This is a genomic window from Stutzerimonas kunmingensis, from assembly GCF_032106285.1.
Classification (GTDB): domain Bacteria; phylum Pseudomonadota; class Gammaproteobacteria; order Pseudomonadales; family Pseudomonadaceae; genus Stutzerimonas; species Stutzerimonas kunmingensis_B.
Genome location: NZ_DAMCPO010000002.1, coordinates 112,724 through 170,394, shown reverse-complemented (window position 1 = coordinate 170,394; position 57,671 = coordinate 112,724). Strand labels below are relative to the sequence as shown.

44 protein-coding genes and 1 pseudogene (2 of these 45 running past the window's edge) are annotated in these 57,671 nt (G+C 65.6%); 11 read left to right on the top strand and 34 right to left on the bottom strand.

Features of this window, described 5'->3' with window-relative positions:
• Nucleotides 1-1,110, bottom strand: partial view of a GGDEF domain-containing protein gene (locus RT582_RS02490; protein ID WP_313476441.1) — the 5' portion only. It extends 105 nt beyond the left edge of the window; only the first 1,110 of its 1,215 coding nucleotides appear in the window; its start codon is at nt 1,108-1,110; the stop codon falls past the left edge of the window.
• Nucleotides 1,111-1,275: 165 nt separating this feature from the next.
• Between RT582_RS02490 and RT582_RS02485 the strand changes: the two genes are divergently transcribed.
• Entirely contained in the window at nt 1,276-2,184 is a 909-nt protein-coding gene (locus tag RT582_RS02485; protein ID WP_313476440.1) for an AEC family transporter, read from the top strand.
• Here the strand turns inward: RT582_RS02485 and RT582_RS02480 are convergent, their stop codons facing one another.
• The 4 genes from RT582_RS02480 to recC all read right to left on the bottom strand — a co-directional run bounded on the left by RT582_RS02480 (nt 2,185) and on the right by recC (nt 11,560).
• Nucleotides 2,185-2,628 carry a hypothetical protein gene (locus tag RT582_RS02480; protein ID WP_023443983.1) on the bottom strand — a complete coding sequence of 148 codons (444 nt, stop codon included), beginning with the start codon at nt 2,626-2,628 and terminating at the stop codon, nt 2,185-2,187.
• Nucleotides 2,629-2,758: 130 nt separating this feature from the next.
• Nucleotides 2,759-4,609 carry an exodeoxyribonuclease V subunit alpha gene (gene recD, locus RT582_RS02475; protein WP_313476439.1) on the bottom strand — a complete coding sequence of 617 codons (1,851 nt, stop codon included), beginning with the start codon at nt 4,607-4,609 and terminating at the stop codon, nt 2,759-2,761.
• A 136-nt stretch (nt 4,610-4,745) separates the two neighbouring features.
• A complete protein-coding gene (gene recB, locus RT582_RS02470) occupies nt 4,746-8,294 on the bottom strand; it encodes an exodeoxyribonuclease V subunit beta (RefSeq protein WP_313476437.1) in 3,549 nt (1,182 codons plus the stop codon).
• Nucleotides 8,291-11,560: an exodeoxyribonuclease V subunit gamma gene (gene recC / locus RT582_RS02465; protein ID WP_313476434.1), complete on the bottom strand. Its 3,270-nt coding sequence runs from the start codon at nt 11,558-11,560 to the stop codon at nt 8,291-8,293. The genes recB and recC overlap by 4 nt, the downstream gene beginning before the upstream one ends.
• A 226-nt stretch (nt 11,561-11,786) precedes the next feature.
• Here recC and RT582_RS02460 point away from each other — a divergent pair, with 226 nt between their 5' ends.
• Together RT582_RS02460 and RT582_RS02455 are read left to right on the top strand one after the other, a co-directional pair.
• Nucleotides 11,787-12,683 (top strand): cache domain-containing protein, encoded by an 897-nt coding sequence (locus tag RT582_RS02460; RefSeq protein WP_313476431.1) that lies wholly within the window; start codon nt 11,787-11,789, stop codon nt 12,681-12,683.
• 141 nt (nt 12,684-12,824) lie between these two features.
• Nucleotides 12,825-14,510, top strand: coding sequence for a Na/Pi cotransporter family protein (locus RT582_RS02455; protein WP_313476430.1), 1,686 nt, complete (start codon nt 12,825-12,827; stop codon nt 14,508-14,510).
• A 16-nt stretch (nt 14,511-14,526) separates the two neighbouring features.
• On the opposite strand, the gene RT582_RS02450 is transcribed toward RT582_RS02455, so the two are convergent.
• The 5 genes from RT582_RS02450 to RT582_RS02430 form a co-directional block, all read right to left on the bottom strand.
• On the bottom strand, nt 14,527-15,549 hold the full coding sequence (locus RT582_RS02450) for an AbrB family transcriptional regulator (RefSeq protein WP_313476427.1): 1,023 nt from the start codon (nt 15,547-15,549) through the stop codon (nt 14,527-14,529).
• A gap of 1 nt (nt 15,550) precedes the next feature.
• Nucleotides 15,551-17,065: a tripartite tricarboxylate transporter permease gene (locus tag RT582_RS02445; RefSeq protein WP_313476425.1), complete on the bottom strand. Its 1,515-nt coding sequence runs from the start codon at nt 17,063-17,065 to the stop codon at nt 15,551-15,553.
• 1 nt (nt 17,066) lies between these two features.
• Nucleotides 17,067-17,510 carry a tripartite tricarboxylate transporter TctB family protein gene (locus tag RT582_RS02440; protein WP_023443992.1) on the bottom strand — a complete coding sequence of 148 codons (444 nt, stop codon included), beginning with the start codon at nt 17,508-17,510 and terminating at the stop codon, nt 17,067-17,069.
• Nucleotides 17,511-17,588: 78 nt separating this feature from the next.
• Nucleotides 17,589-18,563, bottom strand: a complete 975-nt coding sequence (locus tag RT582_RS02435; RefSeq protein WP_313476422.1) for a tripartite tricarboxylate transporter substrate binding protein — start codon at nt 18,561-18,563, stop codon at nt 17,589-17,591.
• 27 nt (nt 18,564-18,590) lie between these two features.
• Nucleotides 18,591-19,853: an OprD family porin gene (locus tag RT582_RS02430; protein ID WP_313476420.1), complete on the bottom strand. Its 1,263-nt coding sequence runs from the start codon at nt 19,851-19,853 to the stop codon at nt 18,591-18,593.
• 181 nt (nt 19,854-20,034) lie between these two features.
• Here RT582_RS02430 and RT582_RS02425 point away from each other — a divergent pair, with 181 nt between their 5' ends.
• Nucleotides 20,035-20,706 carry a response regulator gene (locus RT582_RS02425; RefSeq protein ID WP_313476419.1) on the top strand — a complete coding sequence of 224 codons (672 nt, stop codon included), beginning with the start codon at nt 20,035-20,037 and terminating at the stop codon, nt 20,704-20,706.
• Nucleotides 20,699-22,099 (top strand): sensor histidine kinase, encoded by a 1,401-nt coding sequence (locus tag RT582_RS02420; RefSeq protein WP_101275377.1) that lies wholly within the window; start codon nt 20,699-20,701, stop codon nt 22,097-22,099. Before RT582_RS02425 ends, RT582_RS02420 begins: the two co-directional genes overlap by 8 nt.
• A 14-nt stretch (nt 22,100-22,113) precedes the next feature.
• On the opposite strand, the gene RT582_RS02415 is transcribed toward RT582_RS02420, so the two are convergent.
• From RT582_RS02415 to RT582_RS02390, 6 genes and pseudogenes are all read right to left on the bottom strand, one after another.
• Entirely contained in the window at nt 22,114-23,541 is a 1,428-nt protein-coding gene (locus tag RT582_RS02415) for a sensor domain-containing diguanylate cyclase (RefSeq protein ID WP_313476417.1), read from the bottom strand.
• 79 nt (nt 23,542-23,620) lie between these two features.
• Nucleotides 23,621-23,950 (bottom strand): annotated as a pseudogene (locus RT582_RS02410) (7TMR-DISMED2 domain-containing protein); the annotation flags it as partial.
• A gap of 291 nt (nt 23,951-24,241) precedes the next feature.
• On the bottom strand, nt 24,242-26,164 hold the full coding sequence (locus RT582_RS02405; protein WP_046617466.1) for a sensor domain-containing diguanylate cyclase: 1,923 nt from the start codon (nt 26,162-26,164) through the stop codon (nt 24,242-24,244).
• Between the two features lie 131 nt (nt 26,165-26,295).
• On the bottom strand, nt 26,296-27,882 hold the full coding sequence (locus RT582_RS02400) for a methyl-accepting chemotaxis protein (protein ID WP_313476414.1): 1,587 nt from the start codon (nt 27,880-27,882) through the stop codon (nt 26,296-26,298).
• A gap of 124 nt (nt 27,883-28,006) precedes the next feature.
• Entirely contained in the window at nt 28,007-28,171 is a 165-nt protein-coding gene (locus RT582_RS02395; protein ID WP_221103563.1) for a hypothetical protein, read from the bottom strand.
• Between the two features lie 298 nt (nt 28,172-28,469).
• Nucleotides 28,470-30,053: a methyl-accepting chemotaxis protein gene (locus RT582_RS02390; protein ID WP_023443999.1), complete on the bottom strand. Its 1,584-nt coding sequence runs from the start codon at nt 30,051-30,053 to the stop codon at nt 28,470-28,472.
• 609 nt (nt 30,054-30,662) lie between these two features.
• On the opposite strand from RT582_RS02390, the gene RT582_RS02385 reads away from it, so the two are divergent.
• Nucleotides 30,663-31,628: a TAXI family TRAP transporter solute-binding subunit gene (locus RT582_RS02385; RefSeq protein ID WP_014818672.1), complete on the top strand. Its 966-nt coding sequence runs from the start codon at nt 30,663-30,665 to the stop codon at nt 31,626-31,628.
• Nucleotides 31,629-31,747: 119 nt separating this feature from the next.
• Nucleotides 31,748-34,300 carry a TRAP transporter permease gene (locus RT582_RS02380; RefSeq protein WP_313476411.1) on the top strand — a complete coding sequence of 851 codons (2,553 nt, stop codon included), beginning with the start codon at nt 31,748-31,750 and terminating at the stop codon, nt 34,298-34,300.
• 110 nt (nt 34,301-34,410) lie between these two features.
• Here the strand turns inward: RT582_RS02380 and RT582_RS02375 are convergent, their stop codons facing one another.
• The 4 genes from RT582_RS02375 to RT582_RS02360 form a co-directional block, all read right to left on the bottom strand.
• Nucleotides 34,411-35,640, bottom strand: coding sequence for a nucleoside recognition domain-containing protein (locus tag RT582_RS02375; protein WP_044316327.1), 1,230 nt, complete (start codon nt 35,638-35,640; stop codon nt 34,411-34,413).
• A gap of 424 nt (nt 35,641-36,064) precedes the next feature.
• On the bottom strand, nt 36,065-36,235 hold the full coding sequence (locus RT582_RS02370; protein WP_003282841.1) for a DUF1328 domain-containing protein: 171 nt from the start codon (nt 36,233-36,235) through the stop codon (nt 36,065-36,067).
• A 109-nt stretch (nt 36,236-36,344) separates the two neighbouring features.
• Nucleotides 36,345-36,581, bottom strand: coding sequence for a hypothetical protein (locus RT582_RS02365; protein ID WP_003303271.1), 237 nt, complete (start codon nt 36,579-36,581; stop codon nt 36,345-36,347).
• 179 nt (nt 36,582-36,760) lie between these two features.
• A complete protein-coding gene (locus tag RT582_RS02360) occupies nt 36,761-37,192 on the bottom strand; it encodes a PA2169 family four-helix-bundle protein (protein ID WP_046617461.1) in 432 nt (143 codons plus the stop codon).
• Between the two features lie 313 nt (nt 37,193-37,505).
• On the opposite strand from RT582_RS02360, the gene algB reads away from it, so the two are divergent.
• The 3 genes from algB to RT582_RS02345 are packed head-to-tail and all read left to right on the top strand — an operon-like array spanning nt 37,506 to nt 41,062.
• The gene (algB, locus tag RT582_RS02355; protein WP_014818667.1) at nt 37,506-38,852 is read left to right on the top strand and encodes a sigma-54-dependent response regulator transcription factor AlgB; all 1,347 of its coding nucleotides are present in this window, start codon (nt 37,506-37,508) and stop codon (nt 38,850-38,852) included.
• A complete protein-coding gene (locus tag RT582_RS02350; RefSeq protein ID WP_041015063.1) occupies nt 38,849-40,636 on the top strand; it encodes a KinB sensor domain-containing domain in 1,788 nt (595 codons plus the stop codon). Before algB ends, RT582_RS02350 begins: the two co-directional genes overlap by 4 nt.
• 21 nt (nt 40,637-40,657) lie before the next feature.
• Entirely contained in the window at nt 40,658-41,062 is a 405-nt protein-coding gene (locus tag RT582_RS02345; RefSeq protein WP_014818665.1) for a DUF1330 domain-containing protein, read from the top strand.
• A gap of 1 nt (nt 41,063) precedes the next feature.
• Here the strand turns inward: RT582_RS02345 and RT582_RS02340 are convergent, their stop codons facing one another.
• The 5 genes from RT582_RS02340 to RT582_RS02320 form a co-directional block, all read right to left on the bottom strand.
• The gene (locus RT582_RS02340) at nt 41,064-41,852 is read right to left on the bottom strand and encodes an N-acetylmuramoyl-L-alanine amidase (RefSeq protein WP_014818664.1); all 789 of its coding nucleotides are present in this window, start codon (nt 41,850-41,852) and stop codon (nt 41,064-41,066) included.
• A gap of 130 nt (nt 41,853-41,982) precedes the next feature.
• On the bottom strand, nt 41,983-43,794 hold the full coding sequence (locus RT582_RS02335; RefSeq protein ID WP_312145252.1) for a GGDEF domain-containing protein: 1,812 nt from the start codon (nt 43,792-43,794) through the stop codon (nt 41,983-41,985).
• Nucleotides 43,791-44,660 (bottom strand): endonuclease/exonuclease/phosphatase family protein, encoded by an 870-nt coding sequence (locus RT582_RS02330; protein ID WP_041015059.1) that lies wholly within the window; start codon nt 44,658-44,660, stop codon nt 43,791-43,793. The genes RT582_RS02335 and RT582_RS02330 overlap by 4 nt, the downstream gene beginning before the upstream one ends.
• A 6-nt stretch (nt 44,661-44,666) precedes the next feature.
• Nucleotides 44,667-45,296 (bottom strand): thiol:disulfide interchange protein DsbA/DsbL, encoded by a 630-nt coding sequence (locus tag RT582_RS02325; RefSeq protein WP_014818661.1) that lies wholly within the window; start codon nt 45,294-45,296, stop codon nt 44,667-44,669.
• A gap of 182 nt (nt 45,297-45,478) precedes the next feature.
• Complete coding sequence (locus tag RT582_RS02320; protein WP_014818660.1) at nt 45,479-46,111, bottom strand: c-type cytochrome; 633 nt, start codon at nt 46,109-46,111, stop codon at nt 45,479-45,481.
• A 267-nt stretch (nt 46,112-46,378) separates the two neighbouring features.
• Here RT582_RS02320 and yihA point away from each other — a divergent pair, with 267 nt between their 5' ends.
• Nucleotides 46,379-47,032, top strand: a complete 654-nt coding sequence (gene yihA, locus RT582_RS02315) for a ribosome biogenesis GTP-binding protein YihA/YsxC (RefSeq protein WP_014818659.1) — start codon at nt 46,379-46,381, stop codon at nt 47,030-47,032.
• A gap of 183 nt (nt 47,033-47,215) precedes the next feature.
• Here the strand turns inward: yihA and gcvP are convergent, their stop codons facing one another.
• The 9 genes from gcvP to pepP form a co-directional block, all read right to left on the bottom strand.
• Nucleotides 47,216-50,092: an aminomethyl-transferring glycine dehydrogenase gene (gene gcvP / locus RT582_RS02310; RefSeq protein ID WP_313476406.1), complete on the bottom strand. Its 2,877-nt coding sequence runs from the start codon at nt 50,090-50,092 to the stop codon at nt 47,216-47,218.
• A 58-nt stretch (nt 50,093-50,150) separates the two neighbouring features.
• Nucleotides 50,151-50,540, bottom strand: coding sequence for a glycine cleavage system protein GcvH (gene gcvH, locus RT582_RS02305; protein ID WP_003303288.1), 390 nt, complete (start codon nt 50,538-50,540; stop codon nt 50,151-50,153).
• Nucleotides 50,541-50,592: 52 nt separating this feature from the next.
• A complete protein-coding gene (gcvT, locus tag RT582_RS02300) occupies nt 50,593-51,675 on the bottom strand; it encodes a glycine cleavage system aminomethyltransferase GcvT (protein WP_313476404.1) in 1,083 nt (360 codons plus the stop codon).
• A 212-nt stretch (nt 51,676-51,887) separates the two neighbouring features.
• Complete coding sequence (locus tag RT582_RS02295; RefSeq protein ID WP_014818655.1) at nt 51,888-53,504, bottom strand: ABC transporter permease; 1,617 nt, start codon at nt 53,502-53,504, stop codon at nt 51,888-51,890.
• A 118-nt stretch (nt 53,505-53,622) separates the two neighbouring features.
• Nucleotides 53,623-54,624: an extracellular solute-binding protein gene (locus tag RT582_RS02290; protein ID WP_313476402.1), complete on the bottom strand. Its 1,002-nt coding sequence runs from the start codon at nt 54,622-54,624 to the stop codon at nt 53,623-53,625.
• Nucleotides 54,625-54,733: 109 nt separating this feature from the next.
• Complete coding sequence (locus RT582_RS02285; protein ID WP_313476399.1) at nt 54,734-55,954, bottom strand: 2-octaprenyl-3-methyl-6-methoxy-1,4-benzoquinol hydroxylase; 1,221 nt, start codon at nt 55,952-55,954, stop codon at nt 54,734-54,736.
• The gene (locus RT582_RS02280; RefSeq protein WP_014818652.1) at nt 55,954-56,442 is read right to left on the bottom strand and encodes a DUF4442 domain-containing protein; all 489 of its coding nucleotides are present in this window, start codon (nt 56,440-56,442) and stop codon (nt 55,954-55,956) included. Before RT582_RS02280 ends, RT582_RS02285 begins: the two co-directional genes overlap by 1 nt.
• 25 nt (nt 56,443-56,467) lie before the next feature.
• Nucleotides 56,468-57,646, bottom strand: a complete 1,179-nt coding sequence (ubiH, locus tag RT582_RS02275) for a 2-octaprenyl-6-methoxyphenyl hydroxylase (RefSeq protein ID WP_313476533.1) — start codon at nt 57,644-57,646, stop codon at nt 56,468-56,470.
• Between the two features lies 1 nt (nt 57,647).
• Nucleotides 57,648-57,671, bottom strand: the end of a protein-coding gene (pepP, locus tag RT582_RS02270; RefSeq protein ID WP_313476397.1) for a Xaa-Pro aminopeptidase. 1,311 nt of this gene lie beyond the right edge of the window; only the last 24 of its 1,335 coding nucleotides appear in the window; its start codon lies off the right edge, out of view — the gene reads right to left on this strand; the stop codon is at nt 57,648-57,650.

The following is a 57,671-nucleotide window of genomic DNA, read 5'->3' as shown; positions in this document are numbered from 1 at the left end:
CTGCTCGGCCTGCTGGCCGTCCTGCAACGTGGCGATCCCGATACTGACACCCACACGCGCCGCCGAATCATGCGGATGCCCGATATCCAGCGCAGCCAGTGCGGTGATCACCTGACGGGCGATGCGCTGCGCGGCGGCGTTGTCGCAGTTGTACAGCAGCAGTGCGAACTCCTCACCGCCAACCCGTGCCGCTTCGTCCAGCGGGCGCCGCGCGAACCCGGCGAGCAACTCGCCGAAGGTGCGGATCAGCGCATCGCCGGCCGGATGGCCGAAGGTGTCGTTATAGGCCTTGAAATCATCCAGATCGAGCAGCAGAAGGCTCAGCGGGCGCCGGTCTCGACGGGCCTGGGCGATCCGCTGGGGCAGCGCGCGATCATGACTGCGCCGGTTGGCCAGACCGCTGAGCGCGTCGTGCTCGGCGACCCAGCCCAGCAGTTGGCGGGTCAGAAACTGGTCGCGCTGCGAGTACTCATGAACATAGCGACTGATCGCGCCGATGATCAGCAACAGCAGGTAGTAGCTGACGGCGATCCAGTGTTCCGGCATCTGCTCGGCCGACAGGATCAGGCTGGCCATGCACACATCGGCCAGCACGATCAGCACCGCGCACAGCAGCGCCCACCAGAAGGTCACGCCGAGAAAGAAGAACGACGCGACGATCAGCAGCCCGGCGCCGTAACGGAAATTCAGCTCCGCATCGAGCGTTTCGAAGCGGATGTCGATCAGCGCGGCCAGCATGCCGACCATCACCAGCAGCACCGGAAATATGCGGTTGGCCTGCGCGCGAAACCTGCGGCTGTAGAAGGTCAGCACCAGCACGACGACGCCCGGCAGAATCTGCAGGAGGCGCAACAGCGTCAGCGTTGTCAGCCAGCCGGTATCGGCAAGATCGAACAACCGGTGTTCGCAATACAGATATCCACCGACCGCGAAGATCAACAGCAGGGCGGCGAGGCGTTGCGATAGCCGCGCATGACGATCCAGATAGCGCCGAAACTCCCTCTCCAGCTCCGGCGCGAAGCGCAGCAGACGGAACCCGCCATGCAACTGCCGGCCATAAGGCGTATCGCGGAAATCCTCGGTAGAGGCCTGGGGGGGTATGTGGCGCATCGGAAGCTCGCAGGTTCGACGCGCAATGATATCACCAAGCCACTACGCAACAGACAACCGTCCGACCGACGTAGCACCGCTGCCGCCACGCCAGCTTGAAGATGAAGGTTGCACTGAACGTTGGCAGCATCGAAGATCGCGCTACATGCACTGTTGGATGTATCCGTGACCGCCCTGCTACTCGCCCTCTGGCCCCTTTTCGCCCTTATCGTCGCCGGCTATTTCCTGCGCCTGCGCGCCTTTCCCAGTGCCGAGTTCTGGCCCGGCGCCGAACGCATCAACTACTTCATCCTCTTCCCTGCCCTGCTGTTCAGCAGCCTGGCCACCGCACCGCTGGATAACCCAGCACTGCCGCGCCTGGCCGGCGCCGTGATGCTCGCCCTGGGCCTGGCCTGGATCGGGCTGCTGATCGCCAAGCGGTTGCGCGGCTGGTCTGCCGGCCGCTTCGGCGCCATCACCCAGGGCGTGCTGCGTTTCAACACCTACCTCGGCCTGGCCGCGGTGGGCAGCCTGTTCGGCAAGGAAGGTCTGGCGTTGGCTGCGCTGATGCTGGCGCTGATGGTGCCGACGGTGAACGTGATGTCGGTGTGGGCGCTGACCGCAGAGCGCGGCGTCAGCGTGCGCGGTCTGCTGCTGCCCATCGCAAAGAACCCGCTGATTCTCGCCTGTGTCGCCGGCGCGCTGGTCAATCTGTCGGGCCTGGGTCTGCCCGGCGGCACCGACCGCCTACTGAGTCTGCTCGCCGCCGCCAGCCTGCCGTTGGGCCTGCTCTGCGTCGGCGCGGCGCTCAAACCCCAGGAGCTGGGCGGGGAAATCCCGGCGCTGGGCTGGAACAGCGCGGTGCGCCTGCTGGCCGTTCCGCTGCTCGCCTACGGTGTGGCGATGGTGCTCGGCCTGCCCGATATGGAAACCACCATCCTGGTGCTGTTCTTCGCCCTGCCCACCGCCCCCACTGCCTACGTGCTCACCCGCCAGCTCGGCGGCGACAGCCATCTGATGGCGGGCATCATCACCTTGCAGACCCTGCTCGCGACGGCCAGCCTGCCGCTGGTGCTTACGCTGCTCAACGGCTGATCAGCGCGCGACCTGCCCGCGTAGCAGACGCAGCAGCATCAGCGCCATGCCGACACCCAGCGCGCCGAGCACCAGCAGCGGGCCGAGATAACCGAGGGCGTCCTGCAGCCAACCGAGCAGCAGGTGCAGCCATTCGGTGTGCAACGAGGCTTCGACTGCAACGTAACCGCCCTGCTCCCAGATCTGGTAGGCGGCGTACAGCGGGATCAGCGTCAGCGGCAGCAGGATCAGGCACAGCCAGTAGCCGCTGCGCCGGTACGCACCCAGTAGCCCCCATGGCAGGTAGGCGGCGCGAATCAGCTGGAAGAAGCAGACGATGTAATAGACCACCAGCAGCAGGGCGAAACCGCTGGCCACGGACGGCGCGAGCCAGAGTTCACGCAGCGCCGCGGTGCTGATGAACAGGCTGAGTGCGCCCCATAGCAGAAGAAAGAAGGTTCTCATCGCAAGTCCCGGTGTCGGCTTTTGGCGAAAGCGCATCGGAACAGAATTCCGAGCGCCATACGCACAACCGCTTCACGAAAAAGGCGGCGATGAGCAGCGATCATGCCGGCTTCGAGCAGGCGCGCACGGTTTAGAACAGGCTGAGCTGATCGCTTTTTGGCTCATCTGGCTTGGCCGCCGGCACTGCCTCGGTGGCTCTGGTCTGAGCGCAGGGGAGCGCCAACCGCTCGGCCAGTCCTGCGGCGCGCTCGGCGCGTGTATTGACCGCTTCGGCCAGCCGCGCCGGCAGCGCCCAGATCTCCACCTTGTGCTTGGCACGGGTGATGCCCGTGTAGAACAGCGAGCGCGTCAGCAGCGGGCTGGGCTGTTCCGGCAACGCCAGCAGCACCTCGGTGAACTCCGAGCCCTGGCTTTTGTGCACGGTCATGGCGAAGGCACTGTCATGACTCGGCAACCGTGCCGGGGCGAAGCCGCGATAGCCCTCGTCACCCTCGAAGAACACCCGCAGGCCCTGCTCGGTTTTCAGACACAGGCCGATATCGCCGTTGAACAGGCCCAGGGCGTAGTCGTTCTGCCGTACCATCACTGCGCGGCCGGGGTACCAGCGTTCGCGGGCGGGCACACCGAGGCGGCGCTTGAAGCGCGCTTCCAGTGCCTCGTTGATGCCGGTGACGCCAAAGGCGCCTTCGCGCTGGGCAGTCAGCGCGCGGAAACCGTTGAAGGCCTCGAACGCGGCGGATGGATCGGCCTGGCGTGCGGCCTGCAGATAGGTCGAATAGCCCTGCTCCAGTCGCTCGATCAATGCGGCGGACGTTGGCGTGGCATTCCAGGCAAGATCGGCGCGCCCATCCTGCAGCAGCGCCACCGTGCCCTTGGCATCGCCGCCATTGATTCGCCGCGCCAGCTCGCCGATACCGCTGTCGCCGGCGAAGCGGTGGCTGTGGGTGAGCAGCACCACCGCATCGCCGAGGCGCGAGCGCGGCGTCTCGACCGGTACGGCCTGCCCGGTAATGCGTTGCAGATCGGTCGCGGCCTGACTATCGAAACCGCGCCCTTCACAGAGTTCGGCGAACACCGCGCCGGCCTCCACGGCGGCCAGCTGGTCCTTGTCGCCGAGCAGGATCAGTCTCGCCTTCGGCGGCAGCGCAGCGACCAGCTTGGCCATCAGCGCCAGATCGACCATCGACGCCTCGTCCACCACCAGCACGTCCAGCGCCAACGGGTTGGCCGCGTCATGCCGTACTTTCGGGCTGTCGCCGCGGCTGCCGAGCAGGCGGTGCAGGGTGCGCGCCTCGTCCGGCAGGGTGTCCTTGACGGCATCGCTGACCGGCAGATCGGCCTTGGCGTTGCGGATCGCTTCGGCCATGCGCGCCGCGGCCTTGCCGGTGGGCGCAGCGAGGCCGATGGCCAGGCGTTCGCCGCCGGGCTGCTCGAGCAGCGCCGCCAGCAGGCGTACCACGGTGGTGGTCTTGCCGGTGCCGGGGCCGCCGGAGATTACTGCCAAGCGGCGGCGTACTGCCTGGGCCGCGGCGAGGCGCTGCCAGTCGGGGCTTTGCTGATTGAAGGCGAACAAGCGCGCCAGGCTGTCGCTCAGCTGAGCTTCATCGACATCGGGTGCGTCCGCTGCGCGAGTCAGAAGCTGTTCCGCCAGTTGCTCCTCGTAGGCTTGGTAACGGGCCAGGTAGAGCCGGTCGCCAACGAGGATCAGCGGCGCGTAATCATCAGATGTGCCGATCAGAGGCGAGGCCTCCAGTTGCGCCCGCCAGGTTGCGAGCGCCGGCAAGCTGAGGTCGACCTCAGGCCAGGGGCGCTTGCCGGCGAAGCGTTGGAGCGGCAGGCAGACGTCTCCGGACGCCAGGGCTTCGCAGCAGAGCGCGGCGGCGAGCAGCACCGTTTCAGGGGTATCCGGCTCGAGGCGCTGCAGACTGGCGATGAAGGCGCGCTCAAGTGGGCCTAACGGAAGCTCGAATAGATTCGTCATCGTGGCGACCTCGAACCAGCAGAAACCCGCTGGCTGGCAGTACTCGTTCCGGCACCGCGGATCGCCAGCAAGCTGGCTCCTACAAGAGCGGGCGATCGCCCTTCGCGAGATAGGGCTCCTGCGAATATGAGGCGCATCATTTGCCCTCCTCGAACAATCGATCCAACGCATCGAGCAGCGCATCGTCCGGCCGCGCGAAGTAGACGCCAGCATCGGGCATGCCGCGCAGGAATAGGTAGAAGGCGCCGCCCAGCTGCTCGTCTTGAAAGTCCGCCAGCCGCTGGCGCAGGAAGCGACGCAGCGCCACCAGGTAGATCAGGTATTGCAGGTAGTAATGCTCGCCTGCCAACGCCTGCAGCAGCCGTTCGCCGCCGTAGTAGCTCGCATCCGGACCGAGCCAGTTGGATTTGTAGTCGGCGATGTACCAGCGGCCGTCGTGCTCGAAGGTCAGGTCGATAAAGCCCTTCAGGAAACCCTTGAGGCTGTCGAACTCCAACCGTGCCGCCGCTTCGCGCAGCGGTTCAGCGAGGCCGTTGGCCGGATCGACCAGGAGGCTGCGCAGCCGCGCCACGTCTAGGTCCCGCACAGGAAAGGTGAAGCCCAGTTCCGGCAGGCGTCTGGCCGATTGCAACGCGGCGAGGGTCAGGCCGGCGCCATCCATATCGGTGTCGAGCACCTTTTGCAGATGGCTGATGGCGATTTCCTTCCACTCCAGCGGCAGACCGTAGGCCTGCAAAGCGGGTTCGACCAGCGCCTCCAGCTCGCCTTTACCGCGCGCCCAGTCTTCGAGGATCGCGTGCAGGCAGGTACCGGCTCGCGCACCGCGGGGGAAAGCAAAGAAGCCGCTGCCCGGCTCGCCGGAATCAGGAATGGCAAGGGCGTCGCGGTCGGGCGCTTCCATATGCATGCCGGCGGCCAAGCCGGAAAAGCTGCCGATGCGCCAGGCGCTGTGCAGGCTGCGATTGAGCTGCGACAGCTGCTGAGGCGGCGCCGCTCGGCCGGGGCCTTGAGCACTGGCTTCGCGTGACTCCAGCGGCAGGCAGGCCATATGGCCGTCGCTCCCCTGCACCAGTCGCTCGATGGCAAGGCGCAGGCTACCGCCGTTGAGGTCAGCTAGGTAGTTGCCCAGCTCGCTTAGCGGCTGCGCGCCAGGCAGTTCGCGACCGTGCAGCAGCCAGGCCAGGGCGCTGCTGTGCAGTCCCTCATCGGCCAGGCTACCGTCCTTCTTCGGTTTGCACAGGTTGACTGGTCCCCAGTGCAGCCAGAGCCGGTCACGGGCGCGGGTCAGCGCGACATAGGCCAGGCGCAGCTGCTCGGCGAAGACTTCCTGGCGCGCGCGCTCTAGGTTGTCCTCCAGCTCGCCGCTGCCAAGATCCAGCAGCGGCTGACCGTCGGCGTCGTGGCAGCGCGCGCTGTCGCGGTTCTTGCCGAGCAGCTTGCCGTCCCAGAGAAAGGGACAGAACACCAGCGGATACTCCAGGCCCTTGCTGGTGTGGATGGTGACGATCTGCACCCGCTCGGCATCGCTTTCCAGGCGCAGCAAGGCTTCCTCACCGGCTCCCTCGCTGCCGCGCTGGGCATTGAACCAGGCAAGCAGCGGTTCCAGCCCGGGACGCAGCAGGCTCTCGGCCTGCAGCAGTTCACCGAGGTGAAGCAGGTTGGTCAGCCGGCGTTCGCCATCGACCCGTGCCAGCAGCCGTTCGGCCACCGCCTGCTCATCGAGCCAGGCACGGAACACGCGCATAAAACCCTGCTGCTGCCAGAGCTGGTGATAGCGCTCGGCGGCCTCGCGCTCGGCGTCCCACTGCTGCTGATCGTCCTGGCAGCGGGCGAGATCGGCGGCGCTGCGGCCCAGCAGCCGCGTGGCCAGCGCATAGCGCAGCAGGCCTTCACGACCGGGCTCGGCATAAGCGGCAAGCACCGCGGCCAGCTCACCGGCCTCCTCGCTGCGCCAGACGCTGTCGCGCCCGCGGCGCACGCTGGGCACACCACGTGCGGCCAGTTCATCGGCGATCATCCCGGCCTGCCGGTGGTTGGCGACCAGCACGGCAATGTCGCCACCTTTCAGAGGGGTGAACACGCCGTCCTTTTCGAAACCAGCATGGCCCTCTGCAGCGCCTGCCAGTTGCAGGGCGATACGCCGTGCGGTGTCGCTCGCCGCCAGCTGTGCAGCTTCGCCCTTGCCAAGCGGATCGTCGCCAAGCCAGACCAGCGACAGCGGCGCCGCCTCGCCCTCCTCCACCAGCCGCAAGCTCGCACGCGGCTTGTCGGCCGCGCCTACTGTTGGATAGCGCAGATCAGGTTGGGCGAACGGCTGTGGATGATCGAACAGCTGGTTCAGGGCGACGATCAGTTCGGGCGTCGAGCGGTAATTGGTCGGCAGGTTGAAGGGCTCGCGATCGGCCTGCTGCTTGGCGGTCATGTAAGTCGCCAAATCTGCGCCGCGGAAGGCATAGATCGCCTGCTTGGGATCGCCGACAAAACACAGCGATGCCTCGCCCGCCTTGGCATAGATGCGGTTGAAGATGGCGTACTGGATCGGGTCGGTGTCCTGAAATTCGTCGATCAGCGCCAGCGGATAGGTGGCACGCAGCGAGGCCGCCAGGTCTTCGCCGACCGGGCCTTGCAGCGCCTGGTCCAGACGATTGAGCAGATCGTCGAAGGCCAGCAGCCGCTGCGCCGCCTTGCGTTCGGGCAGCTCACGGTTGAGCCGCTCCAGCAGCGCCACCTCCAGGGCGATCAGGCGTTGCTTGCCGGCCGGCAGCGCCTCGGCGACCTGATCGGCCAGTTCATCCAGTGCATGGGCCAGTTCGCAGACGGGCGCGTCATGGCCCTTCTTGCAGGCTTTCGTCAGCGCGCGGACACCGAATTTGGTCGCGCCCTCGGGCAGGTCGAACATCACCGCCGGATCGGCGAAATAGGCATCCAAATCCATCTGCCAGGGCGCAAATTTGATGCTTTTGTGGGTGCTCTGGCTGAGTCCACCATGGGCCAGCAGCTCGGCGACCCAGGCGCTGCCCGCTCTCTTCCACAAATCAGCGGCGCGCTGCCAGGCGGCTTCGACCGGGCGCAGATCAGCGGCGACCGGCGCACCCTGCGGCTCGACGCGCAGATAGGGCTTGCCCAGGTGACTGCGCAGCCGCTGGCGCAGCCAGACGGGTGTGATTCGGCTCTTCGCCAGGAAGCGCGCCCAGGCTGGATCGGCGTCGGCCAGCTCGCTGCGCCAGGCGTCGGCGAGCAGCGCGTCAATAATCTCGCGGTCATCGGCGGTCAGCTCGCTGTCGAAATCGCCACCGGCCTCGAAGGCCGCATCCTGCAGCGCGCGCTGGCAGAAGCCGTGAATGGTGAAGATCGCCGCTTCGTCGAAACCATGCACGGCCAGCAACAGGCGGCGGCGCGAGGCTTCATCCGGGTAGCGCGCGTGCAAGCGGTTGAGGAAATCGTCGCTGCTCGGCGTGCCTTCATAGACCGCCAGCAGATCGGCCAACCGCGCACGGATGCGCTCGCGCAGTTCGGCCGTGGCTGCAGTGGTGTAGGTGACCACGAGGATCTGCCCCACCGACAGCTGCCGCTCCAGCAGCAAACGGGCGTAAAGCGCCGTCAGCGTCCAGGTCTTGCCGGTGCCGGCGCTGGCCTCGATCAGCGAGCGGCCGTCGAAAGGCGAATCGAGCAGGTCGAGTTTCATTGGTCTTCCTCCTCATCGGCCAAGGCATCCAGTGCGGGCCCTATCAGCTGTTGGGCCAGGGTTTCGAAGCGCTCATCCAGCGGATCACAGTCGCGGAAGGCCAAGGCGTTCCAAGGGTCTTCAGCCTCGGCAGCGATAGGACTGAATTCCGCCCCCAGCCAGGCTTCACGGGCGCGCTTGCGGCCACAGTCCAACGGTTCGCTGCCGCGGGCTGGCTTGCGATAACCCTTGGCGAAGGCATGGCTGCTACGCGGCAGTAGCGGCAGAGGCTCGCAGATGGCACTGCGATAGGCGGCGAGCCAGGGTTCGAGCAGCTCGGTGGCGTTCGCCAGCGGGCCCAGCTGCCAATCGCCTGCAGGCGAAAGCATCAAACTGCTGCGTTCGATACCCGGCGTGGCGGACAGGTTGAGCAGCAGATGGCGCAGCCAGAACGGCGGCAGGTCCCACTCACCGAGACGGCCAAGCTTCCAGCCGAACAGCCCGGCCGGGGTCACGCCGTCCAGCCAGCCATGCACGCGCACACCGGCCAGGGTGATGTCCACCGGCAGCGGCTCGGGCACCGCGTCCGGGCGCAGTTCGAATAGCCGCGGCGCAAAGGCACGCACCGGGCCGCGCAACTTGCCCCAAAGCGCCTGGCCCAGTTCACCGGTGGGCAGCCAGCCGGCGGCACAGGCCATGCGCCGTTCGTCTTCATCACTCCAGCCGTGCTCCATGGCCTGCAGCGATAGACGGCGCAGGCCGTTCCAGGCCGGCATTTCCAGGTCGAACGGCTCGTCACTGGCGAGGGATTCCTGATCGTCAGCCAGGCGCAGGCCGAGGCGCTTTTCGAGCAGGAAGCGCGCCGGATGGCGGAAGCACTGCAACAGCTGCGACGGCTCGATGGTCAGCCAGGCCTCATCCGGTTCGGCGAGCAGGCTGGCAAAGGGTTGCGGCTGGGTCTGCGGCGGCTCGGCCAGGCGCTGGGCGGCGCGAAACCAGGACGAGGAGAACCCGGCGCAGAGCCCGTCGCCAAAATTGCGTGGCGAGAAGGGCTGCAATGGATGGGCGACGAGGACCTGCTGACTGACCGGCTTCGTGCCATCGGCCAGCACCGCCGTCATGTCGACCGCTTCCAGCACTTCGCTGAGCAGCACCGAAGGCGGCAGCACGGCGTTGTCGCGCGGGTCGCGGCCGACATAGGACAGGTACAACGCCTCGCGCGCCGAGAGGAGGGTTTCCAGCAGCAGGTAGCGATCATCCAGCCGCCGGGCACGGTCGCCGCGGCGTGGATGCCGGCCGATCAGATCGAAACCCGAGGGCGGTGTGCGCCGCGGAAAGGCGCCGTCGTCCAGCCCAAGCAGGCAGACCACGCGGAACGGCAAGCTGCGCATCGGCACCATGGTGCAGAAGGTCACCGCGCCGGTAAGAAAGCCCGAGGCGCCGCCGCCCTGCTGCAAGGCGGCACTGAGCTGCTGGTGCACCAGTTCCAGTTCGATGGGTCGCGTCAGGTCCGCGGCCTGGGCCTGGTCGCGCAACGCCGCGCAGGCCTGGGATAACAACAGCAGCGTGTCGCCGGCTTCGCGCTCGTCGAACAGGGTATCGATCAGGATCTGCAGGTCATCGGCCCATTCGGCCAGCGGACGCGGCCGCGCGAGCTGGTCGGCCAGCGTGCCGAGCCGATCGACGAATTCCACCAGCCGTCCCAGCAGTTGCGCACGAGCGCCCTCCAGCGCATCCAGGGGCCAGTGCTCGCCGAGCAGTGGCGCGTTGTCGCCGGCCAGTTGTGGCGGCGCGGCAAAACCCAGCAGCAGTCGGTCCAGCCCCTGGCGCCAGGTGAAGGCTGATTCGTCCGGCAAGCCCAGGCGAACACGCTGGCTGCCGTCACGTCCCCAGCGCACACCGGCTTCCCACAACCAGTCACGCAACAGCGGTAGGTCTTCGCTTTCGATTCCGGCGCGCCGGGCTACGGCCGGCTGCTCCAGCCAGGCGAGGATTTCCTCGGCGGCAAAACGACTCTGCGCCAGCATCAGCAATTCGAGGAAGGCCTCGATCAGCGGCATTTCGGCACGCAGGCTGCGGTCAGCGAGGCTGTAGGGAATCCGCGGGCTGCCCTCGCGTGGGGCGAACACGGCTTCGATAAAGGGTGCGTAGCGCTCGATATCCGGGGTCAGCACCACCACCTGATCGGGCGTCAGCGCCGGGTTGGCGGCGAAGCGCGCCAGCAACTGGTCGTGAAGAATCTCCACCTCGCGCAGCGGCGAATGGGCGATATGCACTTCCAGCGAACGATCGTTCTCGGCGAGCGTGATGCGCTCATCGGGCTGCCGGGTGCGCAGGCGCAGGATGTCGTTCTGCAGGGCGTGCAGCAGGCTGTCGTCGCGCAGGTCTTCGTCTTCGGAATACAGGCCGAACTCCTGGCTGCCCTCGCTGGCGGTCAGGCTGAACAGGGAATCGAAGAAATCGCGGCCCTGCTTGCCGAGACTGGCCAGCAGCGGATGGCCCACGTCGAGATACCAATCGTCAGCGCCGCTCTCAGGCTGGCGCGCCAGCTCGCGGATATCGCGAATCTCGCCCCACGCCTCGCGGCTCGGGTTGAGCGCGCAGACCACCACGTCGATATGCCGCGCCAGCCCATCGAGCACGCGCAGGTGGTGCGGCGGCAGGCTGCTGATGCCGAACACCAGCAGGCGCTCGGGCAAGCCGGGCAAGGGCTCGTCGCTGTAGAGCCGCTGCAGCAGATCGTCGAGCAGCCGCGCGCGGTGCGGATGGCCGTCCTTGGTCAGCTCGCGCCAGAGCAGCGCCTGCCAGGCTTCGTCCGGACCGAGATCGAAGGTTTCGCCACGCTCCCAGGCTGCCAGCCAGTCGTCGCGATAGAGCAGGTATTGGTCGAACACGTCGGCGATCTTCGCCGCCAGCGACAGCCGCCGGCGCTCATCGCCGCCGTCGAGATACTGCGCCAGACGCTGCGCCAGCTCGAGATTGGTTGGCTCGCAAAGCCAGCCATAGAGCCGCCAGGTCAGGGTAGTCGGGGAAAACGCCGACTGCTCGGGCAGGCTGCCAAGCACCGTGCGGCTCAGGTCCCAGACGAACTTGGCCGGCAGCTGAATCTCCAGCTGCATGGCGATGCCCTGCTTGCGTGCCAGCTCAAGCGTCAGCCAGCGCCCCATGCCCTGGCTTGGCACCACCACCAGCGCCGGGGCGAAGGGGTCGGCGAGCGGCTGGGCAAGCAGGCGCGTGGCCAGTTCGCCGAGGGTTTCCAGATCAGGGGCATGGTAGAGGCTGAGCATGAGTGCACCGCGTGAACAGAAGTCGCTAGGTTACAGGCCGCTCTGCAGCGGAGCGAGCCGTGCACTTGAGTCTGTATCCCGGTTGCGACAACTCGTGTCGCGGCGAATCTCCTCCTTTCGCCCTGTCCTTTTGCTTCTCTCGACCAATATCAATTCCGCTGCTGCTGCCTAGCATGGGGATACGGGGCGGCCGCTTAGTCGCCCGCCATCAGGTCAGGAGTCGTTCATGAACCGGAACCGCAAGAAGCTGCTCGCCCTTTCCCTATCCGCCACGCTGGGCGCCGTGCCGCTGCTCCTGCACGCACAGGAGCCAGCCCAGCAGCGAACGCTCGGCTCGGTGGAGCGCAGCCACGCCAGCCAGGCCCGCGCCCTGCTCGACCAGGCCGTGCTGACCTTCCAGGCCAAGGGCCCGGAGCAGGCACTGGCCGCCTTCAACGACCGCAACGGTGAATTCGTCCACGGCCAGTACTACATCTTCGTGCTCGGCGAGGACGGCACCATGCAGGCCAGCAGCGGCCCTTCGGCCAGCCTGGTCGGACTGAACGTCGCTGAACTCAAGGATGCCGCCGGCAAATCCTTTATGCGTGAAATCCTCGACAAGTCGGCCAAGCAGGACAGCGGAGAAGTCGAATACCAGTGGCTCAACCCGGCCGACAACAAGGTCGAGAACAAGATCAGCCAGTTCCGCAAGGTCGGTGACCACGTGCTTTGTGTCGGCTACTACATCCCCCGCGCCACCGCCGAGGGGGCCAAATCGTTGCTCGACCGCGCCGTGCAGCAGGTCAAGGACAAGGGCGCCGACGCCGCCTTCCGTAGCTTCAATGATCCGCGTGGCGGCTTTGTCTTCAACGACGAGTACGTCTTCGCCATCGGCCTGGATGACGGTCGCTACCGCGCCAGCGGCAGCTCGCCAAACCTGGTGGGTGTCGATGTGCGCAACGTCAACGATGCCGCCGGCAAGCCACTGTTCAAGGAGATGATCGAACTGGCCCGCAAGCAGGGCTCCGGCAGCGTCGACTACGTTTGGCGCAACCCCGCGACCAACGCGGTCGAGCAGAAGCACACGCTGATCCAGCGGGTCGACGATGTACTGCTGGGCGTAGGCTACTACACCCGCCCCTGAGAGGGCGGGCCAGCAAGGCTTTGTGACGTTTCGGTGAACGGGGCCGGCAGGCCAGGGTCAATCGAGTATCCCCGGTGAAGATCTGCGTCCTTGTGACGCAGGCTTTCGTCGTTGCTGCTCGCCGGGGCAGGAGCCCGACCGATGCTGACCCTGCTGCACCTGTTGTCGTCCATCGCCCTGCTGGTCTGGGGTACGCATATCGTGCGTACCGGGATCATGCGGGTGTATGGCTCGCACCTGCGGCGGGCGCTCGGCCAGAGCATGGGCAATGCGCCGCTAGCCTTCGGCGCCGGCATCGGCGTCACCGCGCTGGTGCAGAGCAGCAATGCCACCGCGCTGCTGGCCATCTCCTTTGTCGCCCAGGGTCTGATGGCGCTGCCCACGGCGCTGGCAATCATGCTCGGCGCGGATGTCGGCACTGCGCTGATGGCCCGCGTGCTGACCCTCGATCTTTCCTGGCTGTCGCCGCTGCTGACGCTGCTCGGCGTCTGCCTGTTCCTCTCGCGCAAACAGACCCGCGTCGGCCAGATCGGCCGCGTGCTGATCGGCCTCGGGCTGATCATTCTCGCCCTGCAGTTGATCGTGCACGCCGCCGAGCCGATCACCGAGGCGCGCGGCATGCAGGTGCTGTTCTCCTCGCTGGCCGGCGACACCCTGCTCGCGGTGCTGGTGGGCGCGCTGTTCGCCGTGCTGTCGTATTCCAGCCTCGCCGCGGTGCTGCTGACCTCGACGCTGGCCGGTGCCGGCCTGATCAGCCTGCCGGTGGCGCTGGGCCTGGTGATCGGCGCCAACATCGGCAGCGGCCTGCTCGCCTGGTTCAACGCCAGCCTGCAGCCGGCTTCGGCGCGCCGCGTGGCGCTGGGCAACCTGCTGTACAAGCTGGCCGGGCTGATCGTGCTGCCGTTTCTCGGCATGCTGGTGGCCTGGATGGACACCCTGGGTGTCAGCGCACAGACCCAGGTGATCGGCTTTCACCTGATCTACAACAGCCTGCGCTGCGTGATCCTGCTGCCCACCGTTAAGCCGATGGCGCAGTTGTGTGAATACCTGCTGCCGGAGCGTGCGCTGGACAACGGCGTGGCGCAGCCTCGGCATCTCGACCCCGCCGCGCTGGATACGCCGAGCCTGGCGCTGGCCAATGCGGTCCGCGAAACCCTGCGCATCGGCGACATGGTGGAGCTGATGCTGGCGCGGCTGCTGGAGGTGCTGCGCGAAGACCGACCGGAGCCCGGCGACGAGATTCGCCGCCTGGACGATGACGTCGACGCGCTCTACAGCGGCGTGAAGCTCTACCTGGCGCAGATGCCGCGCGAAGACCTCGCCGAGCAGGAGGGCCAGCGCTGGGCGGAGATCATCGAGCTGGCGATCAACCTGGAACAGGCCGGCGACATCATCGAGCACATGGTTAGCAAGGTGCAGAACCTGAAGACGTCCAAGCGTCGCTCCTTCTCCGACAGCGGCCTGGAGGAGCTCGGCCAGCTGCATGCCCAGCTGAGCACCAACCTGCGGCTGGGGTTGTCGGTTTTCATCTCCGGCGACTCCCATAGCGCCCGCCAGCTGCTGCAGCACAAGCGCCAGTTCCGCAAGCTGGAGCGCGAGTTGGCGCACTCCCACGTGCAGCGCCTGCACCAGCAGGTGGTGGAAAGCATCGAGACCAGCGCAGCGCACCTGGAGCTGATCGCCGACATGAAGCGCCTCAATTCACTGTTCTGCAGCGCCGCCTATCCGGCACTGGAAGGCCCCGGCGGCAACAAGGCGCGCACAGCCGGCGAAGCGCCACGGGAGGTGATATCCGGAGAGCCTCACCTGCCAGGACGGCCGGCCTGATCCAGGGCCACGTCGGTCAGCAAGCGCGGCGTTGCCAGCGGCGAAACAGCGGCTCGGCGAGGAACATCACCAGAAACAGCCTGAGCACCTGTACCGCGGTGACCAGCGCCACCGACAGCTGCAGGGCTTCGGCGGTCAGGCACAGCTCGGTGATGCCGCCGGGCATCATGCCGAGCATCAGCGATACCTCGTCCAGCGCCGTCAGCCAGCCCAGCGCGCCGCCCAGTGCAGCAGCCACCAGCATCGCCAGCAGGGTGAACAGCAGGATGCGCAGCAGGAATGCCGGCGCGCTGCGAAAGAACGGCCGGTCGAAATGGCAGGCCAACGAACAGCCGATCAGCCACTGGCCGAGCGCGCCGGCCCAGCCCGGCAGGCCGATGTGCAGATCGAACGCCACACTGGCCACGGCGCAGGCGGTCAGCGGGCCGAGCATCCAGGGGTTGGGCTGGCCGAGACGCTTCCAGAGCAGCGCCAGCAGACCGCCGGCCGGCAGCAGCACGGCTAGCCAGGGCCAGCTCACCGGGGCCGCAGGCGGTGCCGCGACCGTCGGCAGGCCCCAGGTGAACAGCGCCGGCACGATCAGCACCACCAGCAGCAGGCGCAGGCTGTGCGCCGCCGCCACGCGCGCAGGTTCAGCCTGGTGCCGGTTGGCCAGCACCACCATTTCGCTGGCGCCACCCGGCATGCTGGCGAAGAACGCAGTGGCGCGGTCGGTGCCGCTGCGCAGCAGGATGAAGAGGCCGATCAGGCCCAGCAGCAGCGTGCCGACCGCACCGGCGAGGATCACGCCGAGATGCGCCAGCACCTGCTGCATGACCTCACTGGTGAAGTGCAGGCCGATGGTGCTGGCGACGATCCATTGCCCGACCTGACGGCCGCGCGGCACCTCGCTCACCAGCCAGCCGCTGCAGCGCACGGCGATCACCGCCAGCAGCGAGCCGATCATCCACGGCAGCGGCCAGTTGGCCAGGCTCGCCAGCCAGCCGCCGACCGCACCGATCAGCGGGGTCGCCCACCAGGCCGGCAGCCGCCGATGCATGTCAGGCCTGCGCCTCGACCACGTTGCCGCGACGGCGCTTGAGGTACCAGCGCAGCGCCGGCATGCCGAGCATCGCCACGGTCAGCGCCCACAGCGCCAGGGTGATCGGGCTGCCCCAGAGGATGCCCAGCTCACCGTTGGAGATCGACAGCGCACGGCGCAGGTTGTCTTCCATCATCTCGCCGAGCACAAAGCCGAGAATCAGCGCCGACAGCGGGAAGTCCAGCTTGCGCAGCAGGTAGCCGAACACGCCGAGGCCGACCATCAGCACCAGGTCGAAGGTGGTGCTGTGCACCGAATACACGCCGACCATGCTGATCACGGTGATCGCCGGCACCAGCACCCAGTTCGGCACGGCGAGCATGCGCGAGAACAGGCCGACCAGCGGGATGTTCATCACCAGCAGGATCACGTTGCCGATGAACAGCGAAGCGATCAGGCCCCAGACCACGTCCGGTTGCTGTTCGAACAGCAGCGGGCCGGGGGTGATGTTGTACAGCGTCAGCGCGCCGATCATCACCGCGGTGGTGCCTGAGCCCGGCACGCCGAGGGTCAGCATGGGGATCAGCGAGCCGCAGGCCGAGGCGTTGTTGGCCGCTTCCGGCGCCGCCAGGCCGCGCAGGTCGCCATCACCGAAGCGACCCTTGTCGCCGGCCATGCGCTTCTCGCTCATGTAGGTCATGGCGCTTGCGATGGTCGCCCCGGCGCCCGGCAGCGTGCCGATGACGAAGCCGGCCACGGCGCTGCGCACCATGGTCCAGAAGGTCAGACAGAACTCCTTGAAGTTGAACAGCAACCGGCCGCTGGCCTTCACCGCCTTCTGCCCGCTGTGGCTTTTCTCCAGCATCAGCAGGATCTCGCTGACGCTGAAGAAGCCGATCACCACGATGACGAACTGGATGCCGTCGGACAGGCTGACGCTGCCGAAGGTGAAGCGGTAGACGCCGGTAGTGGAATCGACACCAACGGTGGCCAGGGCCAGGCCCATCAGCGCGGCCATCAGCGTCTTCACCGGCTTGTCGCCGACCATGCCGCCGAGACAGGCGATGGCGAAGATCATCAGCACGAAGTACTCCGCCGGGCCGAAGGCCACCGCCCACTTGGCCAGCAGCGGGGCGAACAGCACCACCCCGCAGGTGGCGATGATGCTGCCGATGAACGAGCTGACTGCGGACAGCGACAGCGCGATTCCAGCCTTGCCCTGGCGCGCCAGCGGGTAGCCGTCGAGGGTGGTCATCACCGCGGCGGCATCACCCGGCACGTTGAGCAGGATCGCCGAGATGCGGCCGCCGTACTCGCAGCCCAGGTACACCGCGGCGAGCAGGATCAGCGCGGTCTCCGGCGGCAGGCCGAGGGCGAAGGCCAGCGGCAGCAGCAGTGCCACGCCGTTGATCGGGCCGAGGCCCGGCAGCAGGCCGACCACGGTGCCGACGAAGGCGCCGAACAGCGCCACCAGCAGGTTGGTCGGTCGCGTGGCGACATCGAAGCCCTGCATCAAGAAATTCAGTGTTTCCATTTCAGCTCTCCAGCAGACGCAGCAGGCCAAGCGGCAGCGGCACGTCCAGCAGGTAATCGAACAGCCCGTAGAGCAGCACGCCAAGCAGCGCACCGCTGATCACGCTGGGCCACAGGCGACCGTTGAACAGCAGACCGAGGGCGAAACCGGCCAGGGCGGTGCTGATGACGAAACCCAGGGTTTCGAACAGCAGCGCGTAGGCCAGCAGGGCCAGCACGCACAGCACGGCGCGCTGCGCCTTGGGCCGATCGAACGCTGGCGTCGGCTCACCGTGCGGTTTGAACAGCAGCCACGCCGCACCACAGGCCATCAGCAACAGCAGCAGCAACGGGTAGGCGCGCGGCCCGACCGGGTCGTAGGCAAAGGGCGCCTCGAAGCCCCAGGCGAGCAGGGCGAGGCCGGCGCAGGCGAGCAGCCACGCCGCGGCGAAGACACGTACGTACATGACGGGATACCTCAGGGATTCGGCGACCCGGCAGCTGCCGGATCGACCGTGCGGCCCGCGAACGCGGGCCGGTTCGCGTTACTTGACCAGGCCGAACTCGCCGGCCAGCGCCTTGTAGTCCTGCACCTGCTTCTTGACGAAGGCTTCCAGCTCATCGCCGGTCATCGACAGCGGGAACAGGTCGCGCTGTTCGCGCAGCTTGGCGAAGTCTTCGTCGGCGAGCAGGGTGTCGAACTGGGTCTTCCACCAGTTGAAGTCCTCGTCAGGCACTTCCGGCCCCATGTAGAAGCCGCGGATCACCGGCCAGCTGATGTCGTAGCCATGTTCCCTGGCAGTAGGAATGTCGGCCAGCTTGCCCGGCAGACGCTCATCGGAGAGCACGGCAAGGATGCGGATCTTGCCGGCGTTGAGCTGCGGGGTGACTTCGCCGAGGCCGCTGGAAGTGACCTGCACATGGCCGCCGAGCATGGCGGTGAGCGTTTCGCCGCCGCCCTCGAAGGCGACGTAGCGCAGCTTCTTCGGATCGACACCGGCAGCGCGGGCGATCAGCGCGGTCTGCATCCAGTCCTGGCCGCCGATGGTGGCGCCGGCGCCGAACACCACACTGCCCGGGTCCTTCTTCACCGCGGCAATCAGCTCGTCGAGGTTCTTGTAGGGCGCGTCGGCACGCACCGAGATGGCGCCGTAGTCGGTACCGACTGCAGCCAGCCAGCGCACGGCGTTCTCGTCGTAACGACCGAACTTGCCCTGGGCGAGGTTGAGCAATGAACCGCTGGAGAAGGCGGTGATGGTGCCGGCTTCTGCCGCACGCTGGGCAACCACCGCGTTATAGGCCACCGCGCCCACGCCGCCGGGCATGTAGGTGACGCGCATCGGTGCTTCGAGCAGGCCGCTGTCCTTCAGGCCGCTCTGGGCCAGCTTGCAGGTCAGGTCGAAACCGCCGCCGGGCTTGGCCGGGGCGATGCACTCGGGGCGCTTGGGTTCGGCCAGCAGCTGGCTCGAGAGCAGCAGGCAGGACGACAGCAGGGCGAAACGGCTGAGTCTGGTTTTCATCGGATAGTCCTCGCGTTCTTGTTCTGTTTACCAGATCGGCAGGCTGTAGCTGACGATCAGACGGTTCTCGTCGGCGTCGCGGGCGAAGTCGGAGCGGTACATCGCGTTGCGCCAGCGCAGCGCGACGTTCTTCAGCGGGCCGCTCTGCACCACGTACTTGAACTCGAAGTCGCGTTCCCACTCGCTGCCGTTGTTGCCGCCTGAGTACTCGGCGTTGTCGCCGGAGATGTAGCGGGTCAGGAAGGTCAGCCCGGGAATGCCCATGGCGGCGAAGTTGTAGTCGTAACGGGCCTGCCAGGAGCGCTGGTCGGCGTTGGCGAAGTCATTGATCTGCACGAAGTTGACCAGGAACGGATCACCGCCGTCGATGTAGGCGTAGCCGGTGTCGCCGCGCATCTGCTGGTAGCCGACGCTGACCTTGTGTCCGCCCAGGCTGTAGCCGAGCATGCCGTTCCAGGCCTGGTTATCGATCTTGCCGGCATTCGCCGCGCCGGTGTCGTCGCTGAGCATCACGCGCAGGTCCGCACTCAGCGCGGAGTTGTCGCTCAGCGGCCTGTTCGCCAGCAGGCCGAAGAAGTGCTGGCGGTACACGTCATCCAGCTCGCCGTAGTAGTAGCGCCCGGTGAAGTTCTCGTTGAAGGCGTATTCGGCACCGGCGAAGGTCAGGTGGTCGGCCTCGGCGGCGCTGGCGAAGCGGCCGTTCTTGTTGTTCAGCTGCAGGTCCTGGGAGTTGGTCGAGGAGCGGTCGATCACCTTGTCCAGGCGGCCGCCGGTGAGGGTCAGGCCGTCGATGTCGGTCGAGGTGACGGTGGCGCCTTCGAAGACCTGCGGCAGGGTGCGGCTGTCGCTGGCCTTGACCACCGGCAGCTCGGGGATGTGCGAGCCGTAGCGCAGCTCGGTCGCGGCGATCTTGGCCTTGGCGGTCAGGCCCAGGCGGCTGAATTCGTCCGGCGTGCCGCCATCGTCGTGCACCGGCAAGAGGTCGGTGCCAGCGCGGCCGCCACCGGAATCCAGCTTGACGCCGAGCATGCCCAGGGCATCGAGGCCGACGCCGACGGTGCCTTCGGTGAAGCCCGACTGGACGTCGAGGATGAAGCCCTGGGTCCATTCTTCACGCTTGGACTGGCCGCTGCCTTCGCGGAAATCGCGGTTCAGGTAGATGTTGTGGGTCTGCAGGGTCGCGCTGCTGTCTTCGATGAATGCGGCCTGGGCCATGGGTGCCAGCGAGGCGGCGGCAACGGCCAAAGCGAGACGGGCAGGAGCGGGTGAACGTCTGACGGCAGTCAGCATCGGGGTATCTCCACTATTGTTTTTGTTGTGACGGCGCATGCGCCGCGCGTGGTGGTTCGAGCCACCCGCGAGCGATCCTAGGCGGTCAAGCTTTCGCCAGCCTTTCAGCGCTGAAAGCCAGCAGCGGCGTGAAAGCTCTGCCGCTACACTGGCGCTCCGTCGCCATCGCAGAGGACAGGCAATGCGAATTCTTCTGGTCGAGGACCACCCCCAGCTGGCCGAAAGCGTGGCGCAGGCAATGCGCGCCGCCGGCTGGACCGTGGACCTGCTGCACGATGGCGTCGCCGCCGACCTGGCGCTGGCCAGCGAGGACTACGCGCTGGCGATTCTCGACGTCGGCCTGCCACGGCTCGACGGCTTTCAGGTGCTGGCGCGCCTGCGCGAGCGCGGCAAGACGCTGCCGGTGCTGATGCTCACCGCCCGCGGCGAGGTCAGTGATCGCGTGCACGGGCTCAACCTCGGCGCCGACGACTACCTGGCCAAGCCGTTCGAACTGTCCGAGCTGGAAGCACGGGTCAAGGCGCTGCTGCGGCGCAGCGTCGGCGGCGGCGAACGCCAGCAGCGTTGCGGCGCGCTGGTCTACGATCTGGATGCGCGGCGCTTCAGCCTGGCCGACGAGCCACTGACGCTGACCTCCCGCGAGCAGGGCGTGCTGGAAGCGCTGATCGCCCGCCCCGGTCGGGTGATGAGCAAGGATCAGCTGGCCGCCCAGGTATTCGGCCTGGACGAGGACGCCAGCGCCGAAGCGATCGAGATCTACATCCACCGTCTGCGCAAGAAGCTCGAGGGCCAGCCGGTACGCATCGTCACCTTCCGCGGCCTCGGCTACCTGCTCGAGGCGCTCGATGGCTGAGGAAGCGCTCGCCGGCAGCCTGCGCGCGCGGCTGCTGCGGCGGCTGGCGATCCTGCTCGCACTGCTGTTGCTGTTCGGCGGCCTGAGCGCCTACTGGAACGGCCGCGCCGCCGCCGATACCGCCTACGACCGCACCCTGCTCGCCTCGGCCCGGGCCATCGCCGATGGCCTGGTCACCCATGAAGGCGTGCTGCGCGCCAACGTGCCCTACGTGGCGCTGGACACCTTCGCCTACGACAGCGCCGGGCGCATCTACTACGGGGTACTGGACATCCAGGGGCGCCTGGTCAGCGGCTACGAGAACCTGCCGGCGCCCGCTGCCGACGTCCCGCGCACCGACGACTACCCGGCGCTGGCGCGCTTCTACGACGGCGAGTTCCAGGGCCAGGGCGTGCGCCTGGTCAGCCTGCTGCAGCCGGTCAGCGAACCGGAGCTCAACGGCATCGCCGAGATCCGCGTGGCCGAAACCCTCGGCGCCCGCGAGCGCATGGCGCGCAGCCTGCTGACCGACACCCTGTGGCGCGTCGGCCTGCTGGCGGTTGCCGCGCTGGTGCTGGTGTGGCTGGCGGTCAGCGCTGCATTGCGACCGCTGGGGCAGCTCAGCGAGGCGGTGCAGGAACGCGCACCGGATGACCTGCGGCCGCTGCCGCTGATCCATGTACAGCGCGAGCTGAGGCCGCTGGTGGCGGCGCTCAACGGGTTCACTGAGCGCCTGCGCGGGCAGTTCGAACGCCAGGCGCGTTTCATCGCCGATGCCTCCCACGAGTTGCGCACGCCGCTGGCGGCGCTCAAGGCGCGGATCGAGCTGGGCCTGCGCGAAGCCGAACCGGCGGTCTGGCGCAGCACCCTGGAAGACGCCGGACAGAGCACCGACAAGGTCATCCACCTGGCCAACCAGCTGCTCTCGCTGGCGCGCATCGAAAGCGGCGCGCAATCCATCGCCGAAGGCGGCGCGCAGCGCCTGGACCTGTCGCAGCTGGCCCGCGAGCTGGGCCTGGCGATGGCCGCGCTGGCGCACAAGCGCGGCGTCGCCCTGGCGCTGGAGGCCGAGGCACCGGTATGGATCGACGGCGAGCCGACGCTGATCAGCGAACTGCTGAGCAACCTGCTGGACAACGCGCTAGCGCATACCGGCGACGGCGGCAACGTGGTGCTGCGCGTGCTCGACGGCGCCGTGCTGGAGGTGGAGGACGACGGCCCGGGTATTCCGGCCGCCGAGCGCGATCGCGTCTTCGCGCGCTTCTACCGCCGCGACACCGGCGGCCATGGTGCCGGCCTCGGGCTGGCCATCGTCGGCGAAATCGTCCGCGCCCATCGCGCCGAGATCAGCCTGGATCAGGGCGCTCTCGGCGGCCTGCTGGTGCGGGTGCGTTTCGTACCGGCCGAGAGCTGAGGGGCGGCCGCGCCTCAGGCAAACACGGTCGCGCCATCCGGCCCGAGGTCAGCGGCCTCGACCACGCAATTGCGGCCGCTACGCTTGGCCTCATAGAGCGCACGGTCTGCTGCACTGAGCAACTCCAGCGGCGACGCCGCGGCTTGCGAATCAAGCGTAGCCACGCCAAAGCTGATGGTCAGGCTGACGCGCTCGCCGTCGCAGTCGAGCTCAAGCCGCTCGACATCCTGCCGCATCCGCTCGGCCAGCAGCACCGCCTGCGGCCCGCCGGTTGCCGGCAGCGTGATGACGAACTCCTCACCACCGTAACGCGCCGCGAGATCACCGGCTCGCTGGCAATGCTGCTGGAGCACCGCCGCGACCTGGCGCAGGCACTCGTCGCCGAACGGATGGCCGTAGCTGTCGTTGACTCGCTTGAAGTGATCGATGTCGCCCAGCAGGACGGTCAACGGCGTGCCGTTGCGGCGTCCGCGACGGACCTCGTCTTCGAGTAGCTGATCGAACTGGCGGCGATTGGCGAGGTGCGTCAACGGATCGGTGGAGCTCAGTCTGAGCAGCTCGGCATTCGCCAGCTCGAGACCGTGACGGACTTCCTTGAGCGCCTTGGTGCGCGCCACTACGCGCGTTTCCAGCTCTTCATTGGCACGCTGTTGGATCTGCAGTGCCTGTTGCTTGGCCTGCAGGTGCTGCTCGCGTTCGTCGGCCAGGCTGCGCGAGGTCTCCAGCGCCAGCTGCTGGGCGGCGATGCGTTGATCGCGCTCCAGGTTGATCCGTTCGGCAAGCGCCATCGATAGCAGCACGAACTCGATGAACATGCCTACCAGCTGGCCATGCAGCGTCAGCCGATTGAGTGGCATGTAGCCCCACAGCGCCAGGAGGTGAATGACGGTGAAACCCAGCAGCGTTATCCAGGCGATGCTGAACAGCCGCGCCGATACGTTGCCACGGGCCCACAACGTGAGCGTCACCGCCAGGCTGATCAGGCAGTAGGGCAGCGCCACGTATTCCATGAACAGCCAGTGTGCATGATCCGGAATCAGCAGCACCGCCAACAGCACCGTGATCCAGTAGCAGCCCATCACCCAGGTGATGTGCCAGACCCAGCCGCCGTACTGGCGAACCTGCAGAAAGCGTACGACGAAAAGCAGCGGAGTAAGGAAGCACAGGGTTGCCGACAGCGTGTAGAAGCGCGCCGAGAACGGCGGTGCGCCGGGCCACAACACCAGCCGGCCGAAGCCGCTCATGGTGCCGACGTAGAACATTGCGCTGAGCAGATACAGCACGTACAGCAGATAGCTGAGGTCGCGGGTGAAAATCAGCAGGCTCAGGTTGTACAGCACGATGACGATCATGCCGCCGAAGAACAGGCTGAACAGCGCCGTATCGAGCACCTTGCCCTCGATGAAGCTCGTCTCGTCGACCAGCTCCAGCGGCAGCACCATCAGCTCGCTGGCCTCCAGCTTGCAGATAGACCACCGCCTGCTCGCCGGGCTGCAGGCTCAGCGGGAAGACCAGGTTGTGATCGACCACCGGCCGCCGACTGACCGCCAGCGTATCGCCAGCGACCATGGGCTCACCCCATCGGTCCTGCCGCGGGTAGTAGACGCGCAGCGTAACGCGGTCGAGCACGGGCCACTTGAGCAACAGATACCAGCTGCTGGCATTTGCCTGGAGGTTGTGCACCGGGAATCGTAGCCATGCGCCTGCTGGCTGGCGGAGCAGATTGGGTACCTGCAGCGGCTGCCAACCCCGGTCGTCGCTGTGTGCCTGGTCGAAGCCAGACTCCAGCCGGCCAAGCGCGTATTCCGGTTGGCCAACCTGCAGCCCGGGAGCGTGCCGGCTTTCGATCATCAGGCGGTCTTCGGCCATCGCCCGGCCCGGCGCAGCACCAAGCAGAAGCATGAAGCACAGGACCAGCAGTGCATTGAACGGCATCGATTTCTCATGGCCGGTAGCGCCGCCGGAATCGAGCCGGAAGCGCTTCGGAAGGACGTGTGGTATCGGCGCGGCCCCGCCGGGCGACCGGAGCCTGAAGCGGGTCATTGTATGTAACTTTTTGTATTTAGGCGCGCAGCAGGCGGTCCCTTTTTCAGGGCATGCCAGCGAGCCGCGCGGACCTCGCGCAGGACCGTTTCATATCGCTCAAGCGTTGAGGGCCGGAGTCTGCTCGCCAGCATTGACCTCAGCTGCCAGAGCCACCTGGTCGCGACCAGCGTTCTTGGCCTGATAGAGCGCCGCATCCGCCGCCGCCAGCAGATCGGCCGGCGCGACGAGCGAGGGGGTCAGCGTGGCGACGCCAAGGCTGATGGTCAGCGCCACCGGCTGTTCGCCATGCTGCAGCTGCAGGTGCGCGATCGTGCAGCGGATCGATTCCGCCAGGGCGACGGCCTGTTCGGCGTCGAGCCCCGGCAGCAGGACGACGAACTCCTCACCGCCATAGCGCGCCGCGACGTCGCCGGCGCGCTGGCAGTGGGCAGCGAGCACTGCCGCTACCTGGCGCAGGCACTCGTCACCGAAGGGGTGGCCGTAGCTGTCGTTGACCCGCTTGAAGTGATCGATATCGGCGAGCAACACCGACAGTGGGCTGCCGGCGCGCCGCGCGCGGCGGATTTCCTCGTCCAGCAGACGATCGAAACGCCTGCGGTTGGCCAGCTGGGTCAGCGAATCGGTGGTGCTCAAGCGCATCAGTTCGGCATTGGCGGCTTCCAGGCCGTGGCGGACTTCTTCCAGCGCACGGGTGCGTTCGTAGACCCGCGCTTCGAGCACCTCGTTGGCGCGCAGTTGTAGATCCAGCGCCTCCTGCTTGGCCTGCAAACGGAGTGCGCGCTCCTCGGCCAGCGATTCCGAGGCGTGCAATGCCAGTTGCTGCGCGGCGATGCGCCGGTTGCGCTCGACGTTGATGCGCTCAGCCAGCGCCATGGATAGCAGCACGAACTCGGCGAACATGCCGATCAGCTGGCCATTCAGCGTCCAGGCATTGAGTGGCAAGGTGCCGTTGAGCGCCAGCAGGTTGACCACGGTGAAGCCGAGCAAGGTGCTCCAGGCGATGCTGAACAGCCGCGCGGACGGATTGCCGCGCATCCACAGGTTGAGCGTCACGGCCATGGTCACGACGCAGTGCAGCAGCGCGACGCTGTCCATGAACAGATAGCGCGCCAGGGTCGGTGCCAGCAGCAGCATGAGCACCGCCACGCCCCAGTAGCCGGTCAGGCTGATGGACACCGCCCAGACCCAGCCGCCATAGCGGCGTATGCCGAGAAAGCGCAGGGCGAACAGCATCGGCGTGAAGAAGCACAACGCCGCGGAAAGGCCGTAGAAGCGTGCCGACAGCTCGGGGATTTCCGGCCAGAGGTAGAGCTGGCCGAAGCCGGTAATGGTCAGCACGTAGAACACCGCGCTGAGCAGGTAAAGCACGTAGAGGAAGTAGCTGCCGTCGCGGGTGAAGATCAGCAGGCTGCAGTTGTACAGCACGATCACCAAGATGCCGCCGAAGAACAGACTGACCAGCGTGACGTCGCGAAGCTTGCCCTCGATCAGCTGCTTTTCGTCGATCAGCTCCAGCGGCAGGGCGAGGGTTTCCCTGGCCTGCAGCTGCAGATAGACCACCGCTCGCTCGCCCGCCGGCAGCTCGAGTGGGTAGACGAAGTGATGGTCGGCCAGCGGTCGGCTGCTCAGTGCCACGGCATCCCCGGCCAGCATGGATTGACCCCAGCGGTCGCTGTCCGGGTAATACAGGCGCACCGCGACGCGGTCGAGCACCGGCCATTTCAGCAGCAGGTACCAGCGCTTCGCGGCGTCGCCCGTGTTATGCAGCCGGAGGCGCAGCCAGGCACCGTCGCGCTGTTTGCCAAGGTTGGGTTTGTTCAGCCGCTGCCAGGGCAGATCGGCTGCGGCGATCTGGGTGAAATCCGCGTCCGGCCTGCCCAGCAGGTATTCCACTGCGCCGACCTGCAGCGTCGCCGCTCCCCTTGTCTGCAGCACCGGCGATGGCTCAGCCGCCATCGCGTTGCCGGTCCAGGGCAGCAACGTCAGGCAGGCGACCATCAGCAGTAAGGCGCGCATCATGTGGAAATGCCTCGTCGGCGCGGCAATGGCCAGCGAAGTGCCAGCCAACCGGCGTCATTTAATAAGCGCCGACAAGCACATGATGCCACCCTGATATCAGTCTGTCCCGTGCAAGCGACAGACTGCAGCGATCACGCCCGCCGCCGCGCCCAGAACTGTTGCACCAGCTCGAGCATGCCATCGGCCAGCTGGGCGACGCCGCAGGCACTGCGCTGGCTGTGCAGACCGGTCGCAACGTGATTGTCCGAGCTGCCGCGGATGCTGACGATGCTCTGGGTGATCTCCTCGCTGGCCGAGCTTTGTTGATCCACCGCTGCGGCAATCTGGCTGCTCATGGCGCTGATCTCGTTGACCCGGCTGTTGATGCCGCCGAGCGAATGTTCGGCCTGGTCGGCATGGCTGACGCTGTGCTGCGCCTGCTCGCGGCTACGCTGCATGACGTCCACGGCCTGGCGCGCACCGGCCTGCAGCGAGCCGATCATGCTCTGGATATCGGTGGTCGCGCTGGATGTGCGCGATGCCAGCTGACGCACCTCGTCAGCCACCACAGCGAAACCGCGGCCCTGATCGCCGGCACGCGCCGCTTCGATGGCTGCATTGAGCGCGAGCAGGTTGGTCTGCTCGGCAATGCTGTGAATCACCTCGAGCACGCGGCTGATTTCCTGGCTGTGGCTTTCCAGCTGATGAATGACTTCGGCGGCCTGCTGGATGTCACCGGCCAGCCGCGTGATGCTGCTGCCGGTGAGGCCGACGATCTCCCGGCCGCTGGCCGCTTCGCTGTCCGCGCGGGCCGCCACCTCGGCCGTGCGCTGCGCGTTGAGGGCGACTTCCTGCACGCTGGCGGTCATCTGCCGAATCGCCGTGGCGATCAGATCGGTTTCCTGCTGCTGGCGCGAGGCGCTTTCGGTACTGCCATGCATGGCACCGAGCAGGTCGCGGGCGTGGCTGCTGAGCTGGCGGCTGCAGTCGGCGATGCGCCCGACCATGGCGCCGGCTTCGGTTTCCAGCATCTTCATGGCGAAGGCGATCTCGCCGATCTCGTCACGGCGTCCGGTGTAGATCAACTGGCTGACCGGGTTGTGGCCGATGCGTCGCGCCTGGCGCGCCAGCTGCGTCAGCGGTGCGAGCGCCAGCGCCGCCAAGCCAGTGGCCACCGCACCGCCTAGCACGACCGCGGCGGCACCGGCGGCCAGCGGCGCACCGAGCAGCAACGCGCCGAGCGCCGCGCCTGCGGCACTGCCGAGGCCAGCCAGCAGCGCCACGCGGCCACGCAACCCGAGCCGCGAAGCGCGCAATACGCCTGCGGCACGGCCCTCGCGCAGGCGTGCGTAAAGCGCCTCGGCGGCGCGAATCTGTTCGGGCTGCGCGCGGGTCCGCACCGACTGGTATTCGACGACCTTGCCGTCGCGGCCGACGGGGGTGGCGAACGCGCTGACCCAGTAGTGATCGCCGTTCTTGCAGCGGTTCTTGACGATGCCCATCCACGACCTGTTCGCCTGCAGCGTTTGCCAGAGGTCGGCAAAGGCGGCCTCGGGCATGTCGGGGTGGCGCACGAGGTTGTGTGGCTCACCGAGCAGTTCGTTTTCACTGAAGCCGGAGATCGCTACGAAATCCGGATTGGCATAGGTAATGGTGCCGCTCAGATCGGTGGTGGACAGGATGTTCGCCGTCTCGCCAACCGTGATTTCGCGGCCGCTGACGGGAAGGTTGGTGCGCATAAACAGATCTTCCTTGGAAAATGGGTTCTGAGTACGCGAGGCAGGTACGGCACCGCTTCTGTTGGCGGCGCTCGCATGGTTGCGGCGGGCATCCTTCTACAGGGTGCCGGTTACGGTTTGGCGATCAGCGTTCGTGCTTCTCTCCCATATCGGTTTCCAGCTGCTCGAGCAGGTCGATCAGGCGCCGGCGCAACTGGCCGAGCTCGCGCGATTTGAACGAGCGTCGCGTGCGTTCCAGTACCTGAATGGTTTCTTCCAGCGCAGTGCGCAGCGTCTCTTCGGTCAGCATTGATTCATCTTTTCGTGCAAGCACATGCAGGTTGAGTGCCGATCTCTGTCAGGGCGCGCCTTGCAGCGAAACGAGCCCAAAAAAAAGGCGCCAGCCGTGGTGCACCCCCAAGGGAATGTCACGGCTGGCGCCTTAGCTATCAGGTCCGGTTGTCCTGAGCGGTAAAGCAGCTTTCGCAGCATGCGAAACTAGTGGCATTTTGCCTTTACGCGCGCGGCGTAACAAGCCCGGCGCAGACGGCGCAAGCAACATGCCGCGCCCTCTGCATCGCGCACCATTGCGGTTCACCGACAGCCGCTCAGCCACGCCGCCGGGTCCAGAACTGCTGCACCAGCATCTCCATGCTGCTCGCCAGCTCGGCGACGCCCGACGCGCTCTGCCGGCTGCGCAGGCCGCTCTCCACATGCTGATCGGAGCCGCCGCGAATGCTGACGATATTCTGGTTGATGTTCTCGCTGACCGCGCTCTGCTGCTCGACGGCCGCGGCGATCTGTATGCTCATCGCGCTGATCTCGTTGACCCGGCTGTTGATGCCCTGCAGCGAGCGCGCCGCCTGGGCCGCATGTTCGACGCTCTGCATGGCCTGCTCCCGGCTGCGCTGCATGACCTCCACCGCTTGCCGTGCCCCGCCCTGCAGCGCGCCGATCATGCTGTTGATCTCCTGGGTCGACTGCTGGGTCCGCGATGCCAGGCTGCGTACTTCATCGGCGACCACGGCAAAGCCACGACCCTGCTCGCCGGCCCGCGCCGCCTCGATGGCTGCGTTCAGCGCCAGCAGGTTGGTCTGCTCGGCGATACCGCGAATGACGTCGAGCACCTTGGTGATGTCATTGCTGTGCGCCTCCAGCTCATGGATCACGTCACCGGCCTGCTGGATGTCCTGCGCCAGCCGGCCGATGGCCGCCCCGGTACGGTTGACCACCTCGGTGCCGGTCGCCGCTTCGCTGTCCGCGCGGCTGGCTGCCTCGGCGGTGCGCTGGGCGTTGCTTGCCACTTCCTGCACGCTGACCGCCATCTGGTTGATCGCCGTGGCGACCTGATCGGTTTCGCTTTGCTGGCGTGCAGCGCTCTGCGTGCTGCTGTCCATCGCACCGAGCAGTTCGTGGGCATGCTGGCTGAGTTGACGCGAGGCATCGCCGATACGGCCGACCATGGCGCCGGCCTCGGTTTCCAGCATCTTCATGGCAAAGGCGATCTGGCCGAATTCATCACGCCGGCCGGCATAGACCAGCTGCCCCACCGGGTTGTCACCGACCCTGCGTGCCTGCTCGGCGAGGCGCTGCAGCGGCGTCAGCGCGACATAGGCCATTGCACCTGCGCCCAGCACGGCGGCAGCGGCGGTGGCCAGCGCAGCGATCAGACCCGCTCCAGCCAACAGCGCGCCGACCACGCACGGCGCGGCACCCAGCGCCGCCAGAAGCGCGACGCGACTGCGGGCGCTCAGCGGTGCACGGCGCAGCGCGACCGGTGGACGCTTGTCGCGCAACTGCGCGTACAGCTGCTCGGCGGCTGCGATCTGAGCCGGCGCGGGCTTGGTGCGTACCGATTGGTATTCGACGACCCGACCGTTGCGGCTGATCGGCGTGACGAACGCGCTGACCCAGTAGTGATCGCCGTTCTTGCAGCGGTTCTTCACCATACCCATCCATGAGCTGCCGCCCCGTACGCTCGACCACAGGTCGGCGAAGGCCTCGGTGGGCATGTCCGGATGGCGGACGATGTTGTGGTGCTGACCAAGCAGCTCGCTTTCCTCGAAGCCGCTGATCTTGATGAAGTCCGGATTCACATAGGTGATGTCACCGTTGAGATCCGTGGTGGAGAGAATATTGGCGGTGTCGCTGATGGAAACGTCGCGGCCAGTGACCGGCAGGTTCATGCGCATGGTGGTCTCGTGAACAAGGCAAAGCGTGTTGTTCTTCTCCGCCACGGACGTCTCGGTCGATGCACCTTTTCGGTACCTCGTGCACTCCCTGCCAATATCGCCACCCTGCGGTGATCGCTCCTTGCTGCGGACGGCCCAGCGGGTCGTTTGTATCGGTTTTGTAGCGCCGAAGACGGGCACGAAAAAAGCGCCAGCATTGATCCACCCCTCTGGATGGCCCCTGATGGCGCTTCAGTCGGCAGGCCCGTGGTCCTGTCCGATCAGCAAGTCTCCTCGCCTGGAGACTGATATCAGATTGATATCATAGGTCTCGACTGGCAATGCGACTGAAGTCCTACTCCGCCGGTCGGCTTTTACAACAGGCATGGCAGTAGGCCACTAAAACTGTACAGATAATACATGCTGTACAGCATGCGTACATAAAAATATGGCACCGCTCGCGCAACCCTTCTGTCGTCATCCGGTCCTAGCATTGGGGCGCAACGCTTGCCCGGATCGACATGGCAGGTCCGCAGGCTGTTACCAACGCGGTCGCCTGCTAGACTCAAGTTCCGCGCAGACTCACAAGGGATGCCGGGAATCCGAAAACAACCAAAAAGGAGTGCATCCATGAAAGGCAAATCCTTGGCATGGATCTTTACCGCTGCTCTGGCGGGAACCGGCCTGAGCGCAGTGGCACAGGCGCAAGAGAAGTTCGTCACCATCGGCACGGGCGGCCAGACCGGCGTTTATTACGTTGCCGGTCAATCGATCTGCCGCTTCGTCAACCGCAACGCGGAAAACATCAAGTGCAACGCGCCGGCGAGCGGCGGCGGCGTGGCCAACGTCAACGGCCTGCGCAGTGGCGAGTTCAACTTCGGCATCATGCAGTCGGACCATCAGTACAAGGCGATGGAAGGCGTGGCGCCGTTCGAGAAAGAAGGCAAGATGGACGACATCCGTGCCGTCTTCTCGCTGCAGAGCGAAGTCTTCACCGTGCTGGCGCGTCGCGACGCCAACATCAAGGGCCTGGATGATCTGAAAGGCAAGCGCGTCAACATCGGCAACCCCGGTTCTGGCCAGCGCGACACCCTCGAAGAAATCATGAAGGAAAAGGGCTGGGACAAGTCGGCCTTCTCCCTCGCCGCCGAACTGAAGCCGGCCGAACAGGCCAGCGCCCTGGGCGACAACAACATCGACGCCATGACCTACTTCGTCGGTCATCCGAATGGCGCCATCCAGGAAGCCACCACCACCGTCGATGCAGTTCTGGTGCCGATCACCGGCCCGGAAATCGACAAGCTGCTGGCTGCCAAGAGCTACTACACCAAGGCTGAGATCCCTGGCGGCCTGTACAAGGGCAACGACCAGCCGACGCAGTCCATCGGTGGCAAGGCCGTGCTGTCCACTACTGCCAAGGTCGATGCCGAAGTGGTCTACCAGCTGGTGAAGTCGGTGTTCGAGAACATCGAGCGCTTCCAGCGTCTGCATCCGGCATTCAAGGATCTCAAGCCGGAAGAGATGATCGAAGTTGGCCTGAGCGCGCCGCTGCATGAAGGCGCCGAGCGTTACTACAAGGAACGCGGCTGGCTGTAAGGCTCAGCGGGGCCGCGTCGCGGATGCGGCCCTGACGTCGATGCCTTAGCCGAAAACCCGTGCGCCCCATGGCCACGGGTTTTCGCGGTTCCGTTACCTGAAAAAACAGGCCTCAATTCATGCAAGACAAACAACTGTCCACCGAGGAACTGATCGCCCAGGATGTCGGTGCGCGCTTGCCCGAAGGCCCGATGGCCGCGGTCATCGCCGGGCTGGCGCTGCTCTGGTCGCTGTTCCAGCTGTGGATCGCCTCGCCGCTGCCCTTCGTACTAGGGTTCGGCGTGCTGAACGACACCGAGACCCGCTCGATCCACCTGGCATTCGCGCTGCTGCTGGCATTTCTGGCCTACCCGGCCTTCAAGAGATCGCCCAGGGACCGCGTACCGCTGTTCGACATCGCCCTGGGGCTGATCGCTGCCTCCACCGCCGCCTACCTGTTCATCGTTTACGAACAACTGGCGCAGCGCCCCGGCAACCTGACCACCATGGACCTGATCACGGCCTGCCTCGGCATTCCGCTGCTGCTGGAAGCCACGCGCCGCGCACTCGGCCCGCCACTGGCAATCATTGCTCTGGTGTTCCTCGTCTATAGCGTCGCCGGCCCCTGGATGCCCGGCCTGCTGGCCCATCGCGGGGTGAGCTTCACCGCCTTGGCCAATCACCAGTGGATCACCACCGAAGGCGTGTTCGGTATCGCCCTGGGGGTTTCCACCAGTTTCGTCTTTCTTTTCGTACTGTTCGGCGCACTGCTCGAACGTGCCGGCGCTGGCCACTATTTCATCCAGCTGGCGTTCAGCATGCTCGGGCATTTCCGCGGCGGTCCGGCCAAGGCCGCGGTCGTGGCCTCCGGTATGACCGGCCTGATTTCCGGCTCGTCGATCGCCAATGTGGTGACCACCGGTACCTTCACCATCCCGATGATGAAGCGCACCGGTTTCTCGGCCGAGAAGGCCGGCGCGGTGGAAGTCGCCTCATCGGTGAACGGCCAGATCATGCCGCCGGTGATGGGCGCCGCGGCATTCCTGATGGTCGAATACGTCGGCATCCCCTATGTCGAGGTGATCAAACACGCGTTCCTTCCCGCGCTGATCTCCTATATCGCGCTGGTCTACATCGTCCATCTCGAGTCGCTCAAACTCGGCCTCACCGCATTGCCGCGGGCTAACGTCGCCAAGCCGTGGATGCAGCGCCTGATTGGTTTCGCCTTCGGCGCGGCGCTGATTTCCGGCCTGTCGCTGGGCGTCTATTACGGTCTTGGCTGGCTGAAACCGGCACTTGGCGATTCCGCGCTTTGGGTCATCGGTGCGTTACTGGCATTGGTCTATCTGGGCCTGCTGAAGATTGCCGCAAGCAATCCGCCACTGCCCCATGAAGACCCTGACGCTCCGCTCGAGCAGCTGCCGGAGACGCGTCCGGTGCTGCTCTCCGGCCTGCACTTCCTGCTGCCGGTGGTGGTGCTGGTCTGGTGCCTTATGATCGAGCGGCTGTCGCCCGGCCTGTCGGCATTCTGGGGCTCGGTGATGCTGGTGATCATCCTGCTCACGCAGCGGCCGCTGCTGTCGATGCTGCGCAAGGACGGGGCCCACGAGCACGGCACCTTCATGGATGGTGTCGTCGATCTGCGCGAGGGCCTGATCGCCGGTGCGCGCAACATGATCGGCATCGGTATCGCCACAGCGGCGGCGGGCATCATCGTCGGCGCGGTATCGCAGACCGGCGTCGGCCTGGTGCTGGCCGACCTGGTCGAGCTGCTGTCGATGGGCAACCTGCTGCTGATGCTGCTGCTCACGGCCTTCCTCAGCCTGATCCTGGGCATGGGCCTGCCGACCACCGCCAACTACATCGTGGTGTCCAGCCTGCTGGCGCCGGTGATCGTGGCGCTGGGGCAGCAGAATGGTCTGATCGTGCCGCTGATCGCGGTGCATCTGTTCGTCTTCTACTTCGGCATCATGGCCGACGTCACGCCACCGGTGGGCCTGGCATCGTTCGCTGCCGCGGCGGTGTCCAAGGGCGACCCGATCAAGACCGGTATCACCGCTTTCTACTACAGCCTGCGCACGGCGGCGCTACCGTTCCTATTCATCTTCAACACCGACCTGCTGCTGATCGACGTGGACTTCTGGCACGGCGTGCTGATCTTTGTCGTGGCGACCATCGCCATGCTGATCTTCGCCGCCGGCACCCAGGGTTACTTCCTGGTGCGCAGCCGCTGGTATGAAAGCCTGTTGCTGCTGCTGGTGGCCTTCACCCTGTTCCGCCCGGGATTCTGGATGGACATCATCCACGACCCCTATCGCGACATCGAGCCAGCCGCGCTGGTCGAGACGCTGGAACGGGTGGAAGAAGACAGTCAGCTGCGCCTGCGCGTGCTGGGTGAGGATGACGTGGGCGACCCGCGCGAGTTCGTCGTGCTGCTGGCAATCCCTGACGGCGAAAGCGGTGAGGAAAAGCTCGAGAAGATCGGCCTGATGACTTACAAGGACGATGGCAAGGTGCTGATCGATAGCGTCACCTTCGGCAGCCCGGCCGCCGAAGCAGGCCTGGAGTTCGACCAGCAGATCCTGCGCGTACGCGCGCCGACCGATCGCTGGCCGAAGGAATTCATGTGGATTCCGGGCTTCCTGCTGTTCGGGCTGATCGTCTGGATGCAGCGGCGCCGCCGCCAGCGCTGACTGCAGTCGCTGCAAGAGAAACCCCGGCCACAGTACATGTGGTCGGGGTTTCTTTTTTAAGCGCTATAAACGCCCGTCAGATTCGGAGCCGGGCAGTGCGCGGCTTCGGCTCAGCCGAAGAACCAGTAGCACACGGCGATCGCGGCGATGATGCCGGCCAGATCCGCCACTATCGCGCAGCCCACCGCATGGCGCGCGCGCTGGATGCCTACCGCGCCAAAGTACACCGCCAGCACATAGAAGGTCGTCTCGGTACTGCCCTGTACCGTCGCCGCCACCAGTGCCGGGAAGCTGTCCACGCCCTGACTCTGCATGGTCTCGATCAGCATCGCTCGCGCCGCACTGCCGGAAAACGGTTTGACCAGCGCAGTCGGCAGGGCATCGACGAAGCGCGTGTCCCAGCCCAGCGACTCCACCAGCCAGCGAATGCCTTCCAGACCGAAATCCAGCGCGCCGGATGCACGCAGGGCGCCGATCGCACAGAGCATGGCGATCAGGTAGGGCAACAGGCTCTTGGCGACATCGAAGCCCTCCTGCGCGCCCTCGACGAATGCCTCGTACACCGGCACCTTGCGCAGCGCGCCGACGACCAGAAAGGCGATGATCAGACCGAACAGGGTCAGGTTGCCCAGCAACGAAGACAGCGACGCCAGTGCGGTCGCCGACAGCCCGGCCAGCAGCGCCATGAAGCCACCGAGCAGCAGCGCACCGGGGACGAAGTAGGCCAGCACCACTGGGTCCCAAAGGCGCAGCCGCTGCACCAGTGCCACCGCCAGCAGGCCGGCCAGCGAAGACGCACTGGTCGCCAGGAGGATCGGCAGAAAGACCAGGGTCGGGTCTTCCGCGCCCTGCTGTACGCGGTACATGAAGATCGACACCGGCAACAGCGTCAGCGATGAGGTGTTGAGCACCAGAAACAGGATCTGCGCATTGCTGGCCACGGTCGGCAGCGGATTGAGCTCCTGCAGCGCGCGCATCGCCTTGAGGCCGATTGGCGTCGCGGCGTTGTCCAGTCCGAGGCCGTTGGCGGCGAAGTTCAGGGTGATCAGTCCCAGCGCCGGATGGCCTGCCGGCACTTCGGGCATCAAGCGGCGGAACAATGGCCCGAGCAGACGCGCGAGGAGTTCGATAAGCCCGGCCTTTTCCGCGATGCGCAAAAAGCCCAGCCACAACGTCAAGGTGCCGAACAGCACGATCATCACTTCTACGGCCAGCTTGGCCATGGCGAACAGGCTTTCCACCAGCGCGGCGAACACTGCAGGGTCGCCACCGATCAGCCAGCGCCCGAGGGCGGCAACCGCGGCGATCAGAAAAAAGCCCAGCCAGAGGCCGTTGAGCATGTCGTTCTCCCGTCGAAAGCTGGACGCGATGATAGCGGTGCGCGCGCGCACGGGTCATCCGCAGATCAGTAGACGGCAAGAGGAAAACGATGAGGTAGAGGGACTGCGAGATGAGTGGAGAGACTGCGAAGGACGATGAAGCAGATCGGACATTTGTTGCTGCATGCCGGGAGCGATAGCGCCCCCGGCCGCAGCTTCACAGAACCCGGTCCGATTAGGAGGTACTCCCTGTACCCCTAGGTCGCTCCGCGATGCAGAACAACCCGACCCCCTGGTTCCCCCCGCTGAGGGGTGAAGCGCGCGGAACGGTTAGGCCCGCGCGCTCTGGATCACCTTCGAAAGCCGAACATGACCCGGCGAAATTGGCTTCCTATGCCGCTGAAACTCCTCAATCAGCCGCCCTTGCGGGCGGCCATCGATTGCATCACACGCGTGGACCGCGGCCGCGGCCGAATATCAGCGACGCTACGAACAGAACCAGGAAGACCACGAACAGGATCTTGGCGATACCCGTTGCAGTGCCTGCGATGCCACCGAAGCCCAGTACCGCAGCGATGATGGCGATGATCAGGAAGGTAATGGCCCAACTCAGCATGGTGAGACTCCTCTTGTTTCAGGAACGGTTCTCAGCGGATCGGTCAGTCCGATCGGCATCGAGTGTGTAAAGCATCCTTGCTGATTCGCTTGCACGTCCCCTTCGTTGCTCAGAATACCCAGCGCTGTTCAGACGGCGCCTGGCGATAGTCGATGGTCTGCGGCTCTTGGCCGGTCCGCATGAGCTCAATAGGTTGAGCGTCATACATGCCGATTCGTTCCGCTGAATTCTGTTGCGCCTGGCTGAGCGGTTGCGACAGCGGGCGCTCGGCACCCATGATCAGCATGACTACCGCAGCAGAGAGGAACCCCTTGCTGGCCAATGAAAAGCGGGCTTGGCGATTCATCCTCAACTCCTTCTAAGCGTGGCGACGTCGTTTCGTTGAAGGGGATATTGCAGGCGCCGTGCCAGCCCGCATTACAATTTAAAAACCTTATAAATCAATACGTTAGAGATTATGTTCGGCGCCTTGGCAACTCAATTTGCATGAGCACCCCGGCAATGCCGGGCGTTTTGCACGAACGCTCAATGCCTGGCCTCCTTGAGCTGCCGCATGCGCTCATGGCAGGTACGCAGCTTGGGCAGCTCGATGGCGAGCAATGCCCTGACATCCGGCTCGGCATCGCCGACGGCATTCTCGAAGGCATGCAGTATGTTGGCTTCGGTCTGCTCCAGCTGGTCGACATAGGCCCTGTCGTGGTCGCCGATGCGTGATCGCGTGTTGGCATAGAGTTCGCGCATCCGGCCGGTCAGCGTCCCACCCTGCGACGGGTGCTCATGGCTGGTCGCAACCTTTACGCTAAGCGCCTGGATGATCTGCGTCTTGGCTTGGGCCAGGTCGCGAAACAGGTGCTGCAGCTCGACGTCCTTTACTTCGTCGGCAGCATGCTGGTAGAAACGCTGCCCGTCGCGGGTGATCTCGATAAGCTCATTGAGCTGATTCATGGACTGATTCATGACACCTCCTGCATGGATTGCGACAGATACGCCACACGCCCGCTCGGCGGGAAGTGACGCCCCTTTCATCAGGGTCGCAAGCCGCATGCCAGGCTGGCGCAAGCGCCAGCGGTAACCAAATCAGCCACTTGGGCGACGCCACTGAAGGCGTCGGAGTGCAGCATGCAGGAAAGCCTTGCCAATACCGTGCAACTTGCAAGACTTTTCATAGACTAAGGTCTCGCCAGCAACGCAACGGCGCCGCCAGGTGCCCGACACACCATAATCCGAAGCATTTTTCAGCGACCGATTCGCCTTTTGATGGGGAGCATCCATGGACCAAACGACGGACAACGGCGGACGCATCCTCCTGGTGGATGACGAAGCGGCGATCCTGCGCACCTTCCGTTACTGCCTGGAGGACCGCGGCTACACGGTCATGACAGCGGCCAGTGCGGCACAGGCCGAGGCCATTCTGCAGCGTCAGGTGTTCGACCTGTGCTTCCTCGACCTGAGACTTGGCGAAGACAATGGCCTGGACGTGCTGCAGCAGATGCGCCTGCTCGCGCCCTGGATGCGCGTGGTGATCGTCACCGCCCATTCGGCCGTGGACACCGCCGTGGACGCCATGCAGGCCGGCGCCGCGGATTACCTGCTCAAGCCATGCAGCCCGGAACAGCTTCGCCTGTCCGCCGCCAAGCAGCTGGAAGTCCGCCAGATGGCGGCCCGACTGGAAGCGCTGGAAGGCGAGATGAAGCAACGCAGCGACGCCCTCGGCTCGCACAGCCCGGCGATGATGGCCGTGCTGGAAACCGCGCGGCAGGTGGCAGACACCGACGCCAACATTCTCATCCTTGGCGAATCGGGTACCGGCAAGGGCGAACTGGCGCGTGCCATCCACACCTGGAGCCGGCGCTCGAAGAAGGCCTTCGTCACCATCAACTGCCCGTCGCTGTCCGCCGACCTGATGGAAAGCGAGCTGTTCGGGCACAACCGCGGCGCCTTCACCGGCGCGACGGAGAGCACGCTGGGCCGGGTCAACCAGGCCGACGGCGGCACGCTGTTCCTCGACGAGATCGGTGACTTCCCGCTGGCGCTGCAACCCAAGCTGCTGCGCTTCATCCAGGACAAGGAGTACGAGCGGGTCGGCGACCCGGTCACCCGCCGCGCCGATGTGCGCATCCTCGCGGCGACCAACCTGAACCTCGAAGAAATGGTGCGCGAGGGCAAGTTCCGCGAGGACCTGCTGTATCGCCTCAATGTCATCACCCTCAACCTGCCGCCCATGCGCGAGCGTCCCGAGGACGTGCTGACCCTGGCCGAACGCTTCCTTGCCTCGTTCGTGAAGAACTATGGCCGCCCTGCGCGCGGTTTCAGCGATGCAGCGGTTGCCGCACTGAAGACCTACCGCTGGCCGGGCAACGTGCGTGAACTGCGCAACGTGGTGGAACGGGCGAGCATCATTTGCCCGCAGCAGATGATCGAGGTCAGCCACCTCGGGCTGGGCGAACAGGTAGGCAGCAACGCGCCACGCATCGGTGAGCCGCTCAGCCTGGAGGCGCTGGAGAAAGCGCATATCGCCGGCGTGTTGAGCACCAGCGATACTCTGGATCAGGCCGCGCGCATCCTGGGTATCGACGCCTCGACTCTCTACCGAAAACGCAAGCAGTACGGCCTATGAAACTCCAGATGAAGCTGCGGACCCGCCTGTTTCTCGGCTTCTCCGCGCTGATGACGGTTGCGCTGCTGGGCCTGCTGCTGGCGCTGGTCAGCGTCATGCAGATGGCCAAGAGCCAGGAACAGCTGATCCGCAACAACTTCGCCATCATCGAGATCAACCAGCAGCTGCGTCAGACGCTGGGCAACCACCTGATCGTGATGCTCACCGACAGCGGTCGCAGTGAAGCGCTGGAACCGCTGAGCCAATCGTTTCAGCAGACGCTCGAACGCGGCATCGCCGAAGCCAGCGACGAGGCCGATCGGCAGGCATTCCAGGCCGTCGCCAGCGCCTACGCCAGCTTCCTGCAGCAAGTCGATTCCGCCAGCAACCAGAACCTGACGTTGCTGGAGGACAATCCGCTCAGCCAGGCCTTCAATCAGGTGCGCAGCCTGATGACCGACATGCAGCGCACGGCGTACGACAAGATCCGCGATACCGAGCTGCGCAGCCGTGACCGGGCGTCGCTGCTCGCCGGGCTGCTGGGCCTGACGGCGATCGCGGTACTGCTGATCGGCTTCATCACCGCGCACAGCTTCGCCCGCCGCTTCGGCGAACCGATCGAACGGCTGTCCGCCGCCGCCGACCAGATCGGCCGCGGCGACTTCAACATTTCCCTGCCGACGCCGCACATCGCGGAGCTGTCCTCGCTGAGCCGCCGCTTCGGCCTGATGGCTCAGGCGCTGCACGAGTTCAAGCAGACCAACGTGGAGGCGCTGGTCAACGGCCAGCAGCGTCTGCAGGCACTGCTCGATAGCATCGACGACGGCCTGCTGATCGTCGACCGCGACGGTCGACTGGAGCACGCCAACCCGGTCGCCCAGCGGCAGCTGGCCTGGGAGAACGAGCACCTCGGCTCGACCCTCGGCGAAGCGCTCGGCTACCCGGACCTGGACAATGCAGCGCGGCAGGTGCTGGACGACAAACCACTGTCCGACCCACCCGAAGACCTGATCATTGAGGCGGACGGCGAACGCCGCCTGCTGGCCTGGCGCATCAGCCCGGTGAGCCACCACGACGGCAGCATCAGCGGTGCGGTCATGGTGCTGCACGACGTCACCGATCAGCGCACCTTCGAACGAGTGCGCAACGAGTTCGTGCTGCGGGCCTCCCATGAGCTGCGCACGCCGGTCACCGGCATGCAGATGGCCTTCAGCCTGCTGCGCGAACGCCTGCGCTACCCGGCCGGCAGCCGCGAGTCGGACCTGTTCGACACCGTACACGAGGAAATGCAGCGACTGGTCCGGCTGATCAATGACCTGCTCAACTTCTCGCGCTATCAGAGTGGCCAGCAGAAGCTGGAGCTGGAGCAGTGCCACATCCCCGAGCTGCTCGAGGCCGCGCGTCAACGCTTCGAGGTCAACGCTGCCGAACAGGAGGTTCAGCTCAAGCTGGAGTTGCAGCAGCCGCTGCCGACGCTGATGCTCGACCGCCAGCAGATCGAGCGGGTGATGGACAACCTGCTGAGCAATGCCCTGCGCCACACGCCCAAGGGCGGCGAGGTTCGGCTGCTGGCGCGGCACCACGGCGAGCGGATGATCCTCAGCGTCGAGGACAACGGCGAAGGCATTCCCTACAGCCAGCAGGCGCGCATCTTCGAGCCGTTCGTGCAGATCGGTCGCCGCCGTGGCGGTGCCGGACTGGGCCTTGCCTTATGCAAGGAAATCGCTCAGTTGCATGGTGGGCGTATTGGCGTGCATTCACGGATCGGCCACGGCACCATCTTCTACGTTGCGCTGCCGATCTGACAGCGCCATCGAGGAGGCCACATGCCGAGCCTGAACCCCAGCCCCGAACAGCTCGCCGACTTCGCTGCGACGATGCCTTCGGGCGTGCCGATCCTGATGCTCAACCTGCTGCGCTATAACGACCAGGCGACCTATCCGTCAGGTAGTCAGCACAGTCCGTGCAGTGGTCGCGAGGCCTACGCCCGCTACAGCCGCGTGGCACTGGCCAAGGTGCAGGCCAGCGGTGGCGCGGTGGAAGTCAGGACCAAGGCCCATGCCGCGCTGATCGCCCCGCCGGACGAGCAGTGGGACGACATACTGCTGGTCAGCTATCCATCCAAGGAAGCCTTCCTGGCGATGATCGGCGACAGCGACTATCAGGCTGCAGCCGAGCACCGTAGCGCCGCGCTGGCCGACTCGAGACTGATCGGCACCACCCGCTACTGAGTCAGCGCCCCGCCTGGTTACCGAGCACCTGCAGCATCGCGGCGGTCTCGGCATCGGGTTCGCCGTCGAAGCGAGCCGGGCGGTATTTCATCTGGAACGCAGCGATCACGTTACGCGTCTCGTCGTCCAGATGGCCGTGGCGCGGCACCCGGTAACCCTGCGCCGCCAATGCATCCTGGAACCAGGCGATCGTCGGCAGCCCGGCCGATGCATAGCGCATCCGCTCGGCCGCCACCGCATCGGCGTCGGGCCAGGGCAGCAGCCCCTCCTCGGCCAGGCGTTTCCAGGGGAACAGCGGCCCCGGATCGACCTTGCGCTGCGGGGCGATGTCGCTGTGGCCGATGATGGCGCCCGGCTTGAGGTCGTGACGCGCCATGATGTCCTTGAGCAGCACCACCAGCGCGTCGATCTGCTCCTCGGAGTACGGATACCAGAGCCGGCGCCCGTCGGCGCTTTCCACGTAGCCGCGGTTGACCAGCTCGATGCCGATCGATGTGGCGTTGAGCCAGGTGCGCCCGTTCCACTCACTCTCGCCGGCATGCCAGGCGCGGCGGTTTTCATCCACCAGGCGGTAGATGGTCGCCGGCGATTCGGCGATCAGGTAGTGGCTGCTGACGTCGCGGCCGCTAAGCAGCTGCAGCGAACGGGGCAGGTCGGTCGAGGTGTAATGCAGGATGATGAACTGGGCGCGGCTGTCGTGGCCGGTCGAGCTGTAGCTGGTATCGATGCGCGGACCACTGGCGCAACCGGCCAGCAGCAGGAGCATCAGGACGGCGGGGATGGTTTTCATCGGGACGACCTCTGTGTCGACGGCGAAATGACGCAGATGAGCAGCAGCCCGCTGCGCGGGGCTCCGCTCATGTCGGTGCGGTGAGGGGCGTGATTATACCGGGCGATCGGGACCGGGCCAGGGCAGCCGGTCAGGCCGCCTCGACGCGATTGCGCCCCGAATCCTTGGCCCGGTAGAGCGCGCTGTCGGCACGCTCGAAGGCACGCTCGGTGCTGTCACCTTCGCTGAACGCGGTCAGGCCGGCCGAGAGCGTGATGGCAACGCGCTCGCCCTTGAAATGGAACGGACAGCTGCCGATCGACTCACGCAGCGACTCCATCAGCTGCAGCCCTGCCTCATAGGGCGTGTTAGGCAGCAGCACGACGAACTCCTCGCCACCGAAGCGGGCGATGAAATCGGTCTTGCGCAAACGCTTGTGCAGCTCGGTGCCAATGATCTTCAGCACCCGATCACCAGCCAGGTGACCGTAGCCATCGTTGACCCGCTTGAAGTGATCGACGTCCAGCACGGCCAGCAGCAGGTCGCCGCCGTAACGTTGCCAGCGGGCGAACTCGAGCTCCAGGCGCTCGTTCCATGCCGCCCGGTTGGGCAGGCCGGTCAGCGGATCCTGCAGCGCTTTCTGACGCTGCTCCTCCAGGTGCCCGCGCAGGCCGCGTGCTGCCTGTTCGAGGCTGCCGACCCGGCTGACCAACTGCTGCAGGCGCTCACCGAGCTTCTGTTCCTGCTCGCTACGCTGTTGCCGGTAGGTGTCCACCGTGGTCAGCAGGCCATCCAGGCGCGCCTCGACCACCTGCTTCAGGCTGGTCAGATCCTTGGCTTGGCGCATGCTGTCCTGCAACCCGCCAACCTGTTCACGCAACTCCGCATCCAGCGCCTGAGCGGCGTCGCGTCCTTCGTTATGCCCCTGGTGCGCGGCGAGGAGATTTTCCTGCATCGCAGTCAGGCGCTCGTTGAGCGTCTGCAGGTAGTTTTCGAAATCTCGCTGACCCTGGTCGCTAAAGGCGATCATCAGCATCGCGAGATCGTCCAGCACCGGCACCAGTTCATACCAGTTCAAGCCGTGCTGGATGCGCGCCCGCAGGGTCTGCAGTTGCGGCTGGTGCTGTTCCGGCAGATGAAGGCTGTCCAGCAGGCTGCCGAGGGTCGCCTCCACGCGGTCCGCGACGACGCTGAACGCGGGCTCCGGCGAATCCGGCAGGGCATACGCAGCAGCGTTCTGCTCCGCCTCGGTTTCCGCGATAGCTTCTTCGTCGGCCGGTACCTCGGCAAGCGGCATGTCCTCGAGCAGCGGGGCAGCCTGAACGGCAGGCTTGGGCAGCCCTAGCGCTTCCACTACTACCGGGCCAGCGTCGACCTCATTGACTGCGGCGGGCGGCGGGGTTTCCTCACCCCGCTCGGCTGCAGGCGGCGCCAGCGGCGTGTCCCGCCCGCCAAACAGGCGCTTCAGAAAACCGCTCTGCTGCGGCGCCGCCAGCCCCTGCAGATCCAGCACCTGGCCCTGCAGGTCACTCAGCTCGCCGAGCAGCACCGGCAGCTCACGCAGCCTGGCGGCACGCTGGTCCAGCTCCTTGGCAAATCGCTTGAGCGGCTTGCGCAGCTCCGCCGGCACCGACATGCCCAGTAGCTGGGAGACCAGCCGATGCAAAGCCTCGGTCAGGCGAACGGCCCGCTCCTGGCGGTGGCGTTCGGATTCCAGCACAGCCTTCTCCAGGCGCGGCACCAGCTGGCTGAGCCCCTCATCCAGATCGCCGTCGCGGAGGATCTCTCGCATTTCGTGCAGGCAGCGCTCGACCGCGGGATCGGCACCCTCCACCGCCAGGCTGCTACGCACCAGGCTGCGCCGCAGCAGATCGACGCGCTGCTCCCAGCGCGCTTCGAGCTGCTCCTGCCGCTCGGCGAGCTGAAGATACTTTTCCTTCCAGCGTTCGACTTCTTCGCTCATTTCGTTTCTTGTACCTGTACCGGCAGGGAATCGGCCTGAAGCGAGTCCGGCAAACGGATCTCCACTGCCACCGGCAGATGGTCGGAGATCGGCAGCGCCAGCACATCGACGCGTTCCAGCGTCAGGCTCGGGCTTAGCAGGATATGGTCCAGACAGCGTTGCGGTCGCCAGCTCGGGAAGGTCGCTTCGATCTGCGGCGCGAGCAGGCCGAGATCACGCAGCGGCGAATTTTCCAGCAGATCATTGGCGTGGGTATTCATGTCGCCCATCAACACCTGATGCCGATAGCCGCCAATCAGCTCGCGGATATAGGCCAGCTGGCGCGTCCGCGCCCCGCCTCCCAAGGCCAGGTGCATCATCACCACCACCAGCGCGTCCGGTCCCTCGCCGAAACGCAACAGAATCGCCCCGCGCCCCGAAGGGCCAGGCAGCGGGTGATCTTCCAGGCCTTGTGGTTCGAGCCGGCTGAGGACGCCGTTGCTGTGCTGGGCGAAACGCCCGAGATTGCGATTGAGCTGCTGATACCAGTAGGGAAAGGCGCCCAGATGGGCGAGGTGCTCGACCTGATTGACGTAACCGGAGCGCAGGCTGCCACCGTCGGCTTCCTGCAGGGCGACCAAATCATAGTTACCCAGTACTTCGCCGATGCGCTGCAGGTTGCTGGCGCGACCGGGATGCGGCAGCAAATGCTGCCAGCTGCGCGTCAGGTAGTGGTGGTAGCGCTCGGTGCTGATGCCAACCTGGATGTTGAAGCTAAGCAGCCTTAGCCGCCCATCGGCGGGCAGCCCGCTACTGGCCAGGCACTGCGAGTTGACGCGCGCCTTGCCTGGGCCGGCAAGGCGCGGAGCGCTCCAACGGCGCAGCATCGCGGGTTACCGCGCTGCGCGTTCTTTTTCGATGAGGAAGTCCGCCACCTGCAGCGTACGCTCCGGGCCGCCAGACGAGCCGAGGTCGAAGCGATACTTGCCGTTGACGATCATCACCGGTACGCCGGTGATCTGATAAGCCATGCCGAGCTTCTTCGCCTGCTCAACCCGGCCACGTACACCAAAGGAGTTGTAGGCCTTGAGAAACGCCTGCTTGTCGATGCCCTGACCGGCGAGGAAGTCAGCCATTTCCTCGGGAGTGGCGAGCTTCTTGCGCTCCTGGTGATAGGCGGCAAACACCGCGTCATGCACCTTCGGCTCGACACCCATGGATTCCAGGGCGATGAACAGCTGTCCATGCGCATTCCAGATGCCACCGAACATGGCCGGAATACGCTTGAACTGGACGTCATCCGGCAGCTGTTCGGCCCAGGGCTTGATCACCGGTTCGAACTGATAGCAGTGCGGACAGCCATACCAGAACAGCTCGACCACCTCGATCTTGCTCGGGTCGGCAACGGGGACCGGGCTGCTCAGCTCGACATATTCCTTGCCGGCCTGAAACTCCGCTGCCTGGGCTGCGACACCGAACAGGCTCGCAGCGGCAAAAACGGCAGTGAGTAGGAAATTGCGCATGAAATACTCCTGTTTACGACGGACCGATGGCGCAACAGGCTGCAGCAAAACGTCAGGACTCGCCAGCGTTTTTCATCCGCGCGTGTAAAGCCGTGACGAAGATTGTGTAGCCCGGCGTGAAAACGCAAAAGGGCGCCGGAGCCAACGGCCCCGACGCCCTTCTGTTCAACCTGCCGCTGTTATCAGTGCAGGCCCTGGATGTAGCTGGACAGCGCTTCGATGTCCTTGTTGCTCAGCTTGGCGGCGACGCCACGCATGATCATGGTGTCGCCGTCGTTGGTGCGATTGCCTTCGCGGAAGTCGGTCAGCTGCTTGGCGGTGTACGCCGCGTGCTGCCCACCCAGCTTGGGGAAGCCAGCCAGGTCGTTACCGACGCCGTTGGGTGCGTGGCAACCGGTGCACGCCGGCATGCCCTGATCGAGCTTGCCACCACGGAACAGTTTCTCGCCCTGCTTTGCCAGAGCCGGATCGGCGTAACCAACACTGCCCTTCTGGCTTGAGAAGTAGGCGGCGATGTCTTCCAGATCCTGATCACTCAGCGGGTCCAGCATGCCGGTCATTTCCAACACCTTGCGACCTACGCCTTCCGGGGCACCCGGTGTGCTGCCAGCCTTGATGTCCTGCAGTTGCTTGAGCAGGTAACGCTCACCCTGGCCAGCCAGTTTCGGGAAATTCGGCGCCGGGCTGTTGCCATCGACACCGTGGCACGCACCACACACTGCAACTTTGCCCTGACCAGCTTCGGCGTCTCCAGCCGCGTGGGCCATACCGGTGATGCCAAGGGTCAACAGCAGACTCACGAGTACTTTGTTCATCAGCTAATCCAACTACGGCTAAGGGTTTGAAAGGAATTCATCGGGTCGCGCACGGCCATCGAACCGGGGCGACGCTCGTTATAGTGGCACGCTGGGCATCCGCATTGCGGTGGTAACTACCGCCGCACCGGCGTCCGGATCAGGCTGAACACCACACGTGGCCCGATATCAGGCCAAAGCGCACATAAAAACTGCGGCATTATATACTCCCGTTTCTGAAACGGAAACGAACCATTGCCGCACCCGCGTGCACTCACCGGAACGACCATGCTACCGAAAAACCCGATTCTCGGCCTTTGCCAACAGGCCACCTTCATGATCAGCGCCGCCAAGGTCGATCAGTGCCCGGCCGACGAGGGTCTGGAAGTAGCCTTTGCCGGCCGTTCCAACGCAGGCAAGTCGAGCGCGCTGAACACCCTGACCCATGCCAACCTGGCGCGCACTTCGAAGACCCCGGGCCGCACCCAGCTGCTCAACTTCTTCCGCCTCGATGACGAACGCCGACTGGTCGACCTGCCCGGCTACGGCTACGCCAAGGTGCCGATCCCGCTCAAGCAGCACTGGCAGCGCCACCTGGAAGCCTACCTGGGCAGCCGCGAGAGCCTGGCCGGCGTGTTCCTGATGATGGATATCCGCCATCCGCTGACCGAGTTCGACCGCATGATGCTGGACTGGGCGAGCGCCAGCCAGATGCCTTTGCACATCCTGTTGACCAAGTCCGACAAGCTGGCCTTCGGCGCCGCGAAGAACGCGTTGCTGGCCATCCAGCGCGACATTCACAAAGGCTGGGGCGCCGATGTCAGCGTCCAGCTGTTCTCGGCACCGAAGCGGCAGGGGGTCGAGGAAGCGCAGCTGGTGCTGGCGAACTGGCTGGGAATGCTGGACGAGGCAGCCGAAGACGAGCACGAGCCTGAGGCATAGAGTGAGTCAGGCGTTGCCGATTCCTGCAGCCCTGGGCCGGAGCTCCGGTGGATGTAAAAAGCGACATCCACCCTACGAAGTCCGGCACCAATCACTGAAATCACCCGAATTTCGCCCCACCAATCACCTCGCAGAAGCCGGAAAGCCGCCGAGAATCGACGCCCAACCGGCCCTCAGCGCAACTCAGTCGCGATAGGCATCCACCGGCACGCAGGCGCAGAACAGGTTGCGATCGCCGTAGACGTTGTCCACCCGGTTCACCGCCGGCCAGTACTTGTGGGCACGGGAGTGGGCGCTCGGCGTTACCGCTTCGGCGATGCTGTACGGCCGGTCCCACTCACCGATCACGTCAGCCAGCGTATGCGGCGCGCGCACCAGCGGATTGTTGTCCGCCGGCCACTCACCACCCTGGACCTTGGCGATCTCCGCGCGGATGCTCAGCATCGCTTCGACGAAGCGATCCAGCTCGGCTTTCGACTCGCTCTCGGTGGGTTCGATCATCAACGTGCCGGGCACCGGGAAGGACATGGTCGGCGCGTGGAAGCCGTAGTCCATCAGGCGCTTGGCGACGTCTTCCTCGCTGATTCCGGTCTCGGCCTTGAGCGGGCGCAGGTCGAGGATGCACTCGTGGGCGACGCGGCCGTTGCGCCCGGCGTAGAGCACTGGGAAGGCGTCGCCCAGGCGATTGGCCAGGTAGTTGGCGCCGAGAATCGCGACTTCCGTGGCGTCGCGCAGCTGCGGGCCCATCATGACGATGTACATCCAGCTGATCGGCAGGATGCTCGCGCTGCCCCAGGGCGCCGCGCTGACCGCGCCGTTGCCCGGCTGTGGGCCTTCCAGTTCGACCACTGGGTGATTGGCCACGAATGGCGCCAGGTGCGCCTTCACGCCGATCGGCCCCATGCCTGGGCCGCCGCCGCCATGGGGGATGCAAAAGGTCTTGTGCAGGTTCATGTGCGAGACGTCGGCGCCGATGTCCGCCGGCCGCGCCAGGCCGACCTGGGCGTTGAGGTTGGCGCCGTCCATGTAGACCTGGCCGCCCTGGTCGTGGATCGCCGCGCAGATCTCGTGCACGTTTTCTTCGTAGACGCCATGGGTCGACGGATAGGTGATCATCAAACAGGACAGCCGGTCACCGGCTTCGGCGGCCTTGCGCTTGAGGTCTTCCAGATCGACGTTGCCGCCCTTGTCGCACTCGACGATGACCACACGCATGCTGACCATCTGCGCCGAGGCGGGGTTGGTGCCATGGGCCGAGGACGGAATCAGGCAGATGTCGCGCTGCCCTTCGCCACGGCTCTCGTGGTATTTGCGGATCGCGACCAGGCCGGCGTACTCGCCCTGCGCACCGGAGTTGGGCTGCATGCTGATAGCGTCGAAACCGGTGATCGCGCAGAGCCAGGCTTCCAGCTCCTCGATCATCAGCTTGTAGCCCAGCGCCTGACCGCGCGGAACGAACGGATGCACATTAGCGAATTCGGCCCAGGTGATCGGAGTCATCTCGCTGGTGGCATTGAGCTTCATGGTGCAGGAGCCGAGCGGAATCATCGCCTGGTTCAGCGCCAGGTCTTTGTTCTCCAGCTGTTTGAGGTAGCGCAGCATCTCGGTTTCGCTATGGTGCGTGTTGAATACCGGATGCTCCAGATAGCCGCTCTCGCGCTGCAGTGCTTCGGGAATGCCGCTTGCCAGCTCGCTGGCATCCAGCGCCGCGATGTCGAGGCCGTGATCGGCACCCAGGAATATCGCCAACAGCTGCTCGACGGTACGCTCGTCGCAGGTCTCGTCGAGGCTGACGCCCAGCCGGCCGCGGCCAAGGATGCGCAGGTTGATCTGCGCCGCTTCGGCGCTTTCGATGACCGCGGTCTGCGCGCCACCGACCTCAAGGGTCAGGGTGTCGAAGAAATGCTGGTTGACCCGCACGATGCCCTTCTGCTCGAGGCCTGCGGCGAGGATGGCGGTCAGCCGGTGGACGCGCTGGGCGATGCGCTTGAGGCCCTGCGGGCCGTGGTAAACGGCGTAGAAGCCGGCGATGTTGGCCAGCAGCACCTGGGCGGTGCAGATGTTGGAGTTGGCCTTCTCGCGGCGGATGTGCTGCTCGCGGGTCTGCAGCGCCATGCGCAGCGCGGTGTTGCCGCGGGCGTCCTTGGACACGCCGATGATGCGCCCTGGCATGCCGCGCTTGAACTCGTCACGGCTGGCGAAATAGGCCGCGTGCGGGCCGCCGTAGCCCATCGGCACGCCGAAGCGCTGGGTCGAGCCGAGCACCACGTCGGCGCCCAGCTCGCCCGGCGGGGTCAGCAGCAGAAGGCTGAGCAGATCGGCGGCGACGCAGGCCAGCGCCTGCTGCGCATGCAGCTGCTCAATGGCCGGACGCAGGTCGCGAATCTCGCCATGGGTATCCGGGTACTGCAACAGCGCGCCGAACACTTCCTGTCCGGCCAGCTCGTCCAGCGTGCCGACCACCAGCTCGAAACCGAACGCCTCGGCGCGGGTCTGCACCACGGAGAGCGTCTGCGGATGGCAGTTCTCCTCGACGAAGAAGCGGTTGCTCTTGCTCTTGGCCATGCGCCGAGCCAGGGTCATGGCCTCCGCCGCTGCGGTGCCTTCATCCAGCAGCGAAGCGTTGGCCAGATCGAGACCGGTGAGGTCGATGATCATCTGCTGATAGTTCAGCAGCGCTTCCAGGCGGCCCTGGGCGATTTCCGGCTGATAGGGGGTGTACGCGGTATACCAGCCTGGGTTCTCCAGCACGTTGCGCAGGATCACCGGCGGGGTGATGGTGCCGTGATAGCCCATGCCGATCAGGCTGGTCCAGAGCTGATTCTGCTCCGCATAACCACGCAGCTTGGCCAGCGCGGCCTGCTCGTCCAGCGCCGGCGGCAGGTTCAGCTCGGCCTGCAGGCGGATCGCCGGCGGCACGGTCTGCTCGATCAGCTGTTCGCGGCTGCTCAGGCCCAGGGCGTCGAGCATGGCCTGCTGCTCGCCCTGATCCGGGCCGAGGTGACGGCGCAGGAAGGCATCGGGTTGCTGGAGTTGGGAAAGGCTCGGCATATACGGCATGGTCGCTACTCTCGGAAAAACAAAAGCCCCGACAGAGCGGGGCTTTTGCGGATGATGCTTAGGCGTCGGCGTCGCAGGCAGCCTGGTAACCGGCCGCGTCGAGCAGCTTGTCCAGCTCCGACGTATCGCTCGGCTGCAGGCGGAAGAACCAGCTGCCGTAAGGGTCGCTGTTGACCAGCTCCGGCGAATCGGCAAGCGCCTCGTTGACCGCGATCACCTCGCCGGCCACCGGCGCATAGATGTCGGACGCGGCTTTCACCGATTCGACCACACCGGCTTCCTGGCCGGCATTGAGCTGGCGCCCGACCTCGGGCAGCTCGACGTAGACCACATCCCCCAGCGCTTCCTGGGCGTGATCGGAGATACCGACGGTGATGCTGCCGTCCGCTTCGAGACGGGCCCACTCGTGGCTGGCGGCGTAACGCAGATCGCTGGGGATATTGCTCATTGTTGGGTCCTCAAGGCTGTTGACAGCAGTCGCGCAAAACAGTCGGTCGAATTTACACCAGTACCTTGCCGTGGCGCACGAATGTCGGCTGCACGACCCGCACCGGATACCACTTGCCACGAATCTCCACTTCCGCGCGCTCGGCGGTCCCGGACGGCACGCGGGCCAGGGCGATGGACTTGCCAAGCGTAGGAGAAAAACTGCCGCTGGTGATCTCGCCGTCGCCGACGCCATTCACCCGCACCACCTGATGAGCACGCAGTACGCCGCGCTCCTCCAGCACCAGGCCGACCAGCTTGGGCAGGTCGCCTTGGGCGCGCTGCTGCTCCAGGGCGGCACGGCCGACAAAGTCGCGCTCGGCCGGCTCCCAGGCCACGGTCCAGCCCATGTTGGCAGCCAGTGGCGATACGTCTTCAGTCATGTCCTGGCCGTACAGGTTGAGGCCTGCCTCCAGACGCAGGGTGTCGCGCGCACCGAGGCCGATCGGCGGGATGCCGGCGCCGACCAGCTCGCTGAGGAAGTCCGGCGCCTGCTCCGCGGGCAGGATGATTTCCAGGCCATCTTCACCGGTATAGCCGGTACGCCCGATGAACCAGTCGCCATCGGCCATGCCCTGGAACGGCTTGAGATCGTGAATCAGCCCGGCCCGGGCCTGGCTCACCAGCTCGGACGTACGCGCGCGGGCATGCGGCCCCTGGATGGCCAGCATGGCAAGCTCGGGGCGCTCTCTGACCTCGACGGCGAAGCCGGCCGCCTGGGCCTGCATCCAGGCCAGATCCTTGTCGCGGGTGCTGGCATTGACCACCAGGCGATAACCCCAGTCGGTCAGGTAGACGATGAGGTCATCGATCACCCCGCCGCGCTCGTTGAGCATCGCGGTGTAAAGCGCCCGACCGGTGCTTTTCAGGCGTACCACGTCGTTGGCCAGCAAGCGCTGCAGATAGTCGCGGGCCTGCTCGCCGGAGACATTAACCACTGTCATGTGCGAGACGTCGAACACCCCGCAGTCACGACGAACCTGATGATGTTCTTCTACTTGGGAGCCGTAATGCAGTGGCATGTCCCAGCCACCGAAGTCGACCATCTTGGCACCGAGCGCAAGGTGCTGATCGTAGAGGGGAGTACGCTGACCCATGGGTTTCTCCTTCCGGGCAGGTCGCCGAATCGGCATTGGAAAAGTCAGTAAAGCCGGGCCCTGCGGGGGTCGGCGACTTTCGAATGGCGCGCATTGTAGCCCCAAGGTGGCAGCAGGTCACGGCAGATCAGGTGGCAGGAGACTGGAGGTCGATTCGCAGCTCGCAGTAGCGCGGCTGCGTCGCTCAGCACCCTGCCGCCAGAGCTGCGTGACTAGCCAGGGCGCCGCGCCGAACGGCGAATCAGCAGCACCACCGGCAGCAGTCCGACCAGCACCAGGGTCAGAGCCGGGAGCGACGCGCGGGCCCATTCGCCTTCACTGGTCATTTCGAAGATGCGCACGGCCAGGGTGTCCCAGCCGAATGGCCGCATCAGCAAGGTCGCCGGCATTTCCTTGAGCACGTCGACGAATACCAGCAGTGCCGCGCTCAGCGTGCCCGGCAGCAGCAACGGCAGATAGACCCGGAAGAACAGCGCCGGGCCACCGACACCCAGGCTGCGTGATGCCTGCGGCAGCGAGGGGCGAATCCGCGCCAGGGCGTTTTCCAGCGGGCCGAAGGCAACCGCCATGAAGCGGATCAGATAGGCCAGCAGCAACGCGCCGAGGCTGCCGAGCAGGATCGGCTTGCCGCCTGCGCCCAACCAGCTCGACAGCGGAATGACCAGGTGCCGGTCGAGGTAACTGAACGCCAGCATGATCGAAACCGCCAGCACCGAACCCGGCAAGGCATAGCCGAGATTGGCCAGGCTCACCGCGCTGCGGATCGAGCGCACCGGCGCCTGACGTCGGGCGAAGGCCAGCAGCAGCGCCACGCTCACAGTGATCAGTGCGGCGATAGCACCGAGATAGAGCGTGTGCAGGATCATCCCGGCGTAACGCTCGTCGAGATCGAATCGACCGCGCTGCCAGAGCCAGGCCAGCAGCTGCAACAGCGGGATGATGAACGCGCAGAGAAATACCAGGCCGCACCAGGCGCTGGCCGCGAACGCCTTCACACCGGTCAGCCGATACAGCGCCGCGGAGCGCGCTCGCTCATTGGCCGGTCGCGCAGCACCGCGCGCCCGGCGCTCGCCGTAGAGCACCAGCATCACCGCCAGCAACAACAGGCTGGCCAGCTGGGTGGCGCTGGTCAGACTGAAGAAGCCGTACCAGGTCTTGTAGATCGCAGTGGTGAAGGTATCGAAGTTGAACACCGACACCGCACCGAAGTCAGCCAGGGTTTCCATCATTGCCAGGGCCAGACCGGCACCGATCGCCGGTCGCGCCATCGGCAGCGCCACGCGCCAGAAAGCCTGCCAGGGCGACTGGCCGAGCACCCGCGCCGCTTCCATCAGTCCCTTGCCCTGAGCGAGAAAGGCCGAGCGCGCCAGCAGATAGACATAGGGGTAGAACACCAGCACCAGCACCGTGATCACACCGCCCGTGGAGCGCACTCGCGGAAAGCGAATGCCGCTACCGAACCACTCGCGTGCCAGGGTTTGCACCGGACCGGCAAAATCGAGCAGCCCGATGAAGACGAACGCCAACACATAGGCAGGAATCGCGAACGGCAGCATCAGCGCCCAATCCAGCCAGCGGCGTCCGGGAAATTCGCACAATGCCGTCAGCCAGGCGAGGCTGACGCCGAGCACCACCACGCCGATGCCCACGCCGAGAACCAGCGTCAGGGTATTGCCCAGCAGACGCGGCATCTGCGTGTCCCACAGGTGCGACCAGATCTCGGTATCGATACTGCTCCAGCTGAACAGCAGGATGCTCAGTGGCAGCAACACCAGGGCTGCGACAGCAAACGTGATGGGATACCAGCGGCGCTCGACGGGATGGGACACTCAAGCCTCGACAGCAAAAAAGACGACGCCCCGGACCAGGCCGGGGCGCCGAGTATAACCGCAGCGGTGAACGTGGCGGCCGGAGCTGCACGTCACCGCTGCAAGCGCGGAGGGCTGATCAGTTCCAGCCGGCGCGGTCCATCAGCTTGATGGCTTCGGCCTGGCGCTTGCCGGCCACTTCCACCGGAATGGTGTCGGCCTTGAACTCGCCCCATGCCGCCACTTCGGCAGACGGCTTCACGCTCGGGTTGGCCGGGTACTCCATGTTGATGTCGGCGAAGATGCTCTGCGCCTCTTCGCTGGTCATCCACTCCACCAGCTTGCGCGCGGCGTCCGCGTTCGGTGCGTGCTTGGTCAGGCCGATGCCCGACAGGTTGACGTGCACGCCGCGGTTTTCCTGGTTCGGCCAGAACAGCTTGGCCTTGAGCTGCGGGTTCTGCGCGTGCAGACGACCGAAGTAGTACGTGTTGACGATGCCGGCATCGCATTGCCCGGCGTCGACGGCCTGCACCAGCGCCGTGTCGTCGGCGAAGACGTCGGTGGCGAGATTGCCGACCCAGCCCTTGATGATCTCTTCGGTCTTCTCGGCGCCGTGAGTCTCGATCATGGTCGCAGTCAGCGACTGGTTGTACACCTTCTTGCTGGTGCGCAGGCACAGGCGGCCGTCCCAACGCTCGTCGGCCAGCGCCTCGTAAGTGCTCAGCTCGCCGTCCTTGACCCGCTCCGGCGAGTAGACGATGGTCCGTGCGCGCAGCGACAGGCCGGTCCAGGCGTCATTGGAGGAACGATACTGGGCCGGGATGTTGTCCTTGACCACCTGAGAGTTCAGCGGCTGCAGGATGCCCATTTCCTCGGCTTGCCAGAGGTTGCCGCCATCGACGGTGAGCAGAAGGTCCGCCGGGGTGTTCGCGCCTTCGGCCTTGATGCGGGCCATCAGCGGGGCTTCCTTGTCAGTGATGAACTTGATCGCTACACCGGTCTTCTCGGTGTAGGCGTCGAACACCGGCTTGATCAGCTCATCGATACGCGAGGAGTAGACCACTACTTCGTCGGCAGCCTGAACGGCACCCGACAGCGCCGTCAGCGCCAGGGCGGCGAGTAAACCTTTGCTTGCCTGCATGGAACAGCCTCTTGGTGAGTTGGAACAGAGGCTGAATAGTAGTGAATGTTATTTACCTTCTCAATGCGACAAATCGTGCAGGTAATGTTTTGTAAATATCAATCTGACATCAGGGCTTGGCCAGTTCCGGCAGATCGCCGCTCAATCCGAGCGCCTGACGAACGAACAGCGCCTTCGCCTCCGGTAGCGCCTGTACGGCCTTGAGACCGGTATTGCGCAGCCAGCGCAGCGGCAGTGGATCAGCCTGGAACAGCCGTTCGAAGCCTTCCATGGCTGCCATCATCGCCAAGTTGTGCGGCATGCGCCGACGCTCGAAGCGGCTCAGCACCTGCACATCGGCCACCCGCTCACCGCGGGCAATCGCCGCCTTGAGCACTTCCGCCATCACGGCGGCATCCAGCAGACCAAGATTCACGCCCTGCCCCGCCAACGGATGAATGGTGTGTGCGGCATCGCCGATCAACGCCAGGCCCGGCTGCACATAGCGTTTGGCATGGCGTTGGCGCAGCGGGATGCACAGCCGCGGATCGACTTCGAGCACTTCGCCCAAGCGCACCTCAAAGGCTCGACCAAGCGCCGTTCGGAATGCCGCGTCATCCAGCGCCATGAGCCGCCTGGCTTCAGCTTCAGTAACCGACCAGACAATCGAGCACCAGTGCCGGTCGCCATCGCGCTCGAGCGGCAGAAACGCCAGGGGGCCGTCATCGGTGAAGCGCTGCCAGGCCGTACGCTGGTGCAGCTCGCTGCAACGCACGCTGGTGACGATGGCCTGATGCAGATAATCCCATTCGCGGGTTTCGCAACCAGCCAGGCGGCGAATCGCCGAGTTGGCGCCATCCGCCGCAATCAGCAGGGGCGTACGCAACTCGCGGCCGTCGACCAGCGTCAGCTGCCAACCGTCAGGGGTGCGCGCCAGCTGCTCGACGCGCGCGTCGCCGATCAGCTGCAGTCCGCCGCGGCGCTGCATCGCGTCCAGCAGCGCATCCTGCACCACACGGTTTTCGACGATATGCCCGAGCACTTCGGCATGTACGGTCTCGGCGGAAAAATGAATCTGCCCGGTGCCCGAGCCGTCCCATACGTGCATGTCGGTGTAGGGGCTCGCGCGGCGCGCGGCGATGCCCGGCCAGGCACCGACCCGCTGCAGGATGCGCTGGCTGGCTGCGGACAGCGCACTGACCCGCGGTTCGAAGCCGCCCTGCGGGTCGAAGTCGACGACCTCGAGCGGGCTCGCATCGAGCACGACGATCTTCAGCCCGCAACCTTCGAGGGCGAGTGCCAGGGTACTGCCGACCATGCCGGCACCCACGATGATCAGATCCGCTTGCATCACTTCTCTCCTGGCTGCCGCGCCCGCGGCTTGAGTCGTATGTAGAGGGTCTTCTGCACCCGTGCCACCAGCGTGCCCTCGCCGTCGCGCACTTCGACATGCATTCTGGGCAGGTACTTGCTGCCGTCGGCCGTGTGCGCGCGGATCTCATCCAGCAGCCTGTCGCTGATGGCGAATTCGGCGTAGACCGCGCCGCGCCCGGGGCTGACGAATTCTATGTTGGCCGCCTTGTCCCAGACGATGTAGTCGCGCCCGAGATTCTCCATCAGCATCAGCACGAAGAACGGGTCGACCATCGAATACAGCGAGCCGCCGAACTGCGTACCGACATAATTGCGGTTGTACCAGCGCAGCACCATCTTGACCTGAACCAGGCGCATATCCGCGCTGATGTGCCGCACCCGAACACCGGCTCCGATGTATGGCGGGTAGAAATTCATGGCCCAGCGCAGAAACCGCGCCTTGCGCGCCAAACGGGAGCCGCTCATGCCGAGTCCTTTTGGTTGCCGCTTTTCAGCCAGCGCGAGTGCCCAGGCCCATCGCCTGGCGCGCAAACCAACGCTTGGCGGCGGGCATGAGGTCCAGCCCGAGCAGACCGAGATTGCGTCCGGCCGCGACCAACCGACCGGAATCACCGAACAGCCGGGTGACCTGATCGGAGAAACCGACTGTCACGCGCTGATCGAAGCGCTGCCTGCGGGCGTACTCCTGCAGCGCCGCCAGGTCACCCAACGCGGCGTCGCTGCGCAGCAAAGCGACGCTCAGCGCCTCCACATCACGCAGCGACAGGTTGTAGCCCTGCCCGGCGATCGGGTGCAGGCTGTGCGCCGCGTTGCCGAGCACCACCAGACCCGAACGTACCTGCTCTTCGGCCTCGATCAGCGTCAGCGGATACAGATGCCGGGCACCGACCTGCTGCAACGCGCCCAGGCGATAACCGAAGGCCTCCTGCAGTTCGCCGAGGAAAACCGCCTCGTGCGCCTGCGCCAGGCGCGCGGCATCGGCCTGGGAGCGCGTCCATACCAGCGCACAACGATCATCCTGCAGCGGCAGCAGCGCCATCGGGCCGTCTTCGGTGAAGCGCTCGAACGCCAGACCGCCGTGCGGTTTGCCTGGCGTGATGTTGGCGATGAGCGCGGTCTGGCCGTACGGCCGGCGCGACACCTGGATGCCAAGCTGCTCGCGCAGCCCGGAGCGGCCACCATCTGCGAGCACGGTGAGGTCGCACTCCAGCTGCTGACCATCGGTAAAACTCAACCGGTAACCGGTGGCGCCGGGCTCCAGTCGCTCGACCTCGGCCGGACAGTGACGGATCACCACCTGATCATCCAGCGCCTGCCACAGGCAATGCCCGATCCAGGCGTTCTCGACCACGTAACCCAGCGCCTCGACGCCTTCGCGTGTGCAATCGAGGCGTGCCGCCCCGAAACTGCCACGCTCGGATACATGAATGCGCAGAATCGGCTCGGCGCGCTCGGCGATGTATTCCCATAGGCCCAGGCGCTGATAGATCAGCCGAGTGCCGTAGGACAGCGCCGTGGAGCGCGCGTCATAGCTCGGCTGGTACTCGTGGCCGGGCTCGAACGGCTCGATCAGATGGATGCGCCAGCCGCGCGCCCGGGCACCATCCTGCAAGGCCAGCGCGAGACTGGCGCCGACCAGTCCGCCACCGATGATCGCCAGGCTCTGCATGTCAGGCGACCTGCTCACGAGCGGC

What these genes read in the sequence shown, in the direction of transcription:
- RT582_RS02480 (WP_023443983.1), bottom strand. Translation starts at nt 2,628, where the DNA reads ATGAGAACCTTCTTTCTTCTGCTATGGGGCGCACTCAGCCTGTTCATC.
- recD (WP_313476439.1), bottom strand. Translation starts at nt 4,609, where the DNA reads ATGACGAATCTATTCGAGCTTCCGTTAGGCCCACTTGAGCGCGCCTTC.
- recB (WP_313476437.1), bottom strand. Translation starts at nt 8,294, where the DNA reads ATGAAACTCGACCTGCTCGATTCGCCTTTCGACGGCCGCTCGCTGATC.
- recC (WP_313476434.1), bottom strand. Translation starts at nt 11,560, where the DNA reads ATGCTCAGCCTCTACCATGCCCCTGATCTGGAAACCCTCGGCGAACTG.
- RT582_RS02460 (WP_313476431.1), top strand. Translation starts at nt 11,787, where the DNA reads ATGAACCGGAACCGCAAGAAGCTGCTCGCCCTTTCCCTATCCGCCACG.
- RT582_RS02455 (WP_313476430.1), top strand. Translation starts at nt 12,825, where the DNA reads ATGCTGACCCTGCTGCACCTGTTGTCGTCCATCGCCCTGCTGGTCTGG.
- RT582_RS02450 (WP_313476427.1), bottom strand. Translation starts at nt 15,549, where the DNA reads ATGCATCGGCGGCTGCCGGCCTGGTGGGCGACCCCGCTGATCGGTGCG.
- RT582_RS02445 (WP_313476425.1), bottom strand. Translation starts at nt 17,065, where the DNA reads ATGGAAACACTGAATTTCTTGATGCAGGGCTTCGATGTCGCCACGCGA.
- RT582_RS02440 (WP_023443992.1), bottom strand. Translation starts at nt 17,510, where the DNA reads ATGTACGTACGTGTCTTCGCCGCGGCGTGGCTGCTCGCCTGCGCCGGC.
- RT582_RS02435 (WP_313476422.1), bottom strand. Translation starts at nt 18,563, where the DNA reads ATGAAAACCAGACTCAGCCGTTTCGCCCTGCTGTCGTCCTGCCTGCTG.
- RT582_RS02430 (WP_313476420.1), bottom strand. Translation starts at nt 19,853, where the DNA reads ATGCTGACTGCCGTCAGACGTTCACCCGCTCCTGCCCGTCTCGCTTTG.
- RT582_RS02425 (WP_313476419.1), top strand. Translation starts at nt 20,035, where the DNA reads ATGCGAATTCTTCTGGTCGAGGACCACCCCCAGCTGGCCGAAAGCGTG.
- RT582_RS02420 (WP_101275377.1), top strand. Translation starts at nt 20,699, where the DNA reads ATGGCTGAGGAAGCGCTCGCCGGCAGCCTGCGCGCGCGGCTGCTGCGG.
- RT582_RS02415 (WP_313476417.1), bottom strand. Translation starts at nt 23,541, where the DNA reads ATGGTGCTGCCGCTGGAGCTGGTCGACGAGACGAGCTTCATCGAGGGC.
- RT582_RS02405 (WP_046617466.1), bottom strand. Translation starts at nt 26,164, where the DNA reads ATGATGCGCGCCTTACTGCTGATGGTCGCCTGCCTGACGTTGCTGCCC.
- RT582_RS02400 (WP_313476414.1), bottom strand. Translation starts at nt 27,882, where the DNA reads ATGCGCACCAACCTTCCCGTCAGCGGCCGCGAAATCACGGTTGGCGAG.
- RT582_RS02395 (WP_221103563.1), bottom strand. Translation starts at nt 28,171, where the DNA reads ATGCTGACCGAAGAGACGCTGCGCACTGCGCTGGAAGAAACCATTCAG.
- RT582_RS02390 (WP_023443999.1), bottom strand. Translation starts at nt 30,053, where the DNA reads ATGCGCATGAACCTGCCGGTCACTGGCCGCGACGTTTCCATCAGCGAC.
- RT582_RS02385 (WP_014818672.1), top strand. Translation starts at nt 30,663, where the DNA reads ATGAAAGGCAAATCCTTGGCATGGATCTTTACCGCTGCTCTGGCGGGA.
- RT582_RS02380 (WP_313476411.1), top strand. Translation starts at nt 31,748, where the DNA reads ATGCAAGACAAACAACTGTCCACCGAGGAACTGATCGCCCAGGATGTC.
- RT582_RS02375 (WP_044316327.1), bottom strand. Translation starts at nt 35,640, where the DNA reads ATGCTCAACGGCCTCTGGCTGGGCTTTTTTCTGATCGCCGCGGTTGCC.
- RT582_RS02370 (WP_003282841.1), bottom strand. Translation starts at nt 36,235, where the DNA reads ATGCTGAGTTGGGCCATTACCTTCCTGATCATCGCCATCATCGCTGCG.
- RT582_RS02365 (WP_003303271.1), bottom strand. Translation starts at nt 36,581, where the DNA reads ATGAATCGCCAAGCCCGCTTTTCATTGGCCAGCAAGGGGTTCCTCTCT.
- RT582_RS02360 (WP_046617461.1), bottom strand. Translation starts at nt 37,192, where the DNA reads ATGAATCAGTCCATGAATCAGCTCAATGAGCTTATCGAGATCACCCGC.
- algB (WP_014818667.1), top strand. Translation starts at nt 37,506, where the DNA reads ATGGACCAAACGACGGACAACGGCGGACGCATCCTCCTGGTGGATGAC.
- RT582_RS02350 (WP_041015063.1), top strand. Translation starts at nt 38,849, where the DNA reads ATGAAACTCCAGATGAAGCTGCGGACCCGCCTGTTTCTCGGCTTCTCC.
- RT582_RS02345 (WP_014818665.1), top strand. Translation starts at nt 40,658, where the DNA reads ATGCCGAGCCTGAACCCCAGCCCCGAACAGCTCGCCGACTTCGCTGCG.
- RT582_RS02340 (WP_014818664.1), bottom strand. Translation starts at nt 41,852, where the DNA reads ATGAAAACCATCCCCGCCGTCCTGATGCTCCTGCTGCTGGCCGGTTGC.
- RT582_RS02335 (WP_312145252.1), bottom strand. Translation starts at nt 43,794, where the DNA reads ATGAGCGAAGAAGTCGAACGCTGGAAGGAAAAGTATCTTCAGCTCGCC.
- RT582_RS02330 (WP_041015059.1), bottom strand. Translation starts at nt 44,660, where the DNA reads ATGCTGCGCCGTTGGAGCGCTCCGCGCCTTGCCGGCCCAGGCAAGGCG.
- RT582_RS02325 (WP_014818661.1), bottom strand. Translation starts at nt 45,296, where the DNA reads ATGCGCAATTTCCTACTCACTGCCGTTTTTGCCGCTGCGAGCCTGTTC.
- RT582_RS02320 (WP_014818660.1), bottom strand. Translation starts at nt 46,111, where the DNA reads ATGAACAAAGTACTCGTGAGTCTGCTGTTGACCCTTGGCATCACCGGT.
- yihA (WP_014818659.1), top strand. Translation starts at nt 46,379, where the DNA reads ATGCTACCGAAAAACCCGATTCTCGGCCTTTGCCAACAGGCCACCTTC.
- gcvP (WP_313476406.1), bottom strand. Translation starts at nt 50,092, where the DNA reads ATGCCGTATATGCCGAGCCTTTCCCAACTCCAGCAACCCGATGCCTTC.
- gcvH (WP_003303288.1), bottom strand. Translation starts at nt 50,540, where the DNA reads ATGAGCAATATCCCCAGCGATCTGCGTTACGCCGCCAGCCACGAGTGG.
- gcvT (WP_313476404.1), bottom strand. Translation starts at nt 51,675, where the DNA reads ATGGGTCAGCGTACTCCCCTCTACGATCAGCACCTTGCGCTCGGTGCC.
- RT582_RS02290 (WP_313476402.1), bottom strand. Translation starts at nt 54,624, where the DNA reads ATGCAGGCAAGCAAAGGTTTACTCGCCGCCCTGGCGCTGACGGCGCTG.
- RT582_RS02285 (WP_313476399.1), bottom strand. Translation starts at nt 55,954, where the DNA reads ATGCAAGCGGATCTGATCATCGTGGGTGCCGGCATGGTCGGCAGTACC.
- RT582_RS02280 (WP_014818652.1), bottom strand. Translation starts at nt 56,442, where the DNA reads ATGAGCGGCTCCCGTTTGGCGCGCAAGGCGCGGTTTCTGCGCTGGGCC.
- ubiH (WP_313476533.1), bottom strand. Translation starts at nt 57,646, where the DNA reads ATGCAGAGCCTGGCGATCATCGGTGGCGGACTGGTCGGCGCCAGTCTC.